The organism is Enterobacter sp. PTB (assembly GCF_051130085.1).
GTDB lineage: Bacteria > Pseudomonadota > Gammaproteobacteria > Enterobacterales > Enterobacteriaceae > Enterobacter > Enterobacter ludwigii.
Genome location: NZ_JBDKEE010000007.1, coordinates 57,672 through 114,075, shown reverse-complemented (window position 1 = coordinate 114,075; position 56,404 = coordinate 57,672). Strand labels below are relative to the sequence as shown.

Sequence of the window (56,404 nt, the reverse complement as noted above, 5' to 3'; positions counted from 1 at the left end):
GGGCAAAAGTGGCGGGCGCGATGATGCGGCAAAAGGACAGTCCACTTCTGAGCCAGACAGGGATATTTATCTGGGCCTGGCCGGATGGGCCGAAAGTGATGTCGAGTGCGCTGTCTGAGTTATCTAAAGCCGGCTTTTCCCTGACGGCCCGTTATACCCTGCCTGTACAGACTGTTGATGCTGTCGAGAAACAGCGCTCGACGTGGCACGACACGGCATTACCCTTTGCCACGGACGGCATTGTGGTGCGGTCCGCGGATGCTCCTCCCGGCGAAAACTGGTTGCCCGGAGAAGGCAGCTGGGTCGTCGCATGGAAATACCCCCCGGTCGCACAGATCGCCGAAGTAAGAGATATTCATTTTGCCGTGGGGCGCACGGGAAAAATCTCGGTCGTGGCGGCGCTGGTCCCTGTCCTGCTGGATGATAAGCAGGTACAACGGGTCAGTCTTGGGTCCGTTGAGCGCTGGCAAAGGCTGGATATTGCGACGGGTGATCAGATACAGGTCAGTCTGGCCGGGCAGGGTATCCCGCGGTTCGATAAGGTGGTCTGGCGGGGGGAAGAGAGACAAAAGCCCACACCCCCGGCCTCGCATTATCATGCGCAGAGCTGTTTTTACGCCTCGCCGGCGTGTATGGAGCAGTTCTTTGCCCGCCTGAAGTGGCTCAGTTCAAAGCACGTGCTGAATATTGAAGGAGTCGGTGAGTCAGGCTGGCGGGCGCTGCATCAGGCGCATCATTTTGAACATATCTTCTCATGGCTGACATTAACGCAGGCGCAGCTGGAGTCTACCCCGGGGTTTTCCGCAGCACGCGGGCTGGCGCTCTGGCATCGCTTTAATCTGGTACGTGAGCGACCCTTTATTCGTTGGATCATGGCATTGGGTGTTCCGCTGACGCAGGCCTCGCTAAACGCTATGGGAGACCTGACGTGGCAGAAAATGCGTGAGCGTAACGCAGCAGACTGGCAGGCGCTTCCCGGCACAGGAAAGGAGAAAGCCCGGCAGCTTGTTGCGTTTATTCATGATCCTGGCATTGCCGGCCTGGTTGCCTGGCTCGGCAAACAGGGAGTGCAAGGATTCTGACATGAGCTTGCTGTCGCTTATCGCGGATAAATGCCGCCACTTTATCGGGGAGAATAGATGGCGGCCAGTCAGTGGGTGTCCTGAGTGTAATGAAACACGGGCAGTCCCAGTTTCAAGCGCAGCGCAAGCAAGCGAGCCGTGAAGCCAAATAACAAGGTGGCGATGACCACGACGTCATGGCTGGAAACATAATGCTGTAAAGCGATATACAGAACGGCTGATGCAAAGGATATCCCGGCGTAGAGTTCTTTTTGAAAGACCAGGGGAATGCGTTTGCAGAACATATCGCGCAGTACGCCGCCAAATACGCCCGTCACGACTGCGGCAATAGTGGCAATCACCGGGCTTTCGCCCATATCCAGCGCAATTTGTGCCCCGATGATGGAGAACACGACCAGGCCCAGAGCATCAAGCACTAAAAACAGACGTCGAAGATGGGGCATTACAGGAGCAAGGATAGTGGTCAGCACTGCGGCGACAGCCACAATGATGATGTACTCGGGGTGCTTAACCCAGCCGAGAGGGTAATGCCCCAGCAGGATATCACGTACCGATCCGCCTCCCAGCGCGGTGGCGGTAGCAATAATGATGACCCCAAACGTATCCATACGACGGCGTCCGGCAGCGAGTGCACCGGTCATGGCTTCGGCAGTGATCCCGACGAGATAAAGGATATGTAGCAGCATGTGTTCCCCCGATAGTGAGGGCAACAGGGTAGCGTTTTGTGCGGTCTGTCACGATTTAGTTTTTCTTGTGTGAGGACGTTAGCCTTATTTTTGGTAATGACTAAACGTTGTTTGGCTGGGTGTGATGGCGTTAAACGGTAATTTTCACATTACAATTATTCATGTTATAGGCGTTTGCCGCCGATAGCCTGTTCCGATAAAAAAATGGCCCCTGAACGGGGCCATGATGAGAAAGCGGCTTGAATAAAGCGTTACTCGATATTCTGGATCTGCTCGCGCATCTGCTCAATCAGCACTTTCAGTTCAATGGCGGAGTTGGTCACTTCAGCATTGATCGACTTAGAGGCCAGGGTGTTCGACTCGCGGTTGAACTCCTGCATCATAAAGTCGAGACGACGCCCTACGGCTTCTTTCTTCTTCAGGATGTTGTAAGTCTCTTTAACGTGCGCTTCCAGACGATCCAGCTCTTCGGCGACGTCAATGCGCTGTGCCATCAGCACCAGCTCTTGTTCCAGACGGGTATTTTCCAGCTGAACTTCCGCTTCTTCCAGTTTGGCCACCAGGCGCTCACGCTGCCATTGCAGGACCGCAGGCATATGGGTACGGACTTTAGCCACTTCGGTGGTCACACCTTCCAGACGCTGCTCAATCATCGCTTTGAGGGCCTGGCCTTCAGTTTCGCGGGCAATGATAAAGTCATCCAGCGTGCTGTCGAGGGCACTGAGAATTTCAGCGGCAATCGTGTCCAGATCCTGCTCACCGGCGGCCATGACGCCAGGCCAGCGCAGAATATCGACCGGGTTGATTTCCCCTTCATCGCTTTGCATCTTGACCCAGTTCGCTGCAGTGACGAGCTGTTTCGCCAGTTTTTCGTTGAGGATCAGCTCACCCTGGGCGCTGGCATCAGGCTCAAAACGCAGGTTACATTCCACTTTACCGCGCGTCAGACGAGCACGGATACGCTCGCGTACAACAGGTTCAAGGCTGCGGAACTGCTCCGGCATACGGAAATACGTTTCCAGGTAGCGCTGGTTTACCGAGCGCATTTCCCATGTAGCGCTACCCCAGCTACCCTTGATTTCACGCCGGGCGTAGGCGGTCATACTGCGGATCATAGACATTCCCGTTTTTAAAGGAGAGATGGGGGGATTATAGCTTTCGGGGGCTTCTCAGGATAGGAATAAGCGTCCTTTATCCGTATAATGCGCAGCCACATTCGTTTCAAGCCGGAGATTTCATCATGCGTCCAGCAGGTCGTAGCGCCAATCAGGTGCGTCCCGTCACCCTGACCCGTAACTATACAAAACACGCAGAAGGCTCCGTACTGGTTGAGTTTGGTGACACCAAAGTGCTGTGCACCGCGTCCATCGAAGAGGGCGTTCCACGCTTCCTGAAAGGTCAGGGCCAGGGCTGGATCACTGCGGAATATGGCATGTTGCCGCGTGCAACCCATACCCGAAACGCCCGCGAAGCGGCAAAAGGCAAGCAGGGCGGCCGTACCATGGAAATCCAGCGTCTGATCGCACGTGCGCTGCGCGCCGCCGTTGATCTGAAAACACTGGGTGAATTTACCATTACTCTGGACTGCGACGTCATTCAGGCAGACGGTGGTACGCGTACGGCGTCGATTACCGGTGCATGTGTGGCGCTGGCTGATGCCCTGAATAAGCTGGTTGCAGCCGGTAAGCTGAAAACGAATCCGATGAAAGGGATGGTCGCGGCTGTTTCCGTGGGTATCGTTAACGGTGAAGCGCTTTGCGATCTGGAATACGTCGAAGATTCCGCTGCCGAGACTGACATGAACGTGGTGATGACTGAAGACGGTCGCATCATTGAGGTGCAGGGCACGGCAGAAGGTGAGCCGTTCACCCATGAAGAACTTCTTACCTTGCTGGCGTTGGCCCGAGGGGGAATTGAATCTATCGTAACGACGCAGAAGGCGGCGTTAGAAAATTGATTTTAAAGGCGACTGATGAGTCGCCTTTTTTTTGTTCGTACAAAAGCAAAAGTCGGAGGAGTAAGCCCATGAAATCCTGGCAGCGTGAGTTTATTGAGTTTGCGCTTAACAAGCAGGTCCTGAAATTTGGCGAGTTTACGCTGAAATCCGGGCGTAAGAGCCCCTATTTCTTCAACGCCGGACTGTTTAATACCGGGCGCGATCTGGCATTGTTAGGCCGTTTCTATGCCGAAGCGCTGGTGGACTCCGGCATTGATTTTGACCTGCTGTTTGGCCCGGCCTATAAAGGCATTCCGATTGCCACTACCACTGCGGTTGCGCTGGCGGAACACCACGACCGCGACGTACCGTACTGCTTTAACCGTAAAGAGGCTAAAACCCACGGTGAAGGCGGTAATCTGGTAGGCAGCGCGCTGCAGGGTCGCGTTATGCTGGTGGACGATGTGATCACCGCCGGTACCGCTATTCGCGAATCGATGGAGATTATTCAGGCCAACGGCGCTACGCTTGCTGGCGTGCTGATCTCTTTGGATCGTCAGGAACGCGGGCGTGGCGAAATCTCTGCTATCCAGGAAGTTGAGCGCGATTACGGCTGTAAAGTGACCTCAATCATCACCCTGAAAGACCTGATTGCGTATCTGGAAGAGAAGCCTGAGATGGCGGATCATCTGGCTGCGGTACGTGGGTATCGCGAAGCTTTCGGCGTGTAATATCAAGCCCGGTGGCGTTCTGCTTACCGGGCCTGAAGATTATTGCAGCTGTGCCGCCACTAACGGCCAACGGGCGTCAAAATCGTCCGTTGGACGGTATTTAAACTCGCTGCGTACAAAGCGGGAGAGCATGCCTTCGCAAAACGACAGGATCTGACTTGCCAGCAGCGTTTCATCGGTGCTGTAACCTTCACCCTCACGCATTTTTTTCTCGCGCAGTACCTGGCGCAGTTGTGCTTCAATACGCTCGAAGAGCTGGTTAATACGGCCCTGCAATCGGTCCTGCTCGAACATCAGCGCATGGCCAGTCAGGATACGGGTTAAGCCCGGATTGCGCTCACCAAAGCCCAGAATGAGCTGCACAATCAGACGCAAACGCGCAGTCGTGTCTTTTTCGTCTTTCAGAATCAGGTTGATGCGAGTGATCAGACTGTCTTCGATAAATTCGATCAGACTGTCAAACATCCGGGTTTTGCTCGGAAAATGACGATACAACGCCGCTTCAGACACGCCCACGGAGGCGGCCAGTTTTGCGGTGGTGATGCGTTGACTACCATCGCTGGATTCAAGCATCAGCGCCAGAGATTGAAGTATTTCTTCGCGACGGTTCCTTTTCGCGGTTTGTTTTTCTGCCATGTTACAAAATACCCCTGAAAATAAGCACTTGCCAGGCTGGCATCCACACAGCGACCGCAAACTGACGTTTGCGGTTTGTTATTGCATTATGGCGCTGTGGGATACGTGTCGGTCGGGCGGTTATTTGCGCCCGGAATGGCCGAAGCCGCCTTCGCCACGGTCGGTGGCGTCAAAGTCTTCCACCAGGTTAAATTCTGCCTGAACCACCGGTACAAAGACCATCTGTGCGATACGCTCGCCCGGTTCAATGGTGAAGCTGTCCTGACCACGGTTCCAGACGGAAACCATCAGTTGACCCTGGTAGTCAGAGTCGATCAGGCCGACCAGGTTACCCAGTACCACTCCATGCTTATGACCCAGACCAGAACGCGGCAGGATCACCGCTGCCAGCGACGGGTCAGCAATGTGGATTGCCAGGCCGGTTGGGATCAGGGTGGTTGCACCCGGAGCCAGCTCTACGGCGTCATCGAGACAGGCGCGCAGGTCAAGACCGGCAGAGCCGGAGGTGGCATAGGTTGGCAGCGCAAATTGCTTACCAACACGCGGGTCCAGAATCTTAACGTCGATTTTTTTCATCATAACGGGTAACGATCTCGTCCAGTAATTGTTGGCCCAGGAGTTCCTTGCGCTCAAGCGGTAAGACTTTATCTCCATCCTGCCAGAAAAGGTGCAGTGCGTTGCTGTCGCTGTTAAATCCTTGCGTGGCCAGCGATACGTCGTTCGCGCAAATCAAATCGAGGTTTTTGCGGGTACGTTTTTGCCGGGCATATTCTTCCACATTATTTGTTTCTGCGGCAAACCCAACAACGTAAGGACGATGGCTTTTCAGTGCGGCGACACCCGCAACAATGTCCGGATTTTTCACCATTTTTAGTGTTAATTCATCGCCTTGCTTTTTAATTTTTGACCCGGAAATGGTTTCGGCACGGTAATCTGCAACAGCCGCGCAGCCGATAAAAATCTGCTGGTTCTGCGCATGCGCCTGTACGGCGGCGTCCATCTCCAGGGCGGTGGTGACATCAATACGCTGCACAAATGGCGGTGTCGGTAACGAGACCGGGCCGCTCACCAGCGTGACCTTTGCACCGCGTTTTGCCGCCGCGGCAGCAATCGCAAAGCCCATTTTACCGGAGCTATGGTTGGTAATGTAACGCACCGGGTCCAGCGGCTCGCGCGTTGGGCCCGCGGTAATCATGATGTTGAGATGTTGCAGATCGTTGACAGGTGAAAAATGGCCGGCGGCCAGCTCAACGATGGTCAGCGGGTCAAGCATACGACCAGGACCCACATCACCACACGCCTGGCTACCGCTGTCCGGCCCCCAGATGAGCAGGCCGCGTGAGGCCAGCGTCGTCAGATTATGTTGGGTGGCGGCGTTGCGGTACATCTGCTGGTTCATCGCGGGGACGACGGCAACAGGTGCGGGCGTGGCCAGGCAAATGGTCGAGACCAGATCGTTTGCCATGCCGGCTGCTACGCGGGCAATTAAATCTGCTGTGGCGGGGGCAAGGATAACCAGGTCTGCCCATTTTCCCAGCTCAATATGGCCCATCGCGGCTTCGGCGGCCGGATCAAGGAGGCTGTCAGAGACGGGGTACCCTGAAACGGCCTGCAGGCTCAGAGGCGTGATAAAGGCTTTGCCACCTTCCGTTATCGCGACCCGCACATCCGCCCCGCGCTCGCGCAAACGACGCACCAGCTCTGGCGCTTTATAGGCAGCGATACCGCCGCTCACGCCAAGAACGATTTTTTTACCGGCCAGGCTCATCATGATTCTTTCCTGTTGGGTTTCACCAGAGAGCGGGCATTTTATCACAATCCCAAAAAGGGGGTGATTTTGTCCTTCGGTCAGTTTGCGAGGCGTTACGCAGGAATGAAAAGTGGGCGTCGAGCGCCGGGGGTGGCTGTGGCAGCATGATGGCAAACCGAAGGAGACAGGCATGGAAGAGACTGAACTGCTGCTACCGCGTGAAAAAATGCTGCGCTATGGCGTCACGTTGTTAAAGGACGACGAGTTGCTGGCACTCTTTTTACGCACCGGAACGCCCGGCAAAACGGTATTTACGCTGGCAAAAGAGCTTATCGACCATTTTGGTTCGCTGTATGGCTTATTGACGGCGGATCTGACGGAATTCAGGCACGTCGAAGGAATTGGCGTGGCGAAGTTCGCCCAACTGAGGGGGATTGCTGAACTGGCCCGCCGTTTTTACGACGTCCGTATGGAAGAGGAAGATCCCATACTCACCCCGGATATGACACGCGTATTTCTCCAGAGCCAGTTATCAGATTTGGAGCGCGAGATCTTTATGGTGATCTTTCTTGATAACAGGAACCGGGTACTAAAACATAGCCGTCTTTTTTCCGGAACACTGAGCCACGTTGAGGTTCATCCACGAGAAATTGTGCGGGAAGCGATAAAAGTGAATGCAGCCGGCGTGATACTCGCGCATAATCACCCCTCTGGCTGTGCAGAACCAAGCAGAGCTGACAAAGAGATGACCGAACGCATTATCAAATGCTGTCAATTCATGGACATTCGTGTGCTCGACCATCTGATAATTGGTCGCGGCGAGTACATTTCTTTTGCAGAACATGGCTGGATTTAGGCTATTTCTCGCGATCCATCGGGATCTTTGTCTGTTCGGGACTTGAGCACACCGCCGAGTCAGCGTATACTACGCCACCTTTGAGAATCTCGGGTTTGGCATTTGGGCCTGGCAATCGAGAGTTCCATAGAACTATGCGATGACCGGGCTGTAAAGCCTGACGAGGCGCCGATACCCCATACGAAGCTCGAGCTAATTTGATTTTTGGAGAATAGACATGTCCCGAGTCTGCCAAGTTACTGGCAAGCGTCCGGTGACCGGTAACAACCGTTCCCACGCACTGAACGCGACTAAACGCCGTTTCCTGCCGAACCTGCACTCTCACCGTTTCTGGGTTGAGAGCGAGAAGCGTTTTGTCACCCTGCGCGTATCTGCTAAAGGTATGCGTGTAATCGATAAGAAAGGCATTGATACAGTTCTGTCCGAACTGCGTGCCCGTGGCGAAAAGTACTAAGTACTTAAAGAGGAAATAAATCATGGCTAAAGGTATTCGCGAGAAAATCAAGCTGGTTTCTTCTGCTGGTACAGGTCACTTCTACACCACCACGAAGAACAAACGTACTAAGCCGGAAAAACTGGAACTGAAAAAATTCGATCCAGTTGTACGCCAGCACGTACTGTACAAAGAAGCTAAAATCAAATAATTTTAGCCTCCTTGTATTGAAAAACCCCGCAACTGCGGGGTTTTTTGCATTCTGCATCTTACTCCGGAGGAACCATGCCTGAATTACCTGAGGTAGAGACCAGCCGCCGCGGTATTGAGCCGCATCTGGTCGGCGCGACTATTCTTCATGCTATCGTTCGCAACGGTCGCCTGCGTTGGCCGGTGTCCGATGAAATCCATGCGTTAAGCGATAAACCGATTCTCAGCGTCCAGCGTCGCGCCAAATATCTGCTGCTGGAGCTGCCCGACGGCTGGATTATCATCCATCTCGGTATGTCTGGTAGTCTGCGCATCCTTACCGAAGAACTGCCCGCGGAAAAGCATGACCATGTCGATCTGGTGATGAGCAACGGTAAAGTGCTGCGTTACACCGACCCACGACGCTTTGGCGCATGGCTGTGGACCAAAGAGCTTGAAGGACACAGCGTTCTGGCGCATCTGGGGCCAGAGCCGCTTGCTGAGGCGTTTAACGCGGAATACCTGAAAACGAAGTGTGCAAAGAAGAAAACTCCGATCAAACCGTGGCTGATGGACAATAAGCTGGTGGTGGGAGTAGGGAATATTTATGCCAGCGAATCGCTGTTTGCCGCCGGGATCCATCCCGATCGGCTGGCCTCGTCGCTGTCATCCCAGGAGTGTGAACTGCTGGTCCGGGTGATTAAAGCGGTGCTGTTGCGTTCTATTGAGCAAGGGGGGACCACCCTGAAGGACTTCCTGCAGAGCGACGGTAAACCCGGCTATTTTGCTCAGGAGCTGCAGGTATATGGCCGTAAGGGTGAGCCGTGCAGAGTCTGTGGGACACCGATTATTGCAACGAAGCACGCCCAGCGCGCCACGTTCTATTGCCGTCAGTGCCAGAAATAGGGCTACTTTAATTTTTCCATCAACGCCTGATGGACGTTAGCCGGCAGGAAATGGGTCACGTCACCGTGATGACGCGCCACCTCTTTGACCAGCGAGGAAGAGATAAACGACCACTCTTTTGAGGGCATCAGGAACACGCTCTCCAGCTCTGGCATCAGGTGGCGATTCATGTGCGCCAGCTGCATTTCGTATTCGAAGTCAGCCACCGCGCGTAACCCACGGATCAAAATGTTAGCCTGCCGGGCACGGGCGAAGTTGGCCATTAGATCGCTGAATCCCACCACCTCGACGTTTGGCAGATGTGAGATAGCGTCAGTGGCAAGTGCAACGCGCTCATTGAGATCGAACATGGGTTTCTTACTGGGGCTGGCGGCGATCGCCAGAATCACCTTATCAAACATGCATGCCGCACGGGTGATGATGTCAAGATGACCGTTGGTGATGGGATCAAAGGTACCCGGATAAATCGCTTTTGTGCTCATGGCTCACGTTTTCTCTGAGTAGCCGCGGCAGAGCGCCCACAGCTCGGTGTATTTGTTGAAAGTATACTGGGCATTCACCACCGCCAGTAACCACCCCTGTTTACCGTCCAGCACGCCGCCTCGCAGCAGCAGTGTTTTCAGAAATGCCCCCAGCGTGTGGGTGAAAATACCGGTCAGCGTGGCCTTCTTGCCGCGCAGGTGGCGCTCCTGTGCCCATGCGGTGGCATAGTTAAGCTGTTTGCGCTGGAAGCTGGCGAAATCCCGGCAGGTCAGATGCAGCAGATCGCCCGTCAGAGGAATGACGGGGGCACTGTCGCATGCCAGGGATTCATGGACCAGATTATCGTTGTACTGATATCGCTCACGCTCGTAGAGGCGCATTACGCGGTCTGGATACCAGCCGCTGTGGCGCATAAAACGGCCAAGGAAATAGTTGCGACGTGCAATGTTGTATACCGCGCCAGGCTGAGGTGCTGCCAGCACCGCCTGAATGGCCTGGCGGAGCTCAGGTGTGATGCGCTCGTCAGTGTCCAGCATCAGCACGTAATCGCCAGTAGCATAGCGCTGCGCGCGCTGTCGCTGGATGCCGTAGCCTTGCCAGTCGGTATCGATAAAGACCTTTGCACCCGCGGCACGGGCGACATCCACCGTGTTGTCCTCGCTGCCGGAGTCGAGAAGGACAATTTCGTCAGCCCAGGCGACGGAGGCCAGGCAGTCCGGAAGCAGGTCGGCGGCGTTTTTGGCGATCATCACGACCGACAGACGCGTTGACATTAGTGGCTCCGCTGAGGCAGATAAGGTTGCAGAAGTTGCAGCAGACGAGTGAGTGCGCCCTGGTTCTGATGCAGCACTTCGACAGCATGGCGACCATACCAGAGGCGGTAGTCTTCGTCGGTCAGAAGGGTTGAGACCTCTTTGACCACCGAGTCCGCGTCGGTCACGGTAATTAACCCGTCGGCTTGCTGCAATTTAGCGCAGATATCTTTGAAGTTAAACGTGTGTGGACCCATCAGCACCGGAATGGCGTGTGCGGCCGGCTCAAGCGGATTATGGCCGCCGCGCTCCACAAGGCTTCCGCCGACAAAAGCCAGATCGGCAATGCCGTAAAGCAGCATCAGCTCGCCCATTGTATCGCCAATCACCACCTGAGTGCTGCCGGAGGGGATCTCAGCGCTGCTGCGCAGGGTAAAGCTGAAGCCGCCTTTCTGCACCATCTCACGCGCATCTTTAAAACGTTCGGGGTGACGAGGGACAAGAATCAGCAGCAAATCGGGGAATTTTTCCAGCAGCTTACGATGGGCCTGCAGGATAATGGCTTCTTCGCCGTCATGGGTGCTGGTTGCAATCCACACCTGGCGACGCGGTGCCCACTGGCGACGTAGCGTAATCGCACGGGCGGCGAGTTCAGGCGTGACGGAGATATCGAACTTCAGGCTACCCGTCACCGCAAGCTGGTTGCGCTTTAGGCCCAGAGCGAGAAAGCGCGCCGCGTCTTCTTCATTCTGTGCGGCAATCAGCGTAATTCGGCTGAGCAGGCGGCGCATAAATTTACCTAGCTTGCCGTAACCTTTCGCCGAGCGCTCTGAAAGGCGCGCGTTGGCAATCACCAGCGGAATTTTACGGGCATGCAGGGCGGAAATCATATTTGGCCACAGCTCGGTTTCCATGACGATCACCAGTTTCGGGCGAACGGTATTCAGGAAGCGATTCATGGCGCAAGGCAGGTCGTAAGGCAAATAGACGTGTTGAACGTCTTTACCGAACGCCGATAATGCGCGTTCAGACCCCGTCGGCGTCATGGTCGTGACCGTGATCGGTAGTGACGGATAGCGGTGACGAAGGGCGCGAACCAGCGGGATCGCCGCCAGCGTTTCGCCCACAGAAACGGAATGCAGCAAAATACCGTCCGGCACGACTTTATTGCGGCAGTAACCATAGCGTTCAGCCCAGCGTTTACGATACGCAGGCGCTTTACGGCTACGAAGCAACAGTCGCAGCCACACCAGTGGCTGGATGATGTAGAGCAGGGCGGTATACAACAATTCCAAGCGATTATCCGTTTTTTAGTTTCGGCGGGGAAATTCTAAGCATTTAAGCCGGGTAAAGCTATCTCTTATGCCAGATACCGTTTTAAACGGAAGTAGCGTCGGCCCAGGCGCCAGCGCAAACGGGGGCTTTTGGCACTTTTCCAGATAAGCCTCCAGATACCCGTGTCGAAGAACTCTTTTATTATCATCGACTTCTTCTGCACATCCTTCATATTGTCGAAGGTATGAATGATCCCAAGCCCCTCTTTGGCGATTTGCCAGTGGCAGGCGGGGATATCTTTCACTTTTTCCGGGTAACGCTGGTTGATGGCATCCAGCATTTGCAGAATTTTCATGTAATGGCGCGCCGAGCGAATCAGCGTGTCATCATTGTCCGGCATATGGGAAACCGATGCGGAGTGAATGTAATAGTCGTAAAAACGTTCACTGGTGTACTGCACGCGGTCAGCTGCGAGCAAGACTTCGGTAGTCCACGGGATATCCTGATGGCGCAGGCCGGGCTCAAAACGAAAACCGTTCTGACGAATAAAGTCGTGGCGATAGATATTCAGCCAGGTCACATGCAGAAACTTGCGTGAGTCGAGCGCTTTTTTTAACCAGGCCGCACCGGTCATGACGCCTGTCGAGGCCAGCTTGTCTTCCGGGAAAATCGGCCGTGAAGGCTTCTTATTGTTTTCCCAGACGTAGTTTCCGTTGCAGGTGGCGACATCCAGATTCTGCGTGACGGCCATATCAAGCAAGCGCTGATACATGCCCGGCTTAAAGACATCATCAATATCCGGGAAAGAGAGATATTGGCCGGTAGCGACGGCCAGACCGGTATTGCGCGCAATGGATACACCCTGATTTTCCTGTTCGATAACCTGCATTTGCGGCAGTTTTTCACGCCAGGTTTCGACTATCTGCATCGAACTGTCCGTGGAGCCATCATTGACGATGATGACTTCCATACTGTCGATCTGTTGATTCGCAAGGCAGGTAAAGAACTGATCCAGGAAAGCTTCGCCGTTATAAACGGCAACCACCACGCTTAATAATGGCGCTGAATTTTGCATAAGAAACCTGATTATTATTGATTGTCTACCAACGCAACATATTGCTGGCAAATGGCATTTATCCCGAACGACGCGATCGTTGCGCTATCAACGACAGGCGGGGAGGTATAGAGATCGGCCAGTGTTTTCGCCAGTGATTCGTCATTCATCTCCGACAGCCCGCGCGCCAGCGTACCCGTGAGGATTTCAGCGGGCCCGCCAGGACAGTTCGTACTGACAGGCGGCGTCTGGCAGATGATGGATTCTACCAGTACGTTACCAAAACCTTCACAGTCAGAACTTAACACTAAAAGCCGTGCGCCTTTAATCCACGGATAAGGGTTGGACTCGAAGGGGCGGAAAATAACCTTGTCTTCGATCCCGAGTTCTTTCGCTAACTGTTTAAGCTGTTGAATTTTGGTGTCAGAACCGTTGCCCATCATCACCAGCGATGCGTCTATTTTGCTCTGCGCATAGGCACGCAGAAGGCGGTCGTGGCGTTTATGTTCATGAAAACGACCCACGTGAATAATGTAATCCTGCCCCTGCATCTCAAAAGGCGCATCCGCCAGACGCTGGATTTCAGGAATATCAAAGGGATTATGGATAACCGCTTTGCGACGAAGGTCGATGGACAGCGTCTCTGAGAGATCTTTCAGCACGGCGGCGGAGACGGCGACAACGTTTCGGTTTTCGTAGGTATGACGAATTTTGTAATGCTTAAACCAGCGTGAAAGGCCGTGGCGATGACGCAGGTAGGAGAATGAGAACATGCCATGCACGCAGAACCAGACCTTATCGCGATCCAGCGCACGACTGTGCGCCACAATACGATCGGTTTTATGCAGGTGCGAGAATATGACGTCGAACTTCCCGCTGCGCTCAGCCTGCTCAATGGCATTGTCCAGCAGTTGCGCCCGGCGCGGGATCTCGGTGAGCTTTCTCCAGGGCTTTTTACACGTATCCTGAATGACCTGATAATCAATGCCTGCCGGGATGGCGTAGTCGCACACCTTTCGCAGGGAGAAAAGGGAGACCTGATGCCCCATTTCTATCAATCCGCTGGAGAGGGTGAGAACCGTTTTTTCGGCTCCTCCACCGGGCAAACCATCAATAATCATTAGGATGCGCATTTTTAATCCAGTAATTTTTGATAAAGCGAAATAAGCTGACTTGATAATTTTTCTGGGGTCGCTTCTTTTACGCGCTCACGCGCTGTCCGCCCCATATCGTTATTCTTATCCAAAGATGGAAGGGTCATGACTGCCTCCTTCAATCTGCTGATATCAAGTGCATCACAGTAAAAGCCATTCTGACCTTGCTCAATAAACTCTGCACCACCGCAACTCACTGAAGTAATGACGGGCAAACCGCAGGCCATCGCTTCAAGAATGACGTTTGGAAAAGGATCATACAGCGTTGGCAGCAGTAATCCATCGGATACCTGGTAAAATGGTAGTGTCTCTTTTTGCATCCCCAGGAAGCGAATTTGCCCCTCACAGCCCAATGAACGGGCGAGGTCACGGTAACGACTTTCTGCTTTATCCTGTCCAACCACAATCAGCCACGCGGGTGTGCCCGCAATAGCGCGGATAGCGCTGGCCAGTCCCTTACGTTCAAAACCTGACCCGACGAAACACAACACCACGGCATCGACAGGCAATCCGAGCTGCTGACGCAGTGCAGCGCGCTGTCCTTCGGTTGCCGGAACGAAGCGGCTGGAATCAATTGAATTATAAATCACATGTATCTTTTTTGCGTCAATATCAAAGTCTTCGATGATTTCGCGTTTGATCATCTCCGCGTTGCAGATAACGGCTTTCAATTCAGGAGCCTGATACATTTCACGTTCGGCGTGCATGACGTAGCGATGGTAGCGATCGTGCATCAGAAGTTGTGCACGCCAGGCAGGCAGAATGCGCGCACGCTGCAGCAGCCAACGCCGATGCACGCCATCCCCTGCGCGGTAAATATCGCAGCCAGGAATACGCTCGTGGCTCTGCACAATGTCAAACTGCTGCTGTTCCCACAGTGCACGCGCAGCATGTGCAAACCCACGTTCGCGACTGATTCGGCCCCATTTACGTGGGTCGCAAATATGGATATGCCAGTCGTCCTGCTTCTCCCCCTGCCACTCACGCGTGATGACGTTGAGCTCCAGGTTTTGGTTGCTCAGTGCGGTAAGTGCCCGGGAAACGAAGCGTTCCGCCCCGCCATCAGGGCGGTATTTTTGGCGAACAATCGCCAGACGATGGTGTTTCATTACAGGTATCTCCTGGCGGCGGAGACCACGACATCAACGGGAATGGCGTCGAGATAGCGTTCAGTTGTTTTGGTATCAATGGCGTCCGGGTCGGGAAGTGGGCCAAAATCGCCAGCCCAGATGACTTCACCGTTGACCTGCCATGGCGACCAGAACACCCGTTTTGACGGGCCGAAGAGAGCAATGCACGGCGTCTGAAGCGCGGCGGCCATGTGCATCGGAACGGAATCGACGCCAATAAAGAGGCGCGCATGATCGATAAGTGATGCCAGCTGGCGCAACGTGAGTTGACCGGCCAGTGAGACTACGCCCGTTTTTGGCGCCGCGGCGAGAATGCGGTCTATCATCGCCAGCTCTTTTTTATCCGGGCCAGCGGTGAGAACTACAGTGTGGCCATCCTGCTGGAGTGCCGTGATGGTTTGCGCCATCTTGCCTTCGTCCCAGCATTTAAAGAACCAGCGTGACGTTGGCTGGATCACCACGTAGTTATCAGCCACACCCTGTTGCGTCAGTAGCTGGCGCGCACGATCCCAGTCCTCTGCGCGGTAGGCCATAGTGACGTCTGGCTGAGCCGGGACGGGCAACGGTGAAAGAATAGAAAGATTTTGTTCAACGGTATGGAGAGACGGGTGATTGGCGACGGAAACCAAATCGGTATGGCAAAAACGCCAGAACGCGTTTTTTCGCTTGTTAAACGCGAACCCGAGGCGTACTGGCGCACCGGTGAAACGGGTGACAATGGCGCTGCGCCACTGATCGGCAAGGTTAATCACCAGATGATAACGCTGCGCTCTTAAGGCACAGAGTAACTGCCACTCTTTTTGCAGATGTTTCAGGGTGCCGAGCTGCTTCCATTTACGATCTATACCGTAAATGGTGCCGATCGCCGGATGCGCGGCGAGCATATCGCGTGTCTCTTCATAAAGAAGAACATCGATTTGCGCAGTGGGCCATTTTTGACGTAACGAATTCATGACCGGAGTTGTGAGTAACATGTCGCCATGATGTCGAAGTTTGATAAGTAAAATACGTAAATCAGGCGTGTCGAGTAGGTTAATCATCATCATCTTATCAGCGGTATACTGTCAGCAATTCTAATAGACCTGATGGCGACTTGCACTCTTTCTCCATAATGTCAGGAATTTCCCTGGAAGGGTTTACTCCTGCTTCGCAGAGTGCGTAACATAGCCCTCACTCTTACGTCTTACGGACTCATTATGAAAAAACCAGCGTTTATCATCACCATTGATACAGAAGGCGATAATCTCTGGCAAAACCACCGTGTTATCAAAACGGAAAACGCACGCTACCTGGCACGATTTCAGGCGCTATGCGAGCGTTTTGGTTTTAAGCCGGTCTGGCTGACCAACTATGAGATGGCGATCGAACCGGTTTTCATTGAGTTCGCAAAAGATGTGATTGCCCGCCGCCAGGGCGAGGTTGGCATGCATCTTCATGCGTGGAACAGCCCACCTGAACATGACCTCACCGGTGATGACTGGCGCTGGCAACCTTATCTGATTGAGTTTTCAGATGAAATTATGCGCGAGAAAGTGCTTTTTATGACGCACTTACTGGAAGAGACCTTCCAGACCAAAATGCTGAGCCACCGTGCCGGGCGTTGGGCGTTTGATCGTCGCTACGCAAACTTGCTGATAGAGCTGGGTTATCAGGTTGACTGTTCCGTCACCCCACGGGTGAACTGGCGAAATGCCAAAGGGGCACCGCAGGGTCACGGAGGAACGAATTATCAGCATTTCCCTGACCATGCCTACTTTATCGATACAGAGGATATTTCCCGCCCGGGAAAGAGCCCTTTGCTCGAAGTGCCGATGAGTATTCAGTATAAACACCCGGCCTGGCTGAACACCGTTAAACAGGGCTACGATCGGCTGCGTGGGAAATACCGTTCCCCGTCAGTTAACTGGCTGCGTCCGTCCGGTGGAAATGCGTCTGAGATGATTAAGGTCGCACAACAGTGCTTGTCGCAGGGCAATGATTATGTGGAGTTTATGCTCCATTCTTCAGAGTTTATGCCCGGCGGAAGTCCTACGTTCAAAGATGATGCGGCCATTGAAGGGTTGTACCAGGATTTGGACCAGTTGTTTACATGGCTGTCGGACAAGACGGTGGGGATGACGCTGGCGGAGTTTTATCATCACCAAAAATAATAATGCCCGCCAGGCGGGCATTATATATCATCGTTGTTTTGTCTGAGAGAAAGGTGTACTCAGAGCAAACAGGATCATAAAGAATATCAATGCCTCTGAACTCAACAATATGACGTCTGTCAGGCCATAGAGCAATAATAGAAGCATGGCAGTCATTAGCAGTGCATTTTTGTTTCTGATGGCGTAGCCAATCATCGACATGAAGAAAAAGAGCAGTATTGCCAGGCCAGGTATTCCTTGTAATGAATACTTTTCAATGAATTCATTATGTAGATGCACTTTAATGTAAACGAGAGCTGTTGCGAGATGCGGATGCCCATTTTGAATATATTTTTTTGTCCATGTTTCTCTCTCTTCGACTGACTGACCTAACGGATGCGCAAGACCATTTTGAATACCGATAGTCCACATGGAAAAACGTGCGCCGAGAGAAGTGCGATCGTTGCCTTTCTCATAGTTCTCTAGTTCAGTTTGAGTTTGCATGATCTTAGGTGAAATCAGAGGCTTGTAGCTTACGACTACAATACCCGCCACAATACATAAAAAGATCAGAGTCGATTTCAGATGAATTCTTCTGAAATGATAAAGCGTCATGACGATAGCAAGAAGTAAATAGAGCCCCATTGCAGCACGCGTTCCGGTTAAAAGAATAACAAAGAACGAGACCAAAATGGTAAAACCGGCCAGAACATAGAGCTTTACATTTTGCTGGAGGTAAAGGCTGTACACAAAGGCAAGTGACAGCACGGAGTAAACATAGGCAGAGACCGTGGCTCGATTGATTGCCATTTCAACACGAGCCATACCTTGCGATGCCTGCCACAATCCATAACCGGTTGCGAGAGCAAATCCTGTCGCAGTCGCTAAAAGAAAATATTTCTTAAAGTTTTCTCTGTCGATATAATCTTTAAAACGGTCAATATAGAAAACGAGAATACTCGCCAAAAGTAATTTTTTACTTGCACCGAGATAATCGCTGTACATGTTTAAGCCTTCGCTATGGTACTCGTAGACCATATACCAGACAAAATTCAGTAATCCAATAAGAAGTATGGGTAGTGCTATTGAGAATGGTTTTAGCGTAATTTTTTTATATTCAAACGCTAAACCGAGAATAGCGATATAAATTGCAATATAGAAAAACTCACGTTGCTTCCCTGAATTGACTAATGCAAGCATCAAAGAGATGAAGCTCAGAAAAAGTGTCAGTTGATAAAGTCGAAGTTTTATTTTTTCCATAATGCCTCAATAACCCTTTTCTTATAACTAAACCGAATATGAGTGTCCATAAAGAACGAAAGCGAATAAAGCTGGCTCACCCGATCTTTTACCAAACTTAAGTGTGGCGTCGAGAGATACTTTTTATGGTTACTGTATATATCAAACCAGTGACAATTGATGAGATGTTTAAAACTGCGCGGGAAGGTTTCTTCCATGCGAAGCGTGCAATCAACAAGTGAAGAGACTTTGCTGGCATCAAGTTCGCTGGATAAGCTTCCATGACGTTTGATGTAATAATAATGTCCCTGACGCTGATAAAATATTTTATGCGCTTGCATAATCATTCCGGGGAACACAGCGAAATCTTCGTAACAGACCATCGAAGGTATAGGGTTAGCTTTATACAGGTCTTTGTGAATAAATTGGCCGATCAGATGTGCCTGAAAGTCTTTATGTCGCAAAAAACGGGAGATCGCGTCTTGTTGCGAGATTGCCACAGGGTCGAAACCCTGCCAGGTTGAGGTGATCTTTTTGATATCACGAATTTCACGTAAGCGCGTCAGTAGCATATCTGGACGCTGTGCTTGCAGAAAATCCACGGCATCCTGAATGCTGCCCGGTTTTAGCCGATCATCGCTGTCCAGCATCGTAATATAGTCCCCTGATGCCAGCGTAACAGCGCTGTTTCGGACCCGACCCACGTTACGGTAATCCACACATCGCGTTGTTGCATGAGGTAATTTTGGTAACCACGCTTCAATAATATCCTGTGTGCCATCATCTGAGCTGTCATTAAAGATGATGATCTCAACAGCATCGCCTGCACTGCCAATCGCATTCTGCAGGCTTTCTAAAGTGGCATGAAGGGTATCTTCGGCATTATGCGCGGCAATAATGATGCTTAGAAAAGCCATAAAAATTAGTTTCCCTGGGCATCAGTGAGAGATGTGATTGTGTTAGCTTTTGGTAATTCGCGAATAAAATCTTTAAGCTCACGTAGTGATTCGTCTGTCACAGCGAAAAGTTCTTCCCGATCTTGGGAGAAATAGTAGCGTGTTTCAAATACATACGAACAAATATGCGCATCATTCCCAATCAGCAATACTTTACCAAGCGGACGTTGTTCATAATGGCAACAAGGGCCAAACAGCAACACCACCGGGACGCCCACCGCATCGGCAATGTAGATATTCCCTGAATCTGACGCAATATAACAATCCATTTTGGATATCGCCCACGGCAGCTCTTCGAGCGATATTTTCCCAATGAGGTTGATAAAATTGGGAATTTCACCGTAAGCGCGGGTGATGTCATCCATCCACGGCTGTTCGTTCGGTGCGCCAAAAACATAAAACTCGCAGGGCAGGTCGGCAAGATGATCGACAATACGTTTCCAGATTGCCGGGGGAACCGTCTTTGCTTTGTTACCGGCAGAAATGCTGATACCAATTCGGATAACCCCGGGTTTATCGAGAATTTGCGGGTAAACCGCAGGCTTGAACAGGGGCTTTGTGGCGTGCTTGGGGGAGTCCTGCCAGGTGAGCGCGCGATCGGCGAGCTTGAGATAGTTAGTGACGGACAGCGTCTTTTTGCCATGCTCAACGGTACCATCAGCCGTGGCATAAAAAATTCCGTGATACCACCTGCGCGTATAAGTGCTTAAAAATTGTTTGTTTTTTGCATTACAGGCTGAGGCGAAAAAGAGATTCACACTGTTGGGCTGCAGCAGATAGACATTGTCGTAGCGATTCATGATCCGGCAGGCGAAGCAGAGCTTACGCCACAGGTTGCGCTTTTGCTGCTCCACAAAAAAGATCTCTTCGATACTGTCGTCATGCTGAGCCAATGCGTTAACGCTGCGGCTGATCAGCACATCGCTTTTTTGCAGATACGCCAGTAGAGGCGTTGCATTGATAAAGTCACCGATTTTGGCTGTCTGAATGACAAGGTTTCTGCCCGTGTCTTTGCGAAACAGCTTCCGGATGAGTTTCACCGGAAAAAGTAAAATCAGCAGAAATACATAACTCATGGGTTAAATATCCCTGTTAGAAAGCCGATGGCTGCCCTGTAAAAACGAAAAAATCGCATCTGCGGTTATGTCTCTCATCTGCTGCGTCGGACTGACCATTTGATGCTGGTTTTTACCGTACCCCCCGATCAGCCCCGGGTCGGTCGGACCGAAAAGGGTGATATTGGGGCGGTCCAGCGCTGCGGTTAAATGGCTTAATCCGGTATCCACGGATACGACGGCGTTGGCGCCTGCCAGTTGCGCGGCAACCTGAGCCAGCGTGAGTTTAGGTAACACTTCCACATTTGAAAAACCCGCGGCCAAACGCTCTGCGCGTTGCCTTTCGTGTTCTGCGCCCCACGGGAGTTTAATATGGATGCCGGTCGGTTGCATTAGCTCAATGAGTCTTCGCCAGTGTGATTCCGGCCAGTGCTTATCATCGCGCGTTGTGGCATGCAGAAAGACCAGATAGGGCGGTGTGTGCGTCTTCGCATCGCGCAAAAAATGCTGCGCAATAGCGTAATCACCCTGCGTGTCCGGTTTTGCATAGCCGAGGCTTTTCGCAAACAGCTCACGGGTGCGCTCCACGGCGTGCTGCTGTTTCGCGATATGGTGGCGGCGATTATAGAACAGGCTCGCCAGCGGCTCGCGGGCGGTTTGCCAGTCCATACCGTGCTTTACGCCGTGCGCCAGACGCGTGACCAGCGCGGCGCTTTTGACCAGACCCTGTGCGTCAATGATGGCATCGTAACGCTGCGCTTGCACCGCATCACGGAAGGCTTGACGTTCAGCCTTAATCGGTGCCGAGAACCACGCTTTACGCCAGCGGCGGATAGCAACCGGGATCACGCGGTCTACTGCTTCATGCCAGGTGGGGATCTGTGCGAAGCCCTCCTCCACCACCCAGTCAAAACGAATGCCGGGAATGGCCTGCATGGCGTCGGTGAGCGACGGCAGAGTATGCAGCACATCGCCCATGGAAGAGGTTTTAACGATCAATACCCGCATCCGTTATCCTTCTTCACTCAACAGCAGCTCGTTGAGCTCTTCAAGGACGCGCTCGGGCGTGATGTCGATCAGGCTCTGGTGATAGCCTTCAGCCGCATTGCCTTTTCGCACCTTGTGATAACCGCTGATCAGACGTATGACGCGCGCTTTATGAGAAAGCGGTGGCGTAAAGTCAGGGCTGCTGGGGCCATACAGAGCAACCAGCGGCCGGTTGAGCGCAGCGGCGACGTGCATCAGGCCTGAGTCGTTGGTGACGACGGCTTTACAGGCGGCAAGTAAAACTACCGCCTGTTCCAGCTGGGTTTCCCCTGCCAGATTACGGCACCATGCCTGCTGTTCTGTATTCAGCGAAGCCAGAATTTCGTTACCCGCCTCGTGGTCTTTCGCCGAGCCAAACAACACGACCTGATTACCTTCATCGATCAGCTGTTTTGCCAGCTCAGCGTAATGATAATGCGGCCAGCGTTTTGCCGGGCCGAACTCTGCTCCCGGGCAGAAACCGATCATAGGGCGTTCTGATGAAATTCCAAACGCGTTGCAGGTGTGGGATTTCTCACCGTCGTTGACCTGGAGCTGGGGCCAGAGCAGCGGTTGCGGCAGATCTTTTGCGCTGCGCATCACGCCTTTGTCATAGGCCAGCGCGACGTAGCGCTCGACCATAAGTGGCCAGGCGTCTTTATCGAGCACGCGCGCGTCGTTCAGCAGACCGTAGCGCATTTCTCCACGCCAGCCGGTGCGATGGGGGACGCCCGCAAAGAAGGGTACCAAGGCGGATTTAAAGGAGTTAGGCAGGACATAGGCGCGGTCATAGCGCTTTTCGCGCAGGCTATGGCCGAGCTTGCGACGTTCACCAATTTCCAGCGCGCCGTGGCCGAGCGGCATTGGGATCGCCTCGTTAACTTCCGGCATACGCGATAACAACGGACGGCACCAGGCAGGTGCCATCACGTCAATTATCGCCTGGGGATAACGCGCCTTGAGCGTGCGATAGAGACTTTGCGACATCATCATGTCGCCCACCCATGACGGGCCGATCACCAGAATTTTCATACTTACGCGTCGCGGTTCAGCCAGGCCATATATTCCGTTACGCCTTCGGCAACGGTCTTGAACGGTTTGTCGTAACCCGCTGCACGCAGGTTGGTCAAATCCGCCTGCGTGAAGGCCTGGTAACGACCTTTCAGTTTGTCCGGGAACGGAATGTATTCAATGCTGCCTTTTTTGTGGTACGCCAGGGTGGCGTCCGCCACGGCCTGGAAGGATTCCGCACGGCCTGTCCCCAGGTTAAAGATACCGGAGACGCCGTTTTCCCAGAACCACAGGTTCACTGCCGCCACGTCGCCTACGTAGACGAAGTCACGCTTGAAGCCGTCACTGCCTTCAAACAGTTTCGGGCTTTCGCCATTGTTCAGCTGCGTGTTCAGGTGGAACGCGACGCTCGCCATGCTCCCTTTGTGGCCTTCGCGCGGTCCGTACACGTTGAAGTAACGGAAACCCACAATCTGGGAATTGGCTTCAGGCAGAACCTGACGCACGTATTCGTCGAACAGGAATTTGGAGTAGCCATAGACGTTCAGCGGCTGCTCATATTCGCGGGATTCGATAAAGTCTGACGTACGGCCACCGTAGGTTGCTGCAGAAGAGGCGTACAGGAACGGAATTTCACGCTCCAGGCAGTAATGCAGGATCTCTTTGGAGTACTGATAGTTATTGTCCATCATGTACTTGCCATCCCACTCGGTGGTGGAAGAGCATGCACCTTCGTGGAAGATGGCTTCGATCTCGCCGAACTCTTCACCTGCCATAATCTGGATAAGGAAGTCTTCTTTATCCATATAGTCAGCGATGTTCAGATCCACCAGGTTTACAAACTTGGTGCCGTCTTTCAGGTTGTCCACCACCAGAATGTCGGTGATGCCTTTGTCATTGAGGGCCTTAACAATGTTGCTGCCGATAAAGCCCGCGCCGCCGGTAACGATGATCATAACTGTAACCTTTGAAGTGTGGAGTCCGGGGACAATCCCGGACGCTAATGTTCTTATCATATCATTAGTATGGCTGCCCTTCAGCCATTCACCGACATAGCGCAAGGGTACACGTGATTTATGCTGCAAAAACGAGAAGAGATAATGTGTCATCTCGTCATGGCGGCCAGGGTTGGGTAATATGTGCCAAAATTTGCCGAGTCTGGAGAATTGCAATGCGTGGTGATTTTTACAAACAGTTAAACAGCGACCTCGACACCGCACGTGCGGAAGGGTTGTTCAAAGAAGAGCGTATTATCACGTCTGCTCAGCAGGCGGACATCACCGTTGCCGATGGCAGCCATGTGATCAACTTTTGTGCGAACAACTACTTAGGTCTTGCGAATCACCCTGAGCTGATTGCCGCGGCAAAACAAGGCATGGACACCCACGGTTTCGGTATGGCCTCCGTACGCTTTATCTGCGGTACGCAGGACAGCCATAAGCAGCTTGAGAAAAAGCTGGCGGACTTCCTGGGGATGGAAGATGCGATCCTGTACTCCTCGTGCTTCGACGCCAACGGTGGTCTGTTTGAGACGCTGCTCGGCGCAGAAGATGCCATTATCTCCGACGCCCTGAACCACGCTTCTATCATTGACGGTGTGCGCCTGTGTAAAGCGAAGCGCTTCCGCTACGCCAACAACGACATGGTTGAACTGGAAGCGCGCCTGAAAGAAGCGCGTGAAGCAGGTGCCCGCCATGTGCTGATCGCCACCGACGGCGTGTTCTCTATGGATGGCGTGATTGCCAACCTGAAGGGCGTGTGCGACCTGGCAGACAAATACGATGCGCTGGTGATGGTTGATGATTCACACGCCGTCGGTTTTGTTGGTGAGAACGGCCGTGGATCTCACGAATACTGTGACGTAATGGGTCGCGTGGACATTATCACCGGTACGCTGGGTAAAGCGCTCGGCGGCGCGTCAGGGGGTTATACTGCTGCGCGTAAAGAGGTGGTTGAGTGGCTGCGCCAGCGTTCCCGTCCGTACCTGTTCTCCAACTCGCTGGCGCCGGCGATCGTTGCCGCATCCATTAAAGTCCTGGAAATGGTGGAGTCTGGCGCTGAGCTGCGCGACCGTCTGTGGTCAAACGCCCGCCTGTTCCGTGAAAAAATGGGTGCCGCAGGGTTTACGCTCGCCGGTGCCGATCACGCCATTATCCCGGTGATGCTGGGCGATGCGGTTGTGGCGCAGAATTTTGCCCGTGAGCTGCAGAAAGAAGGAATTTACGTTACCGGGTTCTTCTTCCCGGTGGTACCAAAAGGCCAGGCGCGTATCCGCACCCAGATGTCTGCGGCGCATTCGCCTGAACAAATTGAACGTGCGGTGGAAGCCTTTACCCGCATCGGCAAACAGCTGGGCGTAATTGCCTGAGGACGTGTGATGAAAGCGTTATCCAAACTGAAAGCGGAAGAAGGGATTTGGATGACCGACGTGCCGGAGCCGGAAGTCGGTCATAACGATCTGCTGATCAAAATTCGTAAAACCGCCATTTGCGGCACTGACGTTCATATCTACAACTGGGACCAGTGGTCGCAGAAAACCATTCCGGTACCGATGGTCGTGGGCCACGAATATGTCGGCGAAGTGGTGGGCATGGGTCAGGAAGTAAAAGGCTTCAACATTGGCGACCGCGTCTCGGGTGAAGGTCATATTACCTGTGGTCACTGCCGTAACTGCCGCGGTGGACGCACGCACCTGTGCCGCAACACAATCGGCGTGGGCGTGAACCGTCCGGGCTGCTTCGCAGAATACCTGGTGATCCCGGCGTTTAACGCGTTCAAAATCCCGGATAACATTTCTGACGATCTGGCCTCTATCTTTGATCCCTTCGGCAACGCGGTACACACGGCGCTCTCTTTCGACCTGGTCGGCGAAGATGTGCTGGTTTCCGGCGCGGGTCCCATCGGGATTATGGCTGCCGCGGTGGCGAAGCACGTTGGTGCCCGCAATGTGGTGATTACCGATGTGAACGAGTATCGCCTGTCTCTGGCGCGCAAAATGGGTGTGACCCGCGCGGTGGATGTCTCTAAAGAGAGCCTGAGCGACGTGATGGAAGAGCTGGGCATGACCGAAGGTTTTGACGTGGGTCTTGAGATGTCCGGCGCACCACCGGCGTTTCGCACCATGCTGGACACCATGAACCACGGCGGACGTATTGCGATGCTGGGCATTCCACCGTCTGATATGTCTATCGACTGGAACAAGGTTATCTTCAAGGGGCTGTTCATCAAAGGTATCTACGGCCGCGAGATGTTCGAAACCTGGTACAAGATGGCGGCACTGATCCAGTCTGGTCTGGACCTGTCTCCGATTATCACCCATCGCTTCTCCATCGATGAGTTCCAGGAAGGCTTTGACGCGATGCGCTCTGGCCAGTCCGGGAAGGTTATCCTGAGCTGGGATTAGTCATAAAAAAAGGGGCCTCAGGCCCCTTTTTTTACTGATTCTTCTTCTCTTCGTCTGTCAGGTAACGCACCTTTCGCGTGTAATCCTGACCTTTGAACTGCAGCTTATTGTCTGGTGACTCAAGATACTTCTGCCATTCGGATAGCGGGAAACCGCCGTGTGCACCAATGACCTCTTTCGGTACCACAGCCTCTTGTCCGCCAATTTTCTTAGAGACCGGCCAGTTCATCCAGTCACCCAGATTGACCGTTTTCACATCCAGCATATCCAGAAGTGCGGCGAGCGGAAGCTGATCGGTTGGGGGCTGATTATCTTCCATTAGCTCCCAGGTATCCTGGAACAGGGTCAACCACAGCGGGCAAATGCGTCGCCACGTCTTTTGGGTTGCTGCGAGGAAAGCGCCGTTCACGTGATCGACAAGATAAGGGCGCACCGTCTCTTTGTAATAGGCGGGCACTTTCTCCGCGGGAGCGCCATCGAGTTTGGCGATCATCTTACCCTGACGGAAGCTGGAGTAGATATGCATATCGGCCATGTTGATCTCAGGCATTTTGAGCAGATTGAGATCGGAGTCGATCATCAAAACGCCTTCACCCCGGGCCTGTAGCGGCGCATTGAGCTTCACCAGACGGCTAAGATAGATCTGCTTGTAGCGGTAACTCTCTTCTCGTTTAGGAAGCGTGAGTGTCACTACGCGAGTTTTAGGGGGAAGCACCCCGAAAGCAGATTCTGGCTGATCGCTGACAATCACGATCTCGCTGACGCCGGTGGCATAACGCTCAGCAAAAGTTGCCGACAGTAACGCCTCTTCAACAAAATCAGCGCCGGTGCAAGGAATGACGATGGAGTCAACGGCAACAAGATTGCCCGTTACCGGCAGGGAACGGTACGGAATGTTATGTCGTCCGGTAATATGACGATAGCGAGCGTTAAGGAATTTAAACATGTTCATCTCGTGTGATTATTTTGCGCCAAGTACCGCTTCGACGCCGCTAACATACTGTTCAATGGCATAGGTTCGGCAGACATTCTGACGGGCAGCCAAAGCCAGGCGTGCGCGCAGATCGGCATCTTTCCAGATGCTTTCAAGATGCGCGGCAAGCTGTGAAACGTCGCCCCAGGGGAACAAGAGTCCCGTCGACCCTGGGTCAATTAATTCCGCTGTCCCGGTCACCTGCGAGCCAATGACAGGGATATTAAGCAACATGGCTTCCAGCACGACGCGAGGTAATCCTTCGCTCTGTGAGGCTAAAATAAAAGCGTCAAATGTCGCAAGGTAATCAAAGGGGGTATTCTGGAATCCCGTGAAGATGACCTGCTTCTCAATACCCAATGCGGTGGCCTGAGCAATTAATGCGTCGCGTTCGCCACCTTCACCGACTAACACCATCTTCCATTTTGCGTCAGGGTTCTTCTGACTGAACTGCGCCAGCGCCTCCAGAGTATGATGGTTTGCTTTGCGGGGGATCAGTGACCCCACGCTACCGAAAACGAAAGTATCGTCATCAATGTTCAGCCGCTGGCGCATTGCACGTCGGTCTGGCAGGGGCTGGTGGATGTCGATTGCATTGTTTACGGTTGTGCAGAGCTCAGGGCGAACCCCATTCTGAAGTAAAACACGCTCAACGCCGTGGGAGACCGCAATGATTTTTGTGGCATGGTCATTAACCAGCCTGACCAGCGGCGGCGTCATGACAGGTTCGATGCGGCAGTGCTGAATTAACCGCACATGCTGTTTTGCACCAGCTAAATACCCTTCTTCATTTGAGCCAGGCTGATTGTTCATATACAGCGTATCGAATCCGCCTTCACTGAGCAGCGTTGCAATTCTGCGAACATTGGGCCGAATACGCCAGAGCGTATCGATATGGCGCGTAAAGGCCTTACGCCCCCGGCGCGAGAAGAAAAGGAGACTGCGGCCCAGCTCTTTCGCAAGTTTCGCCCATACGGGCTGCCGTGGCTGAGGGATCACAATTAAGGGAATGCCGATACTGTCCAGCACCTGGCCGATCGTTTGCCCTTCGGCACGGCTGTAATCACTGTAAAAACAGCAGGTGATATCAAACTTCTCGCGGTCAATCCGCTTCAGAAGTTCGAGCATGCTGTTGGTGCCACCGCCCCACTCTTTGCCGGTATCGAGGAGCAGTATTTTGTGTCGTTGCAGCATCGTTCTACCTTAATCGCCTCTCACAGTCTGTTGCCGGGTAATATTCCAGCCCTGCCACTGGTGCTGGAAATATTGCACCAGTGTACTCTGGCTCACGCTCTCACTAAGCACGGCAAAGAACCGCGTCGCGTAGACGGGTTCCGGCGGGCGTTTCGTTTTACACAGCGTCACACCCCTGAATGGATTGCGCGGCTGCGTTACCGGTGGCTGTGCATTGCCAGGACGCGACGTATCAACCTGTGGCTCATTCAGCAGATCGCCTGGACGAACCAGCGTAATATCAGAGGGCAATGTCGGCAGCATCTGCTGCAGAACGCGAACGGTAGACGGGTGCGGATGGCCGATAGCAATAGCCGAGCCATTGCGTCGGGCTAGCTGTACGGCGCGATTGAACTGTCCGCGGATATCCGCGTCGTTCTGGGTGTCATCGAGGAACACCTTGCGCTTTATTACCTTCACGCCTGTACCCTGCGCGGCACGCATCGCCTGGCTGTTGCCGATGGTCATGCTGTCGAGGAAATAGAGGTTATAGCGCTCCAGCGACTGCATCACTTTGAGCATCCCGTACAGGCTGGAGGTCATCGCGCTGCCCATATGGTTGTTCAGCCCGACGGCGTACGGCACTTTATTGTAAGCATCGCGAATGATGCGATCGATCTCATCGCTGCTCATATCAGGGCGCAAAGTATCTTTTTCCAGCGGCTGCTTGCTGAGCGGTGCCATCGGCAGATGGATGAGAACCTGATGGCCGCTGTTATGCGCTTTGATCGCCATTTCACGCGCGTGCGGCGCATTCGGGAGGACGGCGACAGAGATGGCGGCCGGCATCGCCAGTACCTGATTCTCGGTGTGCGGACGATAACCGAAGTCATCAATCACTATCGCGAGTTTGCCAGCGTAGACCGGTGCTGCCAGCGCCAGTGCACTGGCGAAGGAGAGAACAATTCGACGAAATTGAAGCAAAACTTATCTTCCCAACCACGGCTGTGGATTGACCGCCTGACCCTGGCGACGAATTTCGAAATAGAGTGACGGGCGGCCCTGACCGCCACTGCTGCCCACGAGGGCGATGGGTTGGCCGGCGCGCACCTGAGTACCAACGCTGACCAGTGCGCTCTGGTTGTAGCCGTAAAGGCTCATATCGCCTTTACCGTGCTCCACCACTACCACAAGCCCGTAACCCTGCAGCCAGTCGGCCAGAATCACACGGCCATCGGCGATGGCTTTTACTTCGCTACCTTCAGACGCACCGATAACTATCCCTTTCCAACGTAGTTCACCCTGCAGCTGTTCGCCATAGCGATGCAGAATTGTACCGCGTACGGGCCAGTAAGCCTGACCACGAGGGGAGCCTAAACCGCCGGTACGTGACATCAGGGAGCGTTCGCTTTCGCTTGGCTTGTAGGTCGTACCTTTGCGTGAGGCTTCCTGCTGCTTGTCGCGTACGGCCTGCGCTTCGCGGGCCTCTTTTTCGGCGCGCGCTTTCGCCGCCGCTTCCGCGCGGGCGATACTGTTACGCAGTTTCGATTCGTTGGCGCGCATTTCGCTCAGCTGGCTTTGGCCTTGCTGAATAGAGGACTCGAGACCGGAAAGGGTTTTCTTGCGCTCGTTGCGGGCCTGCTCGAGCTTCGCTTGTTGCGCCTGCTGTTCGTAGAGCAGCGTCTGTTGCTGGCTCTGCTTCTCTTCGAGCTCGGCTTTTTGCGTGGTGACCTCTTCGCGCGTCTGTTTCAGCTGCGCGATAGTCTCCTGACGCGCCTGGTTCAGATAACCAAAGTAGGCCTGCAGACGCTGACCGCGCTGGCTCTCTTCACCGCTGAGGATCAACTGAAGGCCCGTATGCTCACCCTGACGAAAAGCAGCATCAAGCTGTGCGGCAAGGTTGCGTTCCTGGGCATCACGCTGGCGTTCCAGTTTGGCAATCGACGCGTTCATTTCGTCGATCTGTTTATTCAACTGGGCGAGGGTGTTTTGCGTTTCACGTAATTTACGTGCGGCAGCGGAGATGGCTTCTTCCTGCTGCTTAAGCTGAGCGAGCAGAGCAGAGCGTTGCTGTTGTTGCTGGCGTACCGCACGCTCTTTCGCGGCGATATCGGCCTGAATGGATTTCAGCTGGTCACGGTCATCCGCGTGGGCGGATGCGGCGCACAGCAATACGCCAGCGCTGAGTGCGCTGGCGCAAAGCAGAGGTCTGACTGATAACCTAAGCGGCTTCACGACCCATGTGATTGAAAAAATCGCCTTTCCCCTCATGGGGAGCGATTATTCCACGATGAACAGCGGCTTACCAGTCATCTCTTCAGGGATCTCCATGCCCATCAGCGACAACATGGTTGGCGCGATGTCGGAAAGCTTGCCGCCTTCCACTGCTTTCAGTGATTTATCACCCACATAAATCAGCGGAACAGGCAGGTTGGTGTGAGCGGTGTGCGCCTGGCCGGTTGCCGGGTCGCGCATCTGTTCTGCGTTACCGTGGTCAGCGGTGATGAGCAGCTGGCCACCAACGGATTCAACCGCTTTCGCGACCTGGTCAACACAGTGATCCAGCGCTTCAACCGCTTTTACGGCGGCTTCCATCACGCCGGTATGACCCACCATGTCGCCGTTCGGGTAGTTACAGATGATGGTGTCGTATTTGCCGCTTTCGATTGCCGCAACCAGTTTTTCAGTCAGCTCGGCAGAGCTCATTTCTGGCTGCAGATCATAGGTAGCCACTTTGGGTGAATTAATCAGAATGCGATCTTCGCCTTTGAACGGCTCTTCAACACCGCCGTTAAAGAAGAAGGTGACGTGGGCATATTTCTCGGTTTCGGAGATACGCAGCTGTGTCTTGTCGTTCTTCGCCATCCACTCGCCGAAGGTATTGGCCAGTGAAGCGGGTGGATAAGCGCATGGCGCATTGATGTCAGCGGCGTATTCGGTCAGCTGAATAAAGTCGATCTTCACCACTTTCTTACGGGTGAAACCGTCGAAATCACTGTTCACGAACGCACGGGTGATTTCACGCGCGCGGTCAGCACGGAAGTTCATGAAGATCAGCGCGTCGCCGTCTTCCATGGCGGCATCAGCCTGACCTTCAGCACGAATGACGGTTGCTTTCACGAATTCATCGTTTTCATCACGCGCGTAAGCGGCTTCCAGACCTTCCACCGCGGTCGCGAACTGGAATTCACCTTTTGCCAGCGTCATCAGGTCATAGGCCTGTTCAACGCGATCCCAACGGTTGTCGCGGTCCATTGCGTAGTAGCGCCCGATGATAGAGGCCACACGTCCTTTGCCAAGCGCGGCGAATTTGTTTTCGAAGGAGGCCAGTGAACCTTTTGCGCTGCGTGGTGGCGTATCACGACCGTCCAGGAAAGCGTGCAGATAGATTTTTTCTGCGCCGCGCTCAGCCGCCAGTTCAACCATCGCCATGATGTGATCTTCGTGGCTGTGTACGCCACCGGCGGAGAGCAGACCCATGATATGAACTGCTTTACCGGCCGCCACGGCTCTGTCCACCGCGCCGCAAAGTACTGGGTTGTTGAAGAAGGTACGTTCTTTGATTTCAACGTCCAGACGCGTCAGGTCCTGATACACGATACGACCTGCACCCAGGTTTACGTGGCCAACTTCGGAGTTGCCCATCTGACGATCTGGCAGACCCACTTCCAGCCCGGACGCATCAATCAGGGTGTGGGGACGTTTTGCCCACAGCGCGTCCATCACCGGCGTTTTGGCGTTGAAAATGGCGTTATCCTGTTGATCTTCACGGTAGCCATAGCCATCCAGAATCACCAGTACCATAGGTTTTTTAGAAACCGACATTGCGACAACCTCATGCTCAAGAGTCAAAATTTGCGTAATTTTACTACAGCTGAATCGATCAAATAGCCGCAGAAGATCAAAGAAAGCGCAGGGGCAAGGTGCTTAGCGGACGCTTTTGAGGCAATTTTTTAGGTGGCAGGCCTCAGAAAATGGATTAGGTTATGGTCGCTGGCTGTATTTGCCACAACGCACAGGTATACTCCTGTCCTGGTTTTTTTAATCACTAAGTCGGAGTAGTTACCCTCCATGCAAGAAATTATGCAATTCGTTAGCCGCCATCCGGTTCTGAGCATCGCGTGGATTGGCCTGCTGGCTGCTGTGCTGTTCACCACATTTAAAGGCCTGACGTCTAAGATTAAGGTTATCACCCGTGGTGAAGCGACGCGTCTGATTAACAAAGAAGATGCCGTCGTGGTCGATCTGCGTCAGCGTGACGATTTCCGTAAAGGTCACATTGCTGGCGCTATCAACCTGTTACCTGCTGAAATCAAAGCGAACAACGTTGGCGAGCTTGAGAAACATAAAGCCCAGCCGATTATCGTTGTTGACGCGACCGGTATGCAGGCGCAGGAATCTGCCAGCGCGCTGCATAAAGCAGGCTTCGAAAACGTAACGGTTCTGAAAGAAGGTATTTCCGGCTGGAGCGGGGAAAATCTTCCTTTGGTTCGCGGTAAATAAGGAGTTCAGTAATGGCCAATATCGAGATCTACACCAAAGCAACGTGCCCGTTCTGCCACCGTGCAAAAGCGCTTCTGAACAGCAAAGGCGTAGCGTTCAAAGAACTGCCGATTGACGGTGACGCGATTAAACGCGAAGAGATGATCCAACGTAGTGGTCGTACGACGGTTCCGCAGATTTTTATTGATGCGCAGCACATTGGCGGCTGTGATGACTTGTATGCGCTCGATGCCCGTGGTGGACTCGATCCGCTGCTGAGCTAAGAGACTTTAGGACAATTAAAAAGGGTTTTTCCATGTCAGAACAAAACAACACCGAAATGACTTTCCAGATCCAGCGTATCTACACCAAGGATGTCTCTTTCGAAGCGCCAAATGCGCCACACGTTTTCCAGAAAGATTGGCAGCCAGAGGTTAAACTTGATCTTGATACCGCATCTACCCAACTGGCGGATGACGTGTATGAAGTCGTACTGCGTGTGACTGTTACTGCCTCTCTGGGCGAAGAGACTGCATTCCTGTGTGAAGTTCAGCAGGGCGGCATCTTCTCCATCGGCGGCATCGAAGGCAACCAGATGGCGCACTGCCTGGGTGCATACTGCCCGAACATTCTGTTCCCGTATGCTCGCGAATGCATCACCAGCCTGGTTTCTCGCGGTACATTCCCGCAACTGAACCTTGCGCCAGTTAACTTTGATGCGCTGTTCATGAACTATCTGCAGCAGCAAGCTGGCGAAGGTACTGAACAACATCAGGATGCCTGATGAGCACTCTTAATGCGTCAATGACTGTGATCGGTGCCGGCTCATACGGCACCGCTCTTGCCATCACGCTGGCAAGAAATGGTCACGAAGTGGTTCTCTGGGGCCACGACCCAAAACATATCGCGACGCTGCAACGCGACCGTTGCAACGTGGCGTTCCTCCCGGACGTTCCGTTCCCAGACTCCCTGCACCTTGAAAGTGACCTTGCGACCGCGCTGGCGGCCAGCCGCAACATTCTGATTGTGGTGCCGAGCCATGTGTTTGGCGAAGTGCTGCGCCAGATCAAGCCGCTGATGCGTCCTGATGCGCGCATTGTATGGGCCACCAAAGGGCTGGAAGCCGAAACCGGACGCCTGTTGCAGGATGTCGCCCGCGAAGCGCTGGGTGATGACATCCCGCTGGCGGTTATCTCGGGGCCGACGTTTGCTAAAGAGCTGGCCGCTGGCCTGCCGACGGCGATCTCGCTGGCATCAACCGATCAGGCCTTCTCCGACGATCTTCAACATCTGCTGCACTGCGGTAAAAGCTTCCGCGTTTACAGCAACCCCGATTTTATCGGTGTACAGCTGGGCGGTGCGGTGAAGAACGTGATTGCGATCGGCGCCGGAATGTCCGACGGGATTGGCTTTGGTGCCAACGCACGTACCGCACTGATTACGCGCGGCTTAACCGAGATGTCCCGCCTTGGCGCAGCACTGGGTGCCGATCCGACCACCTTCATGGGCATGGCGGGCCTGGGCGATCTGGTGCTGACCTGTACCGACAACCAGTCCCGTAACCGCCGCTTTGGCATGATGCTCGGTGAGGGCATGGATGTGAAAGGCGCGCAGGAGAAGATTGGTCAGGTGGTTGAAGGCTATCGCAATACCAAAGAAGTTCGCGAATTGGCGCACCGTTTTGGTGTCGAAATGCCAATAACCGAGGAAATTTATCAGGTATTGTATTGCGGAAAAAATGCGCGCGAGGCAGCATTGACCTTATTAGGTCGTTCGCGCAAGGATGAGCGCAGCAGTAACTAGTCGCAGGGATTCTTGTTAGCACTATGACCCGGCCAGCACAGAACTGGCCGGTCATTAACATGTCGTCTGGAGTAAGCAATGCCGTGTGAAGAACTGGATATCGTCTGGAACAATATTAAAGCTGAAGCCCGGGCTTTGGCTGACTGCGAGCCAATGCTGGCCAGTTTCTATCATGCGACGCTACTCAAGCACGAAAACCTCGGCAGCGCCCTGAGCTATATGCTCGCCAATAAACTGGCTTCCTCGATTATGCCCGCCATCGCCATTCGTGAAGTGGTAGAAGAGGCCTATGCCGCTGACCCTGAAATGATCGCTTCTGCTGCCTGTGATATCCAGGCCGTGCGCACGCGTGACCCGGCGGTGGACAAATACTCTACGCCGTTGCTGTATCTGAAGGGCTTTCATGCCTTGCAGGCGTATCGCATCGGCCACTGGCTGTGGAATGAAGGCCGCCGCGCGCTGGCTATCTTCCTGCAAAACCAGGTTTCCGTGACCTTCCAGGTGGATATTCACCCGGCCGCGAAAATAGGCCGCGGGATCATGCTTGACCACGCCACCGGCATTGTCGTCGGTGAAACCGCGGTGATTGAAGATGACGTTTCGATTCTGCAGTCGGTCACGTTAGGCGGTACCGGTAAAACCAGCGGCGATCGCCATCCGAAAATCCGTGAAGGGGTGATGATTGGCGCGGGCGCCAAGATCCTCGGCAACATCGAAGTGGGTCGTGGTGCGAAGATTGGCGCCGGTTCGGTTGTTCTGCAGCCTGTTCCGCCGCACACGACCGCCGCTGGCGTACCGGCACGTATTGTCGGTAAACCAGACAGCGACAAACCGTCGATGGATATGGATCAGCACTTCAACGGTATTCACCATACGTTTGAGTATGGTGACGGTATTTAACTTCTGAGAATGGCGCCCGGGTATCCCAGCTGGCGCCATGCTTCATACACCACCACCGACACCGCATTTGACAGGTTCATGCTGCGGCTGTCCGGCATCATCGGAATACGAATCTTCTGCTCAGCGGGCAGGGCATCAAGAATGGTGGCCGGCAGGCCGCGCGTTTCCGGGCCAAACATCAGATAATCACCGTCCTGATAGCGCACGGCGCTATGTGCCGGCGTACCTTTGGTGGTCAGGGCGAACATGCGCTGCGGGTTTTCGCTTTCCAGAAACGCGGCGTAATCATGATGGCGAACCACGGCCGTAAATTCATGATAATCCAGCCCCGCGCGGCGCAGACGTTTGTCGTCCCACGTAAAACCCATCGGCTCGATGATATGCAGACGAAAACCGGTGTTGGCGCACAGGCGGATAATATTGCCGGTATTCGGCGGAATTTCTGGTTCGAATAAAACGATGTTAAGCATGCTGCCCCCTTAATTGCGGGGGCAGAATAGCAGAAACCGGGCCGCTTATGCGACGCCGAGATCCTGCGAGCGGCAACGCAGCATTTTGTAGAAGGTTGCCGCGGCCGCCAGCAGGGCGGGCAGGCTAAGGATCATCAAAATACTGTCTGCCTGCCACTGCATGGAGAGAAGCTGCGCGCTGGTCATGGTGCCCGCCACGCCACCAAAGCGGCCAATGCCCTGCATCCAGGCAATGCCCGTTGCGCGACACTCGGTAGGATAAAAGGTGGCTGCCAGCGTCTGCATTCCCGATTGCGCGCCGTTCATCGCGATCCCCATCAGGAAAATCAAGCCGCCAAACAGAGCGATATGATTATGTTCAATGCCGAGCGCCAGAATGAGCAGCATGGTCAGGACAAAGCCACCTGCGACCACTTTGTGTGCCTCCCAGCGATCCATCATCCAGCCCGCGAGAAGGATGCCTGCGGTACCGCCGAAGGTGAACAGCGAGGTAAGCCATGCGGATTCCGCGAGTGGATAGCCCATCCCCAGCATCAGTGTCGGCATCCAGCTAAGCAGAACGTAATAAATCACCAGCCCCATAAAATAGGTTACCCATAGCATCAGGGTGCCAGGCAGCCAGGGCTGTGAAAACAGCTGTGCTACGCTCCCTTTTTTGGCGGCGACCCGATCCTCTGCGAGGAAGAAACCAGTGACGCCATCGAGGGTCGTGCGGGCGAAACGGCTGGCGATACGGCGGATCTGCATCATGTCTTTCCCGCGCTGCACCAGGTATTTCACCGATTCCGGTAAAAACAGCATCAGCAGCAGCGTTAATATCAGCGGTGCTATCGCGCCGGTCAGCAGTACGCTTCGCCAGCCATGATGCGGGATAAGCCAGGACGATATCGCCCCACCGCCGGCCGCGCCCAGCGGGAAGCCGCAGTACATGGTATTAATCGCCATGGCGCGACAGCGCTGAGGGGCAAACTCTGAGATGAGGGTGATGGCGTTCGGCATGGCGGCACCCAGCCCCAGGCCTGTCAGAAACCGCCATAGCGTCAGGGTGTTAAGGCTTTGTGCCCAGGCCGTCCCCAGGCTTGAAAGGCCGAAGAACAGACAAGAAAAGACCAGTACGCGCTTGCGGCCTATCCGGTCCGATACCGGGCCTGCGACCAGCGCTCCCAGCGACAGCCCGAGCAGTGCTGCGCTCAGTACCGGTCCCAGATCCTGTTTGTGTATGCCCCATTCTGCCGACAGCGTGGGCGCAATGTAGCCCATTGCTGCGGTATCGAAACCATCGATCGCCAGCACCAAAAAGCCCAGCACGATGAGCACCCAGTGAAATCCGGAAAAGGGACTGTCGTCGATCACCTGCTGAATATCCACCTGACCTGAATATCTCATACGCTCCCCTCTGATGTGATGGTGTTTTTGTGTTCTTGTATTTGCTTGTCTATACAATTGCGTGCGGCACAGATATGTCAAATTTTCTTATCCAATATGTTACCTGGATGTTATTTTTGACAAAAAAAAGCGCCCGAGGGGAGTTCGGACGCGAGGAGAGGGGGAAGGGGTATCAGACGGGCGTCAGGCTGCGTCACCCTGGGCAAGCGGTGCCAGTGCGGCGGGTAATTTACCCAACTCCTGCACCAGGGAGTCCTTGCTGATTTCGCGAATCGTTTTTGCGCCGGTCAACGTCATCGCCACTTTCATCTCTTTTTCGATCAGGTTGAGCAGATTCGCCACCCCTGCCTGACCAGCCGTAGCCAGTGCATAAAGATATGCGCGTCCGAGCAATACGCTGTCTGCGCCAAGGGCAATCATACGCACCACGTCAAGCCCGTTGCGGATACCGCTGTCGGCGAGGATAGCGATATCACCTTTCACCGCATCGGCAATCGCCGGCAGTGCGCGTGCGGAAGAGAGTACCCCGTCAAGCTGACGTCCGCCGTGGTTAGAGACCACAATACCGTCAGCGCCAAAGCGCACGGCATCGCGGGCATCTTCCGGGTCGAGGATCCCTTTGATCACCATCGGGCCGTCCCAGAATTCGCGGATCCACTCCAGGTCTTTCCACGAGATGGACGGATCGAAATTATTCGCCAGCCAGCCGATGTAATCTTCCAGCCCGGTGGGTTTACCGAGATAGGCCGAGATATTCCCCAGATCGTGCGGGCGACCATTCACACCGACATCCCAGGCCCATTGCGGGTGCGTTACTGCCTGCCAGTAGCGACGCAGGGCAGCATTTGGGCCGCTCATCCCGGAGTGGGCATCACGGTAACGGGCGCCAGGCGTCGGCATATCAACGGTAAAGACCAGCGTTGAACAGCCCGCGGCTTTGGCACGCTCCAGCGCGTTGCGCATAAAGCCGCGATCGCGCAGGACGTACAGCTGGAACCACATCGGACGCTGGAGGGTCGGGGCCACTTCTTCAATCGGGCAGACGGAGACGGTGGAGAGGGTAAACGGAATACCTTTGGCATCCGCTGCCCCTGCCGCCTGGACTTCACCCCGGCGGGCGTACATGCCGCACAAACCGACTGGCGCAAGGGCCACCGGCATGGAAAGCGTTTCGTTAAACAGCGTTGTCTCAAGGCTCAGCTCAGACATATCTTTCAGCACGCGCTGGCGCAGCGCCACTTCCGACAGATCTTCCACGTTGCGGCGCAGGGTGTATTCGGCATAAGCCCCACCGTCGATATAGTGGAACAGGAACGGCGGCAAAATGCGCTGCGCTGCGGCGCGATAGTCACTGGCTGCTGAAATAATCATGCTTTGTTCTCCCTGGAAATATCACTGTCGCCAGGCAGACGGGTAATACGCGCCTGTCGGGCCTGATCTTCATCGAATCGTTTAATGGTGGTGTGCACGAACCCCAGATGCGCCATCATCGCTTTGCGCGCGGCTTCAGCATCCCCGGCCAGAATGGCGTTGAGTACCGCCTCGTGCTGTTCGGTCAGTTGGGCAAATACCGGCGGGACCAGATACATACGCTGGCGGCTCTGCTTCACGGAGGATTGCAGCAGATCGAAGAAACCACGCATGGTCTGGAGCAGAACGACGTTGTGCGACGCTTCGGCAATCGCCAGATGAAACCGCACGTCCGCCTGCGAGGCGATGTCCGGGTCGCTGCTTTGGGTGGCGTCAAAGCAGGCTTTGAGCTTCTCTTTGTCGGCTTCAGTGGCCCGCATGGCCGCATGCCAGGCGGTACTGGTTTCGATGGCGTGCCGCGCTTCAATGATGTCGAAGCTGTAGTCCGGGTCGTTTTCCATCAACGTTTTAAGCGGCTGCACGATGTTTTGCTCGGACCAGTCATCGTGCTGCCAGCGGACAAAGGTGCCGCCGCCCCGACGGCTTACCAGTACCCCTTCGCTGACCAGCGTCGCCAGCGCCTCACGCAGTGAGTTACGAGATACACCGAGTTGGGCGGCGAGCTGGCGCTCGGCGGGCAATTTCATGCCCGCTTCCAGCTGTTGTTCTTCAATCAGCGCCCGTACGCGAGAGGCAATCTCGTCGGACAGGCGTCTGGGCATGACTATCATGGGATCATCCAGGTTAAGACATAGGCCTGCAGGGTCGTGATCATCCCGACCATACAGGTGAATATCAGGCTGTGTTTCACGGTAAAGCGGAACAGGTCCGACTCTTTACCGACCAGTCCCACCGCCGCACAGGCAATGGCGATGGATTGCGGTGAGATCATCTTGCCGGTCACGCCGCCGGTAGTATTGGCGGCCACCAGAAGGATGTCCGACACGCCAATCTGCTGGGCTGCCGTCGCCTGCAGGGCCGCAAACAGGGCGTTAGATGAGGTATCTGAACCGGTCAGGAACACCCCCAGCCAGCCGAGGAACGGCGAGAAGAACGTGAAGGCGTGGCCGGTATGCGCCAGCGCAAGCGCCAGTGTCGATGACAGGCCGGAATAGTTCGAGATAAACGCGAACGCCAGCACCATGCCGATGGAGTAGATCGGCAGCATCAGCTCCTTAATGGTAGCCGCAAAAGTCTGTACTGCAGCCGCTGGCTTCATGCGTAACCACACCACAGACAGGATAGCGGCAAACAGGATTGCGGTGCCGGTTGCTGAGAACCAGTCAAATTTATACACCGCGGCATACGGCGTGGCGGCGTGCACCACGGGCGGCATGCGGGCGACCATCTTGTCGAGGAACGGCACGGAGATGTTAATGACCATCTCATACAGTGCGCCGCCAGGTGCGAACAGGGCCTTAAACGGTGGAATACTCCAGAGCGTAACCGTGGCGGTCAGGAACAGGAACGGAGACCATGCGCGAATGATTTGTCCCGCGGTATAACCGGTACGTGCCAGGGTTTGATCGACGTGTGAAGCACCCATATCGGCGAAACGGAAGATGCGTACCGGCTGCCAGCGTTTCAGGAACAGCGTCAGGCAGACCAGCGACACCAGTGAAGAGATAATGTCCGGCAATTCGGGGCCGAGGAAATTCGAGCTGAGATACTGGGCAATGGCAAACGAGCCGCCAGCGACGACCACCGCAGGCCATGTCTCTTTCACGCCGCGCCAGCCATCCATAATCGCCATGATCCAGAACAGCACGATGATGGTCAGGAACGGCAGCTGACGGCCAACCATCTGGCCAATTTCAAAGCTGTCCAGACCGGTGACCTGCCCGGCGACCAGAATCGGGATCCCCATCGCACCAAACGCCACCGGCGCGGTGTTAACGATCAGACAAAGACCTGCAGCGTAAAGCGGGTTGAACCCCAGCCCGACTAACAGCGCCGCGGTGATGGCAACCGGTGCGCCAAACCCGGCCGCCCCTTCCAGAAAAGCCCCGAAGGAGAAACCGACAATCAGCATCTGCAGACGCTGGTCCGGAGTAATGGAAAGTATCGATGAGCGGATAATGTCGAACTGCCCGGTTTTCACCGAGATTTTGTAGACAAAGACCGCCGCGATGATGATCCACGCAATCGGCCACAGGCCGTAGAAGAAACCATAGACGACGGAGGCCAGCGCGCGATCGACCGGCATTTTATAGAAGAACAGTGCCACCATTAGCGCAATGGCAACGGTGTACGTCGCGGCCAGGTATCCCTTCAGCTTGAGCTTAATCAGCGCAAAGAAGAAGAACAGGATCGGAAGCGATGCGATCAGGCTCGACAGCCAGATATTGCCAGCCGGATCGTAGTTTTGTTGCCAGAGGCTCATGCAGGTCTCCTGAGGACCAGACAGTCTGCGTAGCGGGTGAGTCTCCGCTCATCTCTGCGTCACAAACTGTGTAAAAGTGGTCCTTCCAATATTGTGTTGTAGGGTGAATGACAATAAATGGTTAACCAGTTGTTATGAGTCGGCAATGATTTTGTGAGGGGAATTAGTGGAATTGTGAACCAGGAAAGTGATTACCGGGAGATTGGTTGGGCCAATTTTAAGCGGTGAGGGGGGCGACGCGGTGTGGTTTTCGCCCTCTCGCCTGGGAGAGAGGGCGGGGGACGATCAAAACGCGGTCTTACAAAAACCCGTCATCTCTTTCAGACCCATTTCGCGACCAAGCTCGGTCATGGGATGAACCACCACCAGGCCACGGACGCTTTTCTTCAGCTTGCCCATGTCGGCCTGCTCTTTTTTTGTGATGGCGCGACGGTGCGGCATGCTCAACAGCTTTTGGGCTTCGTTGCTCAGCTTCTGGCCTTTGACTTCGCGCAGACGCTCGATTTCCGCTTCAAGCTTCTCACTCTCTTTCTCCAGCTCGGCATACTTCTCGGCGGATTCAACCAGCGAGAGACCAGCCATCTGGTGGCGGATCAGATCCAGGCGGTCGCTCAGGCGTTTAATTTCGTTCTTTTCGACTTCTTTCATGACAAATAACTCTGAAAACGGGGAATTTACAGGGAAGGATACACCAATGTGAGCAGGCTTACTTCTGAAACGCTTTTTTTAAGCTGATTCGGGAAATCAGCTCAGTCAGGGAAAGGACCATTGTGGAACGGACAACCTGTTGATAACGCAGCTTTTGCATCGCGTACAGCTCAGGGTCACTGTTATCAAAATGGGGAGCAGGGGGAAGCGCGGTGACGCAGTGTAGCTCGCCGAAGGGGCCAAGGATCTCATCATCGGTAAAGGTGTACTCATTACCGTCATGATTTAACTCTTCGCGCAGTGCCATCAGCAGCTCGGCATCTTCATACTCTTGTCGGTTCAACACGCCAAGACCATAAATCAGCTTCAGACGTACCGATAAATCGCCCAGCGGTCCGTCTCCGTCCAGTAACGGTTCTACAGCATATTTTACCGCGTAGTCGTCTTTGCGAAACACCTGAAGTACCAGAATATTCACCGCCTCGGTTAGCAACTCGACGGCGGCAATCAGGAAACTTCGTACGGTTTTGCCAGCATTCAGACGCTCAAGCACACGATTTTCAAAGGCCTGGGTTTGTTCCATTATTGCCTGCATATCTGACAATCTGTTATTTGGGCGCAGGCTATCCTGCGCCGCACTCTGCATCATTTGATTGCGTTGTAAGCGTTCACCGCCTCCACAACCACGTCGCTGTTAGCATCCAGACCAGAGATCTGCGCCAGCGCACCCTGCGGGCCTTTATCGTTAATCAGCTGAGCCAACTCCTGCGCCTGAGGATCCTGTTCGCTGCGGTAATGCATCGCGGCGGCAATCCCTTTCACCAGGTTGGCGTGCGCAAGACCATACTCCAGCGTGCCCAGCAGCGGTTTAATCAGGCGATCGCCCGCGCTCAGTTTACGCAGTGGCTGACGGCCTACGCGCTCAACGTCATCTTTCAGATACGGGTTTTCAAAACGACCGAGGATTTTCTGGATGTATGCTGCATGTTTCTCAGCATCAAAACCGTAGCGTTTGATCAGCACCGCGCCGCTCTCTTCCATTGCCCCTTTAACCACCGCACGGATGCTCTCATCGAGGATCGCGTCACGAATGGTCTGATGACCGGCCAATTTTCCGAGGTACGCGGTTATAGCATGCCCGGTGTTCAGCGTGAAGAGTTTACGTTCGACAAAGGCCATCAGGTTATCGGTTAATTCCATCCCCGGAATGGTTGGCAGCGCGCCTTTAAACTGGGTTTTGTCGACGATCCACTCGCTGAAGGTTTCCACGGTCACTTCCAGCGGATCGTGGGTGGCGGATTCTGATGGCGGAACGATACGGTCAACGGCGGAATCCACAAAGCCGATGTGCGCTTCCACCCAGGCTTTATCTTCGTCCGCGACGGCGGCGAGCACATGGCCTTTCAGCTGCGTGGTGCCGCGCACCATGTTTTCACAGGCGATGATGTTCAGCGGTGTGTCGATGCCCTGCGCTTTACGTTTTGCCAGGCCTTTCGCCACCGCAGGGGCAATGCGCTCAAGCACCACCGGGCCAACGGCCGTGGTCACCAGATCGACACTGGCGATGAGGTCGATAACGTCTTCGCCAATGCTGCTTACCGCATTAACGCCAGACACCGTCTCAACCTGCTCGTTTTCGCCTACCACATGTACCTGATAGCTATGACGGGCATTCAGGGCATCCAGGACTACCTGATTCACATCGGCGAATGTCAGCGTAATGCCTGCGTCTGCCAGCAGTTTACCGATAAAGCCACGACCGATATTACCTGCGCCAAAATGTAATGCTTTCATAGAATTAACCTTAATCAATGTTTTTACCCGAGAGGGCTGGGGTGAGGCTTTGCCCTCACCCTAACCCTCTCCCCACAGGGGGAGAGGGAAGAGGTTCCGTTACTTGTTCAACAGCGCCAGCACTTCTTCCACGCTGGTGGTGTTGGCCAGACGTTCAATGACAGAGTCGTCATCCAACGCGTTGGTCAGGCTGGTAATCACCTGGATGTGCTCGTTGTTGCGAGCGGCGATACCAATCACCAGGCGGGCGATGTCGTCTTCTTCTTCACCGAAGCGTACACCATCCGGATACTGGCAGAACACCACGCCGGTTTTCAGTACGCGGTCTTTCGCTTCAACCGTACCGTGTGGAACCGCAATGGATTCACCCAGATAGGTTGGGGTCAGCTTTTCACGCTCCAGCATCGCGTCAACGTATTCAGGCTGCACGTAGCCGCCTTTCACCAGCTGTTCACCGGCAAAGCGAATCGCCTCTTCCTTGTGGGACGCCGTGCGGCCCAGGAAGATGTTTTCTGCGCCCAGGCGGAACAGGTGGCTGTCGTTCGCGTCAAAGCTGTCTTTCAGGCTGTCGCGGACTTTGACTTCGTTATCTTCATGACGCTGCGCGGCCACCAGACGTTCGGTCAGGTTGGTGTACAGGCCGCTGTCCAGGAAGTTGGTCAGCGAAATGTGCTGTGCCTGAGGAACCTGACGCATCGCACGTTCGGTCAGATCGCGGTGCGTAATCACCAGGTCAACATCTGCAGGCAGGCTGTTGATGGCGCTGTTGGTGACGGAGATGTTGGTCAGACCCGCATCCTGCACTTTCTTACGCAGCACGCCGGCACCCATGGCGCTGGAACCCATACCCGCATCACACGCCACGATGATTTTACGTACGTGGCTCAGGTCGTTAGAGACATCGCCCGCCGCCAGCGGCGTTGCGCCTTTTGATTCGGCTTTCATGTCATGCATACGACGGGTTGCCGCTTCGATATCGTCATCTTCTTTCACTTTGCTGGTTTTCAGCAGGATAGAAGAGACCACGAAGGAGACGGCCATTGCCGCACAGATGGCTGCGATGTTAGCGAAATAGGCACCTTTCGGGGTCATCGCCAGGACCGCCAGGATGGAGCCTGGAGAGGCCGGAGAAACCAGACCACCGCCCAGCACGCTCAGGGTGAACACGCCCGTCATACCGCCGAGGATAACGGCCAGGATCAGACGTGGGTTCATCAGCACGTAAGGGAAGTAAATTTCGTGGATACCGCCCAGGAAGTGGATGATAGCCGCGCCGCCCGCAGACTGTTTCGCACTGCCGCGACCAAAGAACATGTACGCCAGCAGAACACCCATGCCCGGGCCCGGGTTGGCTTCAATCAGGAAGAATATGGACTTGCCGAGGTCATGAGACTGCTGAATGCCCAGCGGTGAGAAGATACCATGGTTAATGGCGTTGTTGAGGAACAGGATTTTCGCCGGTTCAACAAAGATAGACGCCAGCGGCAGCATGTCGTGCGCAACCATGAAGTTAACGCCTGCCGCCAGAACTTTGGACAGCACTTCAACCGCAGGGCCAATACCGAGGAACGCCAGAATCGCGAGGATCATACCGATGATGCCCGCAGAGAAGTTGTTCACCAGCATTTCGAAGCCGGATTTGATCTTGCCATCAACCCAGACGTCGAATTTCTTAATTGCCCAGCCGCCCAGAGGGCCCGCAATCATTGCACCGAGGAACATCGGCATATCCGCACCGACGATAACCCCCATCGTCGTGATGGCACCCACAACGCCACCACGGTCTCCACCCACCAGACGACCCCCGGTAAACCCGATAAGCAGCGGCAGCAGGTAGGTAATCATTGGGCCAACAAGTTTCGCCAGCGTTTCGTTAGGCAACCACCCTGTCGGAATGAACAACGCAGTGATGATACCCCACGCGATAAACGCGCCGATATTTGGCATCACCATATTGCTGAGGAAACGACCAAAGCTTTGAACTTTGATCTTGAAATCGGATGACATAAAACACCCCTTCTTCTGTTTACGCTTAGGCTTGCGGCCCGAGGTTTATTGTTAATGAGGCGGCAGAGGTAGCCGGGCCCTGTTCTGATGCTGTGAAATCTGGCACTGAATCGTTCAACTGTCCAGACGACGGAAATTTGTGTGATATGAATCACGTAAATGTAGGGGGTGCAGACATGAATGAAGTGATCTTCGTCACAAAAATGGTGGATAAAAAAAATACGATGGCGATAAATAAAGCAAAAACCACCCACTTCTGTGATGTAAATCACATTTGGTTGTCGTGAGTTTGTTTCTGGATTGTGACTAATTTCACAAAAAATTTTTATGCAGAATTCTCCGGATGTGATCGGCGACAAATTCTGCCTGGCGATTCAACGCCAGGATGGTATGAAGTCACACATAAAGCTAAAAAATGACTTTTCATGTGTGGTATGGCGAAAAGCAATAAGGTACGTTACGCTCATATTGTAAGGTTAAGTCTATTATTATTCAGGATATATTTTGACACGCTTATAAACTTGCATGGAGATATTATAAAAAACGATACTCCCCGGCTCTGAAATATAAGTACACCTCGTATTTATAAAAAATTAATTAGGTTGCGTACCGTTTTATTAATTTAATGAGTTGACGTTGTTTAAGTGAGGAGAATATGTTTCTCAACTATTTTGCGCTGGGCGTATTGATTTTTGTATTTCTGGTTCTTTTTTACGGAATCATCGCCATCCATGATATTCCTTATAATATGGCCAAAAAACGGAATCATCCCCATGCGGATGCCATTCATACGGCGGGATGGATTAGCCTGTTTACGCTCCATGCGATTTGGCCGTTCCTGTGGATTTGGGCCACGTTGTACCGCGAAGATCGCGGCTGGGGGATGCAGAACCACATCTCAAAACCTGATGAGGTCCCGGGTATGGATGCTCTGACTAAACGTGTGGCCGAATTAGAACAAAAACTGGCAGCGGTACCTCCCACGGCTGACAAGAACACGCTGGAGCACTAATCATGGATCTGCTGATTATTTTGACCTATGTGGCCTTTGCCTGGGCCATTTTTAAAATATTCCGTATTCCGGTAAACCAGTGGACCCTCGCGACCGCAACATTAGGTGGGGTGTTTATTGTCGCCGGGCTTATCCTGTTGATGAACTATAACCATCCCTATACTTTTACGGCGCAAAAAGCGGTTATTTCCATTCCGATTACGCCGCAGGTTACTGGGGTAGTGAGTGAAGTTACCGATAAAAATAACCAGCTAATTAAAAAAGGCGAAGTGTTATTTAAACTTGATCCGGGCCGCTATCAGGCGCGCGTCGACAGACTGCAGGCCGACCTGGTCACCGCCACGCACAATATCGACAATCTCAAAGCGCAGCTTGCGGAAGCGGTCGCCAATACCACGCGCGTGTCCGCTGAACGTGATCGCCTGTATAAAGATTACCAGCGCTACCTGAAAGGCAGCCGCGCAAAGGTTAACCCGTTCTCTGAAAGCGATATCGACAACGCACGGCAAAACTATCTGGCGCAGGATGCGCTGGTAAAAGGCTCGGTGGCTGAACAGACGCAAATACAAAGTCAGTTAGACAGTATGGTCAACGGTGAGCAATCCCAGGTTGCTTCCCTGCGTGCTCAGCTTGCTGAAGCGAAATACAACCTGGATCAGACCGTGGTGCGTGCGCCGAGCAATGGCTATATCACGCAGGTGCTGATTCGTCCGGGGACCTATGCTGCCGCGCTGCCGCTGCGCCCGGTCATGGTCTTTATTCCTGAACAGAAACGCCAGATTGTGGCCCAGTTCCGTCAGAACTCGCTGCTGCGTCTGAAGCCGGGCGACGAAGCGGAAGTGGTCTTCAACGCGCTGCCGGGCCAGGTCTTCTCCGGCAAGCTCACCAGTATTCTGCCGGTGGTGCCGGGGGGGTCATACCAGGCGCAGGGTGCGTTGCAGTCTCTGACCGTGATCCCTGGTACCGATGGCGTATTAGGCACTATCGAGCTGGAGCCGAATGCTGATGTCGATGCGCTGCCCGACGGCATTTATGCTCAGGTGGCGGTCTATTCGGATCACTTTGCTCACGTCTCGGTAATGCGTAAGGTGCTGCTGCGTATGACCAGCTGGATGCACTACCTCTATCTCGATCACTAACCTCTTCAGGGCAGGAATGCGACACGCATACCTGCCCTTTTTTCATCGCTTGATCCATACTGACTTTTTTCGGCATCAAGGATCAGGCAATGAAACTTATCGGCAGCTACACCAGTCCCTTCGTGCGAAAAATCTCGATTCTCCTGCTGGAGAAAGGGATTGAATTCGAGTTCGTCAATGAACAGCCTTATCACGCTGAAAACGGTGTGGCGCAGTACAACCCGCTGGGAAAAGTGCCGGCGCTGGTAACAGACGAAGGCCAGTACTGGTTTGATTCCCCCATTATTGCGGAGTACATCGAGCTGCTCGGCGTGGCCCCGGCGATGTTACCGGCCGATCCAAACGCGGCGCTGGCAATGAAGCAAATTGAAGCGCTGGCCGACGGTATTATGGATGCGGCGTTAACGTCCGTACGCGAGCAGGCAAGACCCGCCGCCCAGCAGTCTGAAACGGAACTGTTACGCCAGCGTGAAAAAATCAGCCGCAGCCTGGACTGGTGCGAACAGCTTATCCGGGAGGGAAAAATTCAACCCGATAGCCTGAACCTGGCAACGATAGCCATTGCCTGCGCCATCGGTTATCTCAATTTCCGGCACGTTTCCCCCGGCTGGTGCGTCGACCGTCCATTGCTGGTGAAGCTTGCAGAAACGCTCTTTCAGCGCGAGAGCTTTGCCCGTACCGAACCGCCAAAGGCTTGATGCGGGTTATAACACTTCGCAGCAGGAGGCGGTACAATCCCTTCTTATGTTGACTCCCTCTCCCGTCGGGAGGGGGGATGATATTTACTCGCCAGGCGCTTTCATGACAACTCATCACTCCCTGTACAGCCAGATCCCTGCAACCGACCGTCTTCTTCGCGAGCCGCGCGTGCATGCTGCCGTTGCGCGGTTCGGCCATACTGCGACGGTTGAAATATTACGTCTGCTTCAGGACGAAGCCCGCAGCCATATTCAGACAGAAAATGCATTGCCGGACTGGTGTGCGGCGTGGGGGCAGGAAGTGGAGCTGAGGCTCGAGGAGAAAGCACAAAGCGCGTTACGCCCGGTCATCAACCTGACGGGAACCGTGCTGCACACCAACCTTGGTCGCGCTCAACAGGCAGAAGAGGCCGTCGCTGCGGTCGTGCAGGCCATGCGTTCCCCCGTGACGCTTGAGTACGATCTGGACGGCGCAGGGCGCGGACATCGCGATCGGGCGCTGGCGGACCTGCTCTGCGAGCTGACCGGCGCAGAAGATGCCTGCATCGTGAATAACAACGCGGCGGCGGTACTGTTAATGCTGGCAGCGACCGCCAGCGGTAAAGAGGTGGTGGTTTCCCGTGGCGAGCTGGTCGAGATTGGCGGTGCGTTTCGCATTCCGGATGTTATGCGCCAGGCGGGCTGTACCCTGCATGAAGTGGGCACCACCAACCGCACGCATGCAAAAGATTATCGCGCGGCAGTGAATGAAAATACCGGGCTGCTGATGAAGGTCCACACCAGTAATTATCAGATAGCCGGATTCACCAAAACCGTTGAAGAGGCGGAGCTGGCGGAGCTGGGCCGTGAGCTGGGTGTGCCGGTGGTGGCCGACCTCGGTAGCGGTTCGCTGGTCGATCTGAGCCAGTACGGTCTGCCAAAAGAGCCCATGCCGCAGGAGATGATTGCGGCGGGCGTCAGTCTCGTGAGTTTCTCCGGCGACAAACTGCTTGGCGGCCCGCAGGCGGGGATTATCGTGGGTAAACGTGCGCTTATTGCGAAGCTGCAGCAGCACCCGCTCAAGCGTGCACTGCGAGCCGATAAAATGACGCTTGCTGCGCTGGAAGCGACGCTGCGCCTTTATCTCCACCCGGAAAAACTGGCTGAACGTCTGCCTACGCTGCGCCTGCTGGCCCGTGATGCCGCCTCAATTCGCGCCCAGGGTGAGCTGCTCTTGCCACACGTTGCGCCGCACTACCCCGATTTTGACGTGCGCCTTGAAGCTTGTCAGTCGCAGATCGGCAGCGGTTCACTGCCGGTGGACAGGCTGCCCAGCGCGGCGCTCACGTTTACACCCCGTGACGGGCGCGGCAGCCAGCTTGACGCTTTGTCGGCGCGCTGGCGTGCCTTGCCAGCACCGGTTATCGGGCGCATTTACGATGGCCGAATGTGGCTGGATCTACGCTGTCTTGAAGATGAAGCGCGATTTCTGGAGATGCTGTTGAAATGATTATTGCCACCGCCGGTCACGTCGACCACGGAAAAACCACCTTATTACAGGCCCTGACCGGGGTGAATGCCGATCGTCTGCCGGAAGAGAAAAAACGCGGCATGACCATCGATCTGGGCTATGCCTACTGGCCTCAGCCTGATGGCCGGGTGCTGGGTTTTATTGATGTACCGGGACACGAGAAGTTTCTTTCTAACATGCTGGCGGGCGTCGGTGGCATCGATCATGCTCTGCTGGTGGTGGCCTGTGATGACGGCGTGATGGCGCAAACGCGTGAACATCTGGCAATTTTACAGCTGACGGGCAACCCGCAGCTGACCGTTGCGCTGACCAAAGCTGACCGCGTCGATGAGGCACGACTCAACGCGGTGCGTGAAACCGTGCAGGCGACCTTGCGGGAGTATGGATTTGCCGATGCGCCATTGTTCGTCACCGTGGCGACAGAAGGGCGCGGTATTGACGAACTTCGCCACCATTTGCAGCAGCTTACTTCACGCGAGCATGCCAGCCATCATCGTTTCCGTCTGGCGATCGACCGGGCCTTTACCGTTAAAGGCGCGGGGCTGGTGGTCACCGGTACCGCGCTGAGCGGTGAAGTGAACGTGGGCGATACCTTATGGCTCACGGGTGCCAACGCCCCGATGCGTGTGCGCAGTTTGCATGCGCAGAACCAGCCCGTAGAGCATGCCCATGCCGGGCAGCGCATCGCGCTCAATATTGCGGGCGATGCGGAAAAAGAGAAGCTTAACCGTGGCGACTGGCTGCTGGCCGGTGTACCGCCAGAGCCTTCTGAGCGGGCGATCGTCGCCCTGCAGACGCATGTGCCGCTGACCCAATGGCAGCCGCTGCATATCCACCACGCGGCCAGCCATATCACCGGGCGCGTGTCACTGCTGGAAAACGACCTTGCCGAACTGGTTTTCGATTCGCCACTGTGGCTCGCGGATAATGACCGTCTGGTACTGCGTGACATTTCGGCCCGGGAGACGCTGGCCGGGGCGCGGGTAGTAGCGCTCAACCCGCCGCGTCGCGGCAAGCGCAAGCCGGAGTATCTGCAATGGCTGGGAGCGCTGGCGCAGGCCGCGGATGATAAAGCCGCGTTGCTTGTTCATCTTGAGCGCGGTGCCGTCAATCTGAGCGATTTCGCATGGGCTCGTCAGCTCAGCGCGGAAGGATTACGCCTGCTGACCCAGGAGCCCGGTTTTATTCAGGCGGGTAACAATTTACTGAATGCCCCGGTCGCAGCATGCTGGCAGCGCAAGGTACTGACCACGCTCGCCACTTACCATGAACAGCATCAGGATGAACCCGGCCCGGGACGTGAACGCCTGCGACGCATGGCGCTGCCGATGGAAAACGATGCGCTGGTGCTGCTGTTGATTGAAAACATGCGCGAAAGTGGGCTGATAAAAAGCCACCACGGCTGGCTGCATCTGCCGGATCACAAAGCCGGGTTCAACGCCGGGCAAGAGGCGATATGGCAGAAAGTAGCCCCGCTGTTTGGCGACGAGCCGTGGTGGGTTCGCGATCTCGCACGTGAAACGAATACTGACGAACAGGTGATGCGCCAGGTATTGCGCCATGCGGCGCAGCAGGGATTAATCGTCGCGATCGTGAAAGATCGTTATTACCGTAACGATCGCATTGTGGCGTTTGCTAACCTGATCCGCGAGCTGGATCAGGCGCGAGGCACGACCTGCGCAGCAGATTTCCGCGATCGGCTGAACGTCGGGCGCAAGCTGGCGATCCAGATCCTGGAATATTTCAACCGCATCGGCTTTACCCGTCGTCGTGGCAACGATCATTTATTGCGGGATTCGTTATTATTTCCTGAAACTCCGTGACCCCCGTCGTAAACACCGTTACCGGCTGGCGAGAAAATCGCCAGCCGGAACTACCCTTGTTGTACACCAACAGCAAGGAGACGGTCATGACAAACAATCCTCCCTCATCGCGTATCCAGCCTGGCGAGTATGGTTTTCCCCTCAAGCTGAAGCCCCGTTATGAAAACTTTATCGGCGGCGACTGGGTTGCACCCGTCGGCGGCGAATACTATTCCAATCTGACGCCCGTTACCGGCCAGCCGCTGTGTGAGATAGCCAGCTCCGGCAAGGGGGATATCGATCTGGCGCTGGACGCCGCGCACAAAGCCAAAGACAAATGGGGGCATACCTCTGTTCAGGACAGAGCGGCGATATTGTTCAAAATCGCTGACCGGATGGAACAGAATCTGGAGCTGCTGGCTACGGCGGAAACCTGGGATAACGGCAAGCCAATCCGTGAAACGATGGCGGCAGACGTGCCGCTGGCCATTGACCACTTCCGCTATTTTGCCTCCTGTATTCGCGCTCAGGAGGGCGGAATTAGCGAGGTAGACAGCGACACCGTGGCGTACCACTTCCACGAACCGCTGGGCGTGGTGGGGCAGATCATTCCGTGGAACTTCCCGTTGCTGATGGCGAGCTGGAAAATGGCGCCCGCCCTGGCGGCGGGTAACTGCATTGTGCTCAAACCGGCCCGCCTGACCCCGCTGTCAGTCCTGCTGCTGATGGAAGTCATTGGCGACCTTCTCCCGCCAGGCGTGATTAACGTGGTGAACGGGGCGGGGGGTGAGATAGGGGAATATCTGGCGACCTCAAAGCGGATCGCCAAAGTCGCGTTTACCGGGTCGACGGAAGTGGGTCAGCAGATCATGCAGTACGCGACCCAGAACATCATTCCAGTGACCCTGGAGCTGGGCGGTAAATCGCCGAACATTTTCTTCGCCGACGTCATGGAGGAAGAGGATGCCTTCTTCGATAAAGCCCTGGAAGGCTTTGCGCTGTTTGCTTTTAACCAGGGTGAAGTCTGTACCTGCCCAAGCCGCGCGCTGGTGCAGGAGTCTATCTATGAGCGCTTTATGGAGCGAGCCATTCGCCGCGTCGAGTCTATCCGCAGCGGTAACCCGCTTGATAACGTGACCCAGATGGGCGCGCAGGTCTCGCACGGGCAGATGGACACTATCCTCAACTACATTGATATCGGCAAGAAAGAAGGGGCGGATGTCCTGACCGGCGGTCGGCGTAAAATGCTGGGCGGCGATCTGCAGGACGGATATTACCTGGAGCCGACGATCCTGTTCGGCAAAAACAACATGCGCGTCTTCCAGGAGGAAATTTTCGGACCGGTGCTGGCCGTCACCACCTTCAAAACGATGGAGGAGGCGCTGGAGATTGCTAACGATACGCCGTATGGCCTCGGGGCTGGCGTCTGGAGCCGCAACGGTAATCTGGCTTATAAAATGGGGCGGGGCATTCAGGCCGGGCGCGTGTGGACCAACTGCTACCATGCTTACCCGGCGCACGCGGCCTTTGGGGGCTATAAGCAGTCGGGCATCGGGCGTGAAACCCACAAGATGATGCTGGAGCATTATCAGCAGACGAAATGCCTGCTGGTGAGTTATTCCGATAAACCACTGGGGCTGTTCTAACCCTCCAGCTCAGGTTGCCCCTGGGCAGCCTGAGCAATTTGCTGACGCAGGCAGTTCAGTACGCCGTCCAGAATGTACTGCACGCGCCAGGGCTGGTATTCACGTTTGCGGAATATTGCCGTCAGGTCGAGCCACCACTCTTCCTGATGCGGGAAGCAGGGAACCAGAGAACCACTCTTAAGTTCTTTTTTCAGGCTTTCTTTCGGCGCAAAAACAATACCGAGATTATTTCGGGCCAGTTCCAGCGCCGTCTGCGTATTGTCGCAAATATAATTTCCGGTCACTCTGTAATCATATACGGTCTCACTGCCGTGGACGCGAAAACGCCAGATGTTCGCCTCATCCACCAGCATCGAGTCTATTAAAATACAGGAGTGATTCATTAAATCTTCAGGTCCAGTTAAGGGGTGGTTTTTCAAATATTCTTCAGTGGCAAATGCCGTGACGGAATATTTCGTTAATACACTGGCGACCAGACTTTCATCTTTCGGCTGAGCATAGGTAATGAGAATATCGCAATCATCGGGGAACGAGACCCCTTCGGAATATTCATTACGATCCAGGTTGTACGTTTTTAACGAGATACGGATATCACCGATGTCCTCAATCTGATGGATCACGTGTCGCGCCAGATACATCACGATACCCGTTGGGGCGTAAATGGTCACTTTTCCGCGCTTCTCATGCTTATAATCAGCAATGAAATTAATGAGCTGGCTATTTTTATCCAGCGTGGCGTCAATGTAGGGGAGTAACGCTTCGCCAAACTGGGTTAGCGCCAGTTGACGGGTCGTGCGCTCAAATACCTTAAGACCGACACGCGTTTCAAAATCAGAAAGGTATTTACTGACGTTAGCCTGTGCCATGCCCAGCAGGGCTGCGGCATCGCCAATACTGTGGGTGGCTGCGATGACGGAAATAATTTTTAACTCGCGTGGTTTTAGCTGGAACTTATTCATCATGCGCACCCATCTATATGTTTTTATATATAATATTATATAAACTGCAGCGTTGCATTGGCAAATTTGTAACCATTATTATTCGCCTCGCTTGTTTGGCGTCTAAATGGATTACATGTAATGACTATTAAATACAATTTACTCATCGCAGCCACGTTATTTGCAACATCATCTGCAATGGCTGGTGACTTTTCACTTGGGGCGGGGGCTGTATTTAATGAGTCGCCTTATAAAGGTTATAACGAAAATACCACGGCGGTACCGTTAATTAGCTATGAAGGCGACCGGTTTTATATTCGCCAGACCACCGGCGGATGGATCCTGTGGAAAGACGAAAAAAATGAATTCAGTATGACCGCATCGTGGATGCCACTGCGATTTGATCCTGAAGATAACGACGACGCTCAGATGAAACACCTCGATGAGCGTAAAGCATCAGCGTTTCTCGGCGGGGCGTACTACCGCCATGAACACTGGGGCTCGCTGAAAGTGGCGGTCTCGGGTGATGCGATGGATGAGAGCGGCGGCGTGATCGGTGAAATCTCATACTTCCGTCCGGTTCGGATGGAACGTCTGACGCTGACGCCATCGGTAGGTATTTTCTACAGCGACGAAAGCTATAACGATTACTACTACGGTGTATCCGGCAATGAGTCTCGCCGCTCAGGCCTCAATGAATACACCGCAGGTGATAGCTGGACGCCGTATGTGGGTCTTGCGGCTAAATATCAGTTAACCCAGAATCTGTTTATCAACGCCAGCGCGGTCTATACCGTGTTACCTGACGACGTGAAGAACAGTCCGATGATCGACCGCGAAGACAGTTTCGCGCTGATGACCGGCATGTCCTGGCGTTTCTGATCTAAAGCCGGGTGGCGATTGCCTACCCGGCCTCGGTTTTTATCTCCCGCGCCTGTGGGAGAGGGTTGGGGTGAGGCTGACAGGACAGATGCCTTCAGGCCTCATCCACCCAAATCCGCATTTCGCCTTCTCCCCGGTTTGCCCAGCTGAACCACGGAATAAAGGTCAACGTCCGGGGCTGGCGCTTCACCGGGGCGCGATCGTACTGCCACAGTGCCTGCGTGCCTTCCTCATCAGCGTGACGCGCGATGCCCTCCGCCTGAATCAGTATCTTGTGCGCAAAGATCCCTTTTCCTTCAAAGACCCGAAATTCGCTCTGCTCAGGCAGGGAGAGGTTATGCAGGTTCGCGCCATTGTCGGCCTCTTCCAGGCAGTAGACCAGCGGGCCACGCTGCAGCGCGACTTTACCGGCCTGCTGGCGTACCAGCGGGTTACCGTACACGCGCCGGACCGGCATGGGTAAGGTCAGCGTAAGGGTATCTCCCTCCTGCCAGCGGCGGGTGAGGTACAGATACCCCCGGGAGACATCACCCGTGACCCTTTCGCCGTTCAGTGACACGGCCGGGCTTGTGCACCAGTCCGGTAAACGTAGTGCCAGCGTGTGGGTCACCGAGACAGGTGAGGTGATCTCGATGTTGACCTCTTCCTGCCATGGATAATTACCGCTAATCCGTAGCTGTAAGGTGCCCTCATCTACCGGTATGGCGACGTCGTTCCCCACATAGAGGTTGATAAAGAGCGCGTCCTGACGAACGGTATAGAGATAGTGGCCCAGCGAAGTGAGCACGCGGGCAATATTGGGCGGGCAACAGGCGCAGCCGAACCAGCGCTGGCGAACCGGCTTAACGTGGTCGTAGACATGATTAAATGCCAGCGTTTTAGGGTGTACCTCCAGCGGGTTCACATAGAAGAAATGTTTACCGTCCAGCGCCATGCCGCCCAGTACCGTGTTGTATAAGGCACGCTCCATCACGTCGGCGTACTGGCTGTCCGCTTCCATCTCCAGCATCCGGCGGGCAAACATCATCAGGCCAATGGAGGCGCAGCTTTCGGCATATACCGTATCGTTAGGCAAATCGTAATCGCTGCTGAAGGCTTCGCCACTGCTTTGCGAGCCGATCCCGCCGGTAATATAGAGCTGTCGCTGGGCCATGTTATTCCACAGCCGCAGGCAGTCCTGGCGTTTACCCTCGTCATGACTCAGGCGAGCAAGATGCGCCATGCCCGCCATCAGATAGACAAATCGAACCGCGTGGCCGATGGCGGTGTGTTGTTCGGCAAGCGGTTGATGCGCCTGGCTATAGGCTTTGTCCTTGACCATCCACGCCGGGCCGTACGTGTTCCAGTACGATGTCCGGCCCCGTTTCTCATATTCGATATCGTAGAAATGGGGCTGTGTGCCGCGCGTGTCGATAAAATATTTCACAAGGGCCAGGTAACGCGGTTCCTGAGTGACGTCGTAAAGCCGCATCAGCG

General features: G+C 54.4%; 56 protein-coding genes (2 of these 56 only partly in view). 22 read left to right on the top strand and 34 right to left on the bottom strand.

Annotated elements, in window-relative coordinates; translation table 11 throughout:
- Positions 1-1,082 carry the 3' portion of an NAD-dependent DNA ligase LigB gene (gene ligB / locus AAIR21_RS11115; RefSeq protein WP_047954872.1) on the top strand. 589 nt of this gene lie to the left of the window's left edge, so the window shows 1,082 of its 1,671 coding nt (coding positions 590-1,671); its start codon lies off the left edge, out of view; the stop codon is at positions 1,080-1,082.
- A 68-nt stretch (positions 1,083-1,150) separates the two neighbouring features.
- Here ligB and AAIR21_RS11110 read toward each other — a convergent pair whose 3' ends face one another.
- Positions 1,151-1,768, bottom strand: coding sequence for a trimeric intracellular cation channel family protein (locus AAIR21_RS11110; RefSeq protein ID WP_020882694.1), 618 nt, complete (start codon positions 1,766-1,768; stop codon positions 1,151-1,153).
- A 251-nt stretch (positions 1,769-2,019) separates the two neighbouring features.
- Entirely contained in the window at positions 2,020-2,883 is an 864-nt protein-coding gene (locus AAIR21_RS11105) for a YicC/YloC family endoribonuclease (protein ID WP_020882693.1), read from the bottom strand.
- Between the two features lie 125 nt (positions 2,884-3,008).
- On the opposite strand from AAIR21_RS11105, the gene rph reads away from it, so the two are divergent.
- Complete coding sequence (gene rph, locus AAIR21_RS11100; protein ID WP_013094888.1) at positions 3,009-3,725, top strand: ribonuclease PH; 717 nt, start codon at positions 3,009-3,011, stop codon at positions 3,723-3,725.
- 68 nt (positions 3,726-3,793) lie between these two features.
- Positions 3,794-4,435, top strand: a complete 642-nt coding sequence (pyrE, locus tag AAIR21_RS11095; RefSeq protein ID WP_014168048.1) for an orotate phosphoribosyltransferase — start codon at positions 3,794-3,796, stop codon at positions 4,433-4,435.
- 39 nt (positions 4,436-4,474) lie between these two features.
- Here the strand turns inward: pyrE and slmA are convergent, their stop codons facing one another.
- The 3 genes from slmA to coaBC all read right to left on the bottom strand — a co-directional run bounded on the left by slmA (position 4,475) and on the right by coaBC (position 6,839).
- Positions 4,475-5,071 carry a nucleoid occlusion factor SlmA gene (gene slmA, locus AAIR21_RS11090; RefSeq protein ID WP_020882692.1) on the bottom strand — a complete coding sequence of 199 codons (597 nt, stop codon included), beginning with the start codon at positions 5,069-5,071 and terminating at the stop codon, positions 4,475-4,477.
- Positions 5,072-5,191: 120 nt separating this feature from the next.
- Complete coding sequence (gene dut / locus AAIR21_RS11085) at positions 5,192-5,650, bottom strand: dUTP diphosphatase (RefSeq protein WP_014168052.1); 459 nt, start codon at positions 5,648-5,650, stop codon at positions 5,192-5,194.
- Positions 5,628-6,839: a bifunctional phosphopantothenoylcysteine decarboxylase/phosphopantothenate--cysteine ligase CoaBC gene (gene coaBC / locus AAIR21_RS11080; RefSeq protein WP_025206464.1), complete on the bottom strand. Its 1,212-nt coding sequence runs from the start codon at positions 6,837-6,839 to the stop codon at positions 5,628-5,630. Before coaBC ends, dut begins: the two co-directional genes overlap by 23 nt.
- 172 nt (positions 6,840-7,011) lie before the next feature.
- Between coaBC and radC the strand changes: the two genes are divergently transcribed.
- The 4 genes from radC (at position 7,012) to mutM (ending at position 9,205) form a co-directional block, all read left to right on the top strand.
- Complete coding sequence (gene radC / locus AAIR21_RS11075; protein WP_020882690.1) at positions 7,012-7,677, top strand: RadC family protein; 666 nt, start codon at positions 7,012-7,014, stop codon at positions 7,675-7,677.
- Positions 7,678-7,894: 217 nt separating this feature from the next.
- Positions 7,895-8,131 (top strand): 50S ribosomal protein L28, encoded by a 237-nt coding sequence (gene rpmB / locus AAIR21_RS11070; protein WP_002436699.1) that lies wholly within the window; start codon positions 7,895-7,897, stop codon positions 8,129-8,131.
- Positions 8,132-8,153: 22 nt separating this feature from the next.
- The gene (rpmG, locus tag AAIR21_RS11065; protein ID WP_003024094.1) at positions 8,154-8,321 is read left to right on the top strand and encodes a 50S ribosomal protein L33; all 168 of its coding nucleotides are present in this window, start codon (positions 8,154-8,156) and stop codon (positions 8,319-8,321) included.
- A 74-nt stretch (positions 8,322-8,395) separates the two neighbouring features.
- Positions 8,396-9,205 carry a bifunctional DNA-formamidopyrimidine glycosylase/DNA-(apurinic or apyrimidinic site) lyase gene (gene mutM, locus AAIR21_RS11060; protein ID WP_047954873.1) on the top strand — a complete coding sequence of 270 codons (810 nt, stop codon included), beginning with the start codon at positions 8,396-8,398 and terminating at the stop codon, positions 9,203-9,205.
- A 2-nt stretch (positions 9,206-9,207) separates the two neighbouring features.
- Here the strand turns inward: mutM and coaD are convergent, their stop codons facing one another.
- From coaD to rfaQ, 7 genes are all read right to left on the bottom strand, one after another.
- Positions 9,208-9,687, bottom strand: a complete 480-nt coding sequence (coaD, locus tag AAIR21_RS11055; protein WP_014168056.1) for a pantetheine-phosphate adenylyltransferase — start codon at positions 9,685-9,687, stop codon at positions 9,208-9,210.
- A gap of 3 nt (positions 9,688-9,690) precedes the next feature.
- Positions 9,691-10,461: a glycosyltransferase family 2 protein gene (locus tag AAIR21_RS11050; protein WP_113656867.1), complete on the bottom strand. Its 771-nt coding sequence runs from the start codon at positions 10,459-10,461 to the stop codon at positions 9,691-9,693.
- Entirely contained in the window at positions 10,461-11,735 is a 1,275-nt protein-coding gene (gene waaA / locus AAIR21_RS11045; RefSeq protein WP_183516848.1) for a lipid IV(A) 3-deoxy-D-manno-octulosonic acid transferase, read from the bottom strand. Before waaA ends, AAIR21_RS11050 begins: the two co-directional genes overlap by 1 nt.
- 65 nt (positions 11,736-11,800) lie before the next feature.
- Positions 11,801-12,790 (bottom strand): glycosyltransferase, encoded by a 990-nt coding sequence (locus tag AAIR21_RS11040; protein WP_020882686.1) that lies wholly within the window; start codon positions 12,788-12,790, stop codon positions 11,801-11,803.
- Positions 12,791-12,804: 14 nt separating this feature from the next.
- The gene (locus tag AAIR21_RS11035; protein WP_032679322.1) at positions 12,805-13,902 is read right to left on the bottom strand and encodes a glycosyltransferase; all 1,098 of its coding nucleotides are present in this window, start codon (positions 13,900-13,902) and stop codon (positions 12,805-12,807) included.
- A gap of 2 nt (positions 13,903-13,904) precedes the next feature.
- A complete protein-coding gene (locus AAIR21_RS11030) occupies positions 13,905-15,032 on the bottom strand; it encodes a glycosyltransferase family 4 protein (RefSeq protein ID WP_059305847.1) in 1,128 nt (375 codons plus the stop codon).
- A complete protein-coding gene (gene rfaQ, locus AAIR21_RS11025) occupies positions 15,032-16,099 on the bottom strand; it encodes a putative lipopolysaccharide heptosyltransferase III (protein WP_183516849.1) in 1,068 nt (355 codons plus the stop codon). The genes AAIR21_RS11030 and rfaQ overlap by 1 nt, the downstream gene beginning before the upstream one ends.
- A 150-nt stretch (positions 16,100-16,249) precedes the next feature.
- Here rfaQ and AAIR21_RS11020 point away from each other — a divergent pair, with 150 nt between their 5' ends.
- On the top strand, positions 16,250-17,203 hold the full coding sequence (locus AAIR21_RS11020; protein WP_183516850.1) for a polysaccharide deacetylase family protein: 954 nt from the start codon (positions 16,250-16,252) through the stop codon (positions 17,201-17,203).
- A gap of 27 nt (positions 17,204-17,230) precedes the next feature.
- Here the strand turns inward: AAIR21_RS11020 and AAIR21_RS11015 are convergent, their stop codons facing one another.
- The 6 genes from AAIR21_RS11015 to rfaD are packed head-to-tail and all read right to left on the bottom strand — an operon-like array spanning position 17,231 to position 23,425.
- The gene (locus AAIR21_RS11015; RefSeq protein ID WP_183516851.1) at positions 17,231-18,442 is read right to left on the bottom strand and encodes an O-antigen ligase family protein; all 1,212 of its coding nucleotides are present in this window, start codon (positions 18,440-18,442) and stop codon (positions 17,231-17,233) included.
- The gene (locus AAIR21_RS11010; RefSeq protein ID WP_183516852.1) at positions 18,430-19,338 is read right to left on the bottom strand and encodes a glycosyltransferase family 2 protein; all 909 of its coding nucleotides are present in this window, start codon (positions 19,336-19,338) and stop codon (positions 18,430-18,432) included. The genes AAIR21_RS11015 and AAIR21_RS11010 overlap by 13 nt, the downstream gene beginning before the upstream one ends.
- 5 nt (positions 19,339-19,343) lie before the next feature.
- Positions 19,344-20,453, bottom strand: coding sequence for a glycosyltransferase family 9 protein (locus tag AAIR21_RS11005; protein ID WP_020882679.1), 1,110 nt, complete (start codon positions 20,451-20,453; stop codon positions 19,344-19,346).
- 3 nt (positions 20,454-20,456) lie between these two features.
- Positions 20,457-21,440 carry a lipopolysaccharide heptosyltransferase RfaC gene (rfaC, locus tag AAIR21_RS11000; protein ID WP_032679328.1) on the bottom strand — a complete coding sequence of 328 codons (984 nt, stop codon included), beginning with the start codon at positions 21,438-21,440 and terminating at the stop codon, positions 20,457-20,459.
- Positions 21,441-21,443: 3 nt separating this feature from the next.
- Positions 21,444-22,490, bottom strand: coding sequence for an ADP-heptose--LPS heptosyltransferase RfaF (gene rfaF / locus AAIR21_RS10995; RefSeq protein WP_183516853.1), 1,047 nt, complete (start codon positions 22,488-22,490; stop codon positions 21,444-21,446).
- 2 nt (positions 22,491-22,492) lie between these two features.
- Complete coding sequence (gene rfaD, locus AAIR21_RS10990; protein WP_008502707.1) at positions 22,493-23,425, bottom strand: ADP-glyceromanno-heptose 6-epimerase; 933 nt, start codon at positions 23,423-23,425, stop codon at positions 22,493-22,495.
- Between the two features lie 215 nt (positions 23,426-23,640).
- On the opposite strand from rfaD, the gene kbl reads away from it, so the two are divergent.
- Both kbl and tdh read left to right on the top strand, forming a co-directional pair.
- Positions 23,641-24,837, top strand: coding sequence for a glycine C-acetyltransferase (gene kbl / locus AAIR21_RS10985; protein WP_020882676.1), 1,197 nt, complete (start codon positions 23,641-23,643; stop codon positions 24,835-24,837).
- Positions 24,838-24,846: 9 nt separating this feature from the next.
- Positions 24,847-25,872, top strand: coding sequence for an L-threonine 3-dehydrogenase (gene tdh, locus AAIR21_RS10980; RefSeq protein ID WP_020882675.1), 1,026 nt, complete (start codon positions 24,847-24,849; stop codon positions 25,870-25,872).
- Positions 25,873-25,903: 31 nt separating this feature from the next.
- On the opposite strand, the gene AAIR21_RS10975 is transcribed toward tdh, so the two are convergent.
- From AAIR21_RS10975 to gpmM, 5 genes are read right to left on the bottom strand one after another with little or no spacing between them, the layout of a single operon-like run.
- Positions 25,904-26,818, bottom strand: coding sequence for a hypothetical protein (locus AAIR21_RS10975; RefSeq protein ID WP_020882674.1), 915 nt, complete (start codon positions 26,816-26,818; stop codon positions 25,904-25,906).
- A gap of 15 nt (positions 26,819-26,833) precedes the next feature.
- On the bottom strand, positions 26,834-28,039 hold the full coding sequence (locus AAIR21_RS10970) for a glycosyltransferase (protein ID WP_183516854.1): 1,206 nt from the start codon (positions 28,037-28,039) through the stop codon (positions 26,834-26,836).
- A gap of 9 nt (positions 28,040-28,048) precedes the next feature.
- On the bottom strand, positions 28,049-29,002 hold the full coding sequence (locus AAIR21_RS10965) for a divergent polysaccharide deacetylase family protein (protein ID WP_014168074.1): 954 nt from the start codon (positions 29,000-29,002) through the stop codon (positions 28,049-28,051).
- A 3-nt stretch (positions 29,003-29,005) separates the two neighbouring features.
- Positions 29,006-30,265 carry a murein hydrolase activator EnvC gene (gene envC, locus AAIR21_RS10960; RefSeq protein ID WP_025206449.1) on the bottom strand — a complete coding sequence of 420 codons (1,260 nt, stop codon included), beginning with the start codon at positions 30,263-30,265 and terminating at the stop codon, positions 29,006-29,008.
- A gap of 33 nt (positions 30,266-30,298) precedes the next feature.
- Positions 30,299-31,843 (bottom strand): 2,3-bisphosphoglycerate-independent phosphoglycerate mutase, encoded by a 1,545-nt coding sequence (gene gpmM, locus AAIR21_RS10955; RefSeq protein WP_063214986.1) that lies wholly within the window; start codon positions 31,841-31,843, stop codon positions 30,299-30,301.
- Positions 31,844-32,089: 246 nt separating this feature from the next.
- Here gpmM and AAIR21_RS10950 point away from each other — a divergent pair, with 246 nt between their 5' ends.
- The 5 genes from AAIR21_RS10950 to cysE all read left to right on the top strand — a co-directional run bounded on the left by AAIR21_RS10950 (position 32,090) and on the right by cysE (position 35,203).
- Complete coding sequence (locus AAIR21_RS10950) at positions 32,090-32,521, top strand: rhodanese-like domain-containing protein (protein ID WP_014168077.1); 432 nt, start codon at positions 32,090-32,092, stop codon at positions 32,519-32,521.
- A gap of 11 nt (positions 32,522-32,532) precedes the next feature.
- Positions 32,533-32,784, top strand: coding sequence for a glutaredoxin 3 (gene grxC / locus AAIR21_RS10945; RefSeq protein WP_014168078.1), 252 nt, complete (start codon positions 32,533-32,535; stop codon positions 32,782-32,784).
- Between the two features lie 32 nt (positions 32,785-32,816).
- Positions 32,817-33,284, top strand: coding sequence for a protein-export chaperone SecB (secB, locus tag AAIR21_RS10940; protein WP_014168079.1), 468 nt, complete (start codon positions 32,817-32,819; stop codon positions 33,282-33,284).
- A complete protein-coding gene (gene gpsA / locus AAIR21_RS10935) occupies positions 33,284-34,303 on the top strand; it encodes an NAD(P)H-dependent glycerol-3-phosphate dehydrogenase (RefSeq protein ID WP_014168080.1) in 1,020 nt (339 codons plus the stop codon). Before secB ends, gpsA begins: the two co-directional genes overlap by 1 nt.
- A 78-nt stretch (positions 34,304-34,381) precedes the next feature.
- Positions 34,382-35,203 (top strand): serine O-acetyltransferase, encoded by an 822-nt coding sequence (cysE, locus tag AAIR21_RS10930; RefSeq protein ID WP_008502718.1) that lies wholly within the window; start codon positions 34,382-34,384, stop codon positions 35,201-35,203.
- Here the strand turns inward: cysE and trmL are convergent.
- The 9 genes from trmL to AAIR21_RS10885 form a co-directional block, all read right to left on the bottom strand.
- Positions 35,200-35,673 carry a tRNA (uridine(34)/cytosine(34)/5-carboxymethylaminomethyluridine(34)-2'-O)-methyltransferase TrmL gene (gene trmL, locus AAIR21_RS10925; RefSeq protein WP_014168081.1) on the bottom strand — a complete coding sequence of 158 codons (474 nt, stop codon included), beginning with the start codon at positions 35,671-35,673 and terminating at the stop codon, positions 35,200-35,202. The genes cysE and trmL overlap by 4 nt on opposite strands.
- Positions 35,674-35,718: 45 nt before the next feature.
- A complete protein-coding gene (locus AAIR21_RS10920; RefSeq protein ID WP_025206448.1) occupies positions 35,719-37,059 on the bottom strand; it encodes an MFS transporter in 1,341 nt (446 codons plus the stop codon).
- A 183-nt stretch (positions 37,060-37,242) separates the two neighbouring features.
- The gene (gene lldD, locus AAIR21_RS10915) at positions 37,243-38,430 is read right to left on the bottom strand and encodes an FMN-dependent L-lactate dehydrogenase LldD (protein ID WP_014168083.1); all 1,188 of its coding nucleotides are present in this window, start codon (positions 38,428-38,430) and stop codon (positions 37,243-37,245) included.
- Entirely contained in the window at positions 38,427-39,200 is a 774-nt protein-coding gene (lldR, locus tag AAIR21_RS10910; RefSeq protein ID WP_014168084.1) for a transcriptional regulator LldR, read from the bottom strand. The genes lldD and lldR overlap by 4 nt, the downstream gene beginning before the upstream one ends.
- On the bottom strand, positions 39,197-40,852 hold the full coding sequence (lldP, locus tag AAIR21_RS10905) for an L-lactate permease (protein ID WP_181239912.1): 1,656 nt from the start codon (positions 40,850-40,852) through the stop codon (positions 39,197-39,199). The genes lldR and lldP overlap by 4 nt, the downstream gene beginning before the upstream one ends.
- Positions 40,853-41,137: 285 nt before the next feature.
- On the bottom strand, positions 41,138-41,500 hold the full coding sequence (locus AAIR21_RS10900) for a YibL family ribosome-associated protein (RefSeq protein ID WP_014168086.1): 363 nt from the start codon (positions 41,498-41,500) through the stop codon (positions 41,138-41,140).
- Between the two features lie 58 nt (positions 41,501-41,558).
- Positions 41,559-42,146, bottom strand: a complete 588-nt coding sequence (gene mtlR / locus AAIR21_RS10895; protein ID WP_025206446.1) for a mannitol operon repressor MtlR — start codon at positions 42,144-42,146, stop codon at positions 41,559-41,561.
- Positions 42,146-43,294: a mannitol-1-phosphate 5-dehydrogenase gene (gene mtlD / locus AAIR21_RS10890; RefSeq protein ID WP_025206445.1), complete on the bottom strand. Its 1,149-nt coding sequence runs from the start codon at positions 43,292-43,294 to the stop codon at positions 42,146-42,148. The genes mtlR and mtlD overlap by 1 nt, the downstream gene beginning before the upstream one ends.
- 99 nt (positions 43,295-43,393) lie before the next feature.
- Positions 43,394-45,301: a PTS mannitol transporter subunit IICBA gene (locus AAIR21_RS10885; RefSeq protein ID WP_014168089.1), complete on the bottom strand. Its 1,908-nt coding sequence runs from the start codon at positions 45,299-45,301 to the stop codon at positions 43,394-43,396.
- A gap of 655 nt (positions 45,302-45,956) precedes the next feature.
- Here AAIR21_RS10885 and AAIR21_RS10880 point away from each other — a divergent pair.
- From AAIR21_RS10880 to exaC, 6 genes are all read left to right on the top strand, one after another.
- Entirely contained in the window at positions 45,957-46,313 is a 357-nt protein-coding gene (locus tag AAIR21_RS10880; protein WP_014168090.1) for a DUF3302 domain-containing protein, read from the top strand.
- 2 nt (positions 46,314-46,315) lie between these two features.
- A complete protein-coding gene (locus AAIR21_RS10875; RefSeq protein ID WP_014168091.1) occupies positions 46,316-47,452 on the top strand; it encodes an HlyD family secretion protein in 1,137 nt (378 codons plus the stop codon).
- 89 nt (positions 47,453-47,541) lie between these two features.
- Complete coding sequence (locus AAIR21_RS10870; protein WP_014168092.1) at positions 47,542-48,150, top strand: glutathione S-transferase; 609 nt, start codon at positions 47,542-47,544, stop codon at positions 48,148-48,150.
- A gap of 103 nt (positions 48,151-48,253) precedes the next feature.
- Positions 48,254-49,639: an L-seryl-tRNA(Sec) selenium transferase gene (gene selA / locus AAIR21_RS10865; protein ID WP_032679999.1), complete on the top strand. Its 1,386-nt coding sequence runs from the start codon at positions 48,254-48,256 to the stop codon at positions 49,637-49,639.
- Positions 49,636-51,483 carry a selenocysteine-specific translation elongation factor gene (selB, locus tag AAIR21_RS10860; RefSeq protein ID WP_181239914.1) on the top strand — a complete coding sequence of 616 codons (1,848 nt, stop codon included), beginning with the start codon at positions 49,636-49,638 and terminating at the stop codon, positions 51,481-51,483. Before selA ends, selB begins: the two co-directional genes overlap by 4 nt.
- Positions 51,484-51,569: 86 nt before the next feature.
- On the top strand, positions 51,570-53,108 hold the full coding sequence (exaC, locus tag AAIR21_RS10855; protein ID WP_020882663.1) for an acetaldehyde dehydrogenase ExaC: 1,539 nt from the start codon (positions 51,570-51,572) through the stop codon (positions 53,106-53,108).
- Here the strand turns inward: exaC and AAIR21_RS10850 are convergent.
- Positions 53,105-54,070 (bottom strand): LysR family transcriptional regulator, encoded by a 966-nt coding sequence (locus tag AAIR21_RS10850; protein WP_059305611.1) that lies wholly within the window; start codon positions 54,068-54,070, stop codon positions 53,105-53,107. The two genes, exaC and AAIR21_RS10850, sit on opposite strands and share 4 nt — an antisense overlap.
- A 117-nt stretch (positions 54,071-54,187) precedes the next feature.
- Here AAIR21_RS10850 and AAIR21_RS10845 point away from each other — a divergent pair, with 117 nt between their 5' ends.
- The gene (locus tag AAIR21_RS10845; protein ID WP_014168097.1) at positions 54,188-54,928 is read left to right on the top strand and encodes a MipA/OmpV family protein; all 741 of its coding nucleotides are present in this window, start codon (positions 54,188-54,190) and stop codon (positions 54,926-54,928) included.
- A gap of 94 nt (positions 54,929-55,022) precedes the next feature.
- Here the strand turns inward: AAIR21_RS10845 and AAIR21_RS10840 are convergent, their stop codons facing one another.
- A protein-coding gene (locus tag AAIR21_RS10840; RefSeq protein ID WP_121340325.1) for a glycoside hydrolase family 127 protein crosses the window boundary here: on the bottom strand, positions 55,023-56,404 show its 3' portion. 574 nt of this gene lie beyond the right edge of the window; 1,382 of the gene's 1,956 nt are visible here — the last part of the coding sequence; its start codon lies beyond the right edge, outside the window; its stop codon occupies positions 55,023-55,025.

What these genes read in the sequence shown, in the direction of transcription:
- AAIR21_RS11110 (WP_020882694.1), bottom strand. Translation starts at nt 1,768, where the DNA reads ATGCTGCTACATATCCTTTATCTCGTCGGGATCACTGCCGAAGCCATG.
- AAIR21_RS11105 (WP_020882693.1), bottom strand. Translation starts at nt 2,883, where the DNA reads ATGATCCGCAGTATGACCGCCTACGCCCGGCGTGAAATCAAGGGTAGC.
- rph (WP_013094888.1), top strand. Translation starts at nt 3,009, where the DNA reads ATGCGTCCAGCAGGTCGTAGCGCCAATCAGGTGCGTCCCGTCACCCTG.
- pyrE (WP_014168048.1), top strand. Translation starts at nt 3,794, where the DNA reads ATGAAATCCTGGCAGCGTGAGTTTATTGAGTTTGCGCTTAACAAGCAG.
- slmA (WP_020882692.1), bottom strand. Translation starts at nt 5,071, where the DNA reads ATGGCAGAAAAACAAACCGCGAAAAGGAACCGTCGCGAAGAAATACTT.
- dut (WP_014168052.1), bottom strand. Translation starts at nt 5,650, where the DNA reads ATGATGAAAAAAATCGACGTTAAGATTCTGGACCCGCGTGTTGGTAAG.
- coaBC (WP_025206464.1), bottom strand. Translation starts at nt 6,839, where the DNA reads ATGAGCCTGGCCGGTAAAAAAATCGTTCTTGGCGTGAGCGGCGGTATC.
- radC (WP_020882690.1), top strand. Translation starts at nt 7,012, where the DNA reads ATGGAAGAGACTGAACTGCTGCTACCGCGTGAAAAAATGCTGCGCTAT.
- rpmB (WP_002436699.1), top strand. Translation starts at nt 7,895, where the DNA reads ATGTCCCGAGTCTGCCAAGTTACTGGCAAGCGTCCGGTGACCGGTAAC.
- rpmG (WP_003024094.1), top strand. Translation starts at nt 8,154, where the DNA reads ATGGCTAAAGGTATTCGCGAGAAAATCAAGCTGGTTTCTTCTGCTGGT.
- mutM (WP_047954873.1), top strand. Translation starts at nt 8,396, where the DNA reads ATGCCTGAATTACCTGAGGTAGAGACCAGCCGCCGCGGTATTGAGCCG.
- coaD (WP_014168056.1), bottom strand. Translation starts at nt 9,687, where the DNA reads ATGAGCACAAAAGCGATTTATCCGGGTACCTTTGATCCCATCACCAAC.
- AAIR21_RS11050 (WP_113656867.1), bottom strand. Translation starts at nt 10,461, where the DNA reads ATGTCAACGCGTCTGTCGGTCGTGATGATCGCCAAAAACGCCGCCGAC.
- AAIR21_RS11040 (WP_020882686.1), bottom strand. Translation starts at nt 12,790, where the DNA reads ATGCAAAATTCAGCGCCATTATTAAGCGTGGTGGTTGCCGTTTATAAC.
- AAIR21_RS11035 (WP_032679322.1), bottom strand. Translation starts at nt 13,902, where the DNA reads ATGCGCATCCTAATGATTATTGATGGTTTGCCCGGTGGAGGAGCCGAA.
- AAIR21_RS11030 (WP_059305847.1), bottom strand. Translation starts at nt 15,032, where the DNA reads ATGAAACACCATCGTCTGGCGATTGTTCGCCAAAAATACCGCCCTGAT.
- rfaQ (WP_183516849.1), bottom strand. Translation starts at nt 16,099, where the DNA reads ATGATGATGATTAACCTACTCGACACGCCTGATTTACGTATTTTACTT.
- AAIR21_RS11020 (WP_183516850.1), top strand. Translation starts at nt 16,250, where the DNA reads ATGAAAAAACCAGCGTTTATCATCACCATTGATACAGAAGGCGATAAT.
- AAIR21_RS11015 (WP_183516851.1), bottom strand. Translation starts at nt 18,442, where the DNA reads ATGGAAAAAATAAAACTTCGACTTTATCAACTGACACTTTTTCTGAGC.
- AAIR21_RS11010 (WP_183516852.1), bottom strand. Translation starts at nt 19,338, where the DNA reads ATGGCTTTTCTAAGCATCATTATTGCCGCGCATAATGCCGAAGATACC.
- AAIR21_RS11005 (WP_020882679.1), bottom strand. Translation starts at nt 20,453, where the DNA reads ATGAGTTATGTATTTCTGCTGATTTTACTTTTTCCGGTGAAACTCATC.
- rfaC (WP_032679328.1), bottom strand. Translation starts at nt 21,440, where the DNA reads ATGCGGGTATTGATCGTTAAAACCTCTTCCATGGGCGATGTGCTGCAT.
- rfaF (WP_183516853.1), bottom strand. Translation starts at nt 22,490, where the DNA reads ATGAAAATTCTGGTGATCGGCCCGTCATGGGTGGGCGACATGATGATG.
- rfaD (WP_008502707.1), bottom strand. Translation starts at nt 23,425, where the DNA reads ATGATCATCGTTACCGGCGGCGCGGGCTTTATCGGCAGCAACATTGTT.
- kbl (WP_020882676.1), top strand. Translation starts at nt 23,641, where the DNA reads ATGCGTGGTGATTTTTACAAACAGTTAAACAGCGACCTCGACACCGCA.
- tdh (WP_020882675.1), top strand. Translation starts at nt 24,847, where the DNA reads ATGAAAGCGTTATCCAAACTGAAAGCGGAAGAAGGGATTTGGATGACC.
- AAIR21_RS10975 (WP_020882674.1), bottom strand. Translation starts at nt 26,818, where the DNA reads ATGTTTAAATTCCTTAACGCTCGCTATCGTCATATTACCGGACGACAT.
- AAIR21_RS10970 (WP_183516854.1), bottom strand. Translation starts at nt 28,039, where the DNA reads ATGCTGCAACGACACAAAATACTGCTCCTCGATACCGGCAAAGAGTGG.
- gpmM (WP_063214986.1), bottom strand. Translation starts at nt 31,843, where the DNA reads ATGTCGGTTTCTAAAAAACCTATGGTACTGGTGATTCTGGATGGCTAT.
- AAIR21_RS10950 (WP_014168077.1), top strand. Translation starts at nt 32,090, where the DNA reads ATGCAAGAAATTATGCAATTCGTTAGCCGCCATCCGGTTCTGAGCATC.
- grxC (WP_014168078.1), top strand. Translation starts at nt 32,533, where the DNA reads ATGGCCAATATCGAGATCTACACCAAAGCAACGTGCCCGTTCTGCCAC.
- secB (WP_014168079.1), top strand. Translation starts at nt 32,817, where the DNA reads ATGTCAGAACAAAACAACACCGAAATGACTTTCCAGATCCAGCGTATC.
- gpsA (WP_014168080.1), top strand. Translation starts at nt 33,284, where the DNA reads ATGAGCACTCTTAATGCGTCAATGACTGTGATCGGTGCCGGCTCATAC.
- cysE (WP_008502718.1), top strand. Translation starts at nt 34,382, where the DNA reads ATGCCGTGTGAAGAACTGGATATCGTCTGGAACAATATTAAAGCTGAA.
- trmL (WP_014168081.1), bottom strand. Translation starts at nt 35,673, where the DNA reads ATGCTTAACATCGTTTTATTCGAACCAGAAATTCCGCCGAATACCGGC.
- AAIR21_RS10920 (WP_025206448.1), bottom strand. Translation starts at nt 37,059, where the DNA reads ATGAGATATTCAGGTCAGGTGGATATTCAGCAGGTGATCGACGACAGT.
- lldD (WP_014168083.1), bottom strand. Translation starts at nt 38,430, where the DNA reads ATGATTATTTCAGCAGCCAGTGACTATCGCGCCGCAGCGCAGCGCATT.
- lldR (WP_014168084.1), bottom strand. Translation starts at nt 39,200, where the DNA reads ATGATAGTCATGCCCAGACGCCTGTCCGACGAGATTGCCTCTCGCGTA.
- lldP (WP_181239912.1), bottom strand. Translation starts at nt 40,852, where the DNA reads ATGAGCCTCTGGCAACAAAACTACGATCCGGCTGGCAATATCTGGCTG.
- AAIR21_RS10900 (WP_014168086.1), bottom strand. Translation starts at nt 41,500, where the DNA reads ATGAAAGAAGTCGAAAAGAACGAAATTAAACGCCTGAGCGACCGCCTG.
- mtlR (WP_025206446.1), bottom strand. Translation starts at nt 42,146, where the DNA reads ATGCAGAGTGCGGCGCAGGATAGCCTGCGCCCAAATAACAGATTGTCA.
- mtlD (WP_025206445.1), bottom strand. Translation starts at nt 43,294, where the DNA reads ATGAAAGCATTACATTTTGGCGCAGGTAATATCGGTCGTGGCTTTATC.
- AAIR21_RS10885 (WP_014168089.1), bottom strand. Translation starts at nt 45,301, where the DNA reads ATGTCATCCGATTTCAAGATCAAAGTTCAAAGCTTTGGTCGTTTCCTC.
- AAIR21_RS10880 (WP_014168090.1), top strand. Translation starts at nt 45,957, where the DNA reads ATGTTTCTCAACTATTTTGCGCTGGGCGTATTGATTTTTGTATTTCTG.
- AAIR21_RS10875 (WP_014168091.1), top strand. Translation starts at nt 46,316, where the DNA reads ATGGATCTGCTGATTATTTTGACCTATGTGGCCTTTGCCTGGGCCATT.
- AAIR21_RS10870 (WP_014168092.1), top strand. Translation starts at nt 47,542, where the DNA reads ATGAAACTTATCGGCAGCTACACCAGTCCCTTCGTGCGAAAAATCTCG.
- selA (WP_032679999.1), top strand. Translation starts at nt 48,254, where the DNA reads ATGACAACTCATCACTCCCTGTACAGCCAGATCCCTGCAACCGACCGT.
- selB (WP_181239914.1), top strand. Translation starts at nt 49,636, where the DNA reads ATGATTATTGCCACCGCCGGTCACGTCGACCACGGAAAAACCACCTTA.
- exaC (WP_020882663.1), top strand. Translation starts at nt 51,570, where the DNA reads ATGACAAACAATCCTCCCTCATCGCGTATCCAGCCTGGCGAGTATGGT.
- AAIR21_RS10850 (WP_059305611.1), bottom strand. Translation starts at nt 54,070, where the DNA reads ATGATGAATAAGTTCCAGCTAAAACCACGCGAGTTAAAAATTATTTCC.
- AAIR21_RS10845 (WP_014168097.1), top strand. Translation starts at nt 54,188, where the DNA reads ATGACTATTAAATACAATTTACTCATCGCAGCCACGTTATTTGCAACA.